General features: G+C 72.0%; 51 protein-coding genes and 1 pseudogene (1 of these 52 cut by a window edge). 33 read left to right on the top strand and 19 right to left on the bottom strand.

Going from position 1 to position 56,644, the window contains the following annotated elements; all coding sequences use genetic code 11:
- A protein-coding gene (locus ACFYO5_RS24770) for an alpha/beta hydrolase-fold protein (RefSeq protein ID WP_356560562.1) crosses the window boundary here: on the top strand, positions 1-194 show its end. The gene continues 919 nt to the left of window position 1, outside the view; only the last 194 of its 1,113 coding nucleotides appear in the window; its start codon lies off the left edge, out of view; its stop codon occupies positions 192-194.
- A 154-nt stretch (positions 195-348) separates the two neighbouring features.
- Positions 349-1,851: a hypothetical protein gene (locus tag ACFYO5_RS24765; RefSeq protein ID WP_388712447.1), complete on the top strand. Its 1,503-nt coding sequence runs from the start codon at positions 349-351 to the stop codon at positions 1,849-1,851.
- 165 nt (positions 1,852-2,016) lie between these two features.
- Here ACFYO5_RS24765 and ACFYO5_RS24760 read toward each other — a convergent pair whose 3' ends face one another.
- Positions 2,017-3,351 (bottom strand): PH domain-containing protein, encoded by a 1,335-nt coding sequence (locus ACFYO5_RS24760; RefSeq protein WP_388712444.1) that lies wholly within the window; start codon positions 3,349-3,351, stop codon positions 2,017-2,019.
- Positions 3,348-3,854 (bottom strand): PH domain-containing protein, encoded by a 507-nt coding sequence (locus ACFYO5_RS24755; protein ID WP_356560556.1) that lies wholly within the window; start codon positions 3,852-3,854, stop codon positions 3,348-3,350. Before ACFYO5_RS24755 ends, ACFYO5_RS24760 begins: the two co-directional genes overlap by 4 nt.
- Positions 3,855-3,885: 31 nt before the next feature.
- Between ACFYO5_RS24755 and ACFYO5_RS24750 the strand changes: the two genes are divergently transcribed.
- On the top strand, positions 3,886-5,037 hold the full coding sequence (locus tag ACFYO5_RS24750; protein ID WP_388712441.1) for an NADH-quinone oxidoreductase subunit D: 1,152 nt from the start codon (positions 3,886-3,888) through the stop codon (positions 5,035-5,037).
- 34 nt (positions 5,038-5,071) lie between these two features.
- Here the strand turns inward: ACFYO5_RS24750 and ACFYO5_RS24745 are convergent.
- Positions 5,072-6,076 (bottom strand): annotated as a pseudogene (locus tag ACFYO5_RS24745) (SAM-dependent methyltransferase); the annotation flags it as partial.
- A gap of 159 nt (positions 6,077-6,235) precedes the next feature.
- Between ACFYO5_RS24745 and ACFYO5_RS24740 the strand changes: the two are divergent.
- From ACFYO5_RS24740 to ACFYO5_RS24725, 4 genes are all read left to right on the top strand, one after another.
- Positions 6,236-7,441 (top strand): sensor histidine kinase, encoded by a 1,206-nt coding sequence (locus ACFYO5_RS24740; protein ID WP_388712438.1) that lies wholly within the window; start codon positions 6,236-6,238, stop codon positions 7,439-7,441.
- 53 nt (positions 7,442-7,494) lie between these two features.
- Positions 7,495-8,166: a response regulator transcription factor gene (locus ACFYO5_RS24735; protein ID WP_356560549.1), complete on the top strand. Its 672-nt coding sequence runs from the start codon at positions 7,495-7,497 to the stop codon at positions 8,164-8,166.
- 101 nt (positions 8,167-8,267) lie between these two features.
- The gene (locus tag ACFYO5_RS24730; RefSeq protein ID WP_388712433.1) at positions 8,268-8,900 is read left to right on the top strand and encodes an AAA family ATPase; all 633 of its coding nucleotides are present in this window, start codon (positions 8,268-8,270) and stop codon (positions 8,898-8,900) included.
- A 63-nt stretch (positions 8,901-8,963) separates the two neighbouring features.
- Positions 8,964-9,200, top strand: a complete 237-nt coding sequence (locus ACFYO5_RS24725) for a hypothetical protein (RefSeq protein ID WP_388712430.1) — start codon at positions 8,964-8,966, stop codon at positions 9,198-9,200.
- A 36-nt stretch (positions 9,201-9,236) separates the two neighbouring features.
- Here the strand turns inward: ACFYO5_RS24725 and ACFYO5_RS24720 are convergent, their stop codons facing one another.
- Together ACFYO5_RS24720 and ACFYO5_RS24715 are read right to left on the bottom strand one after the other, a co-directional pair.
- Entirely contained in the window at positions 9,237-10,343 is a 1,107-nt protein-coding gene (locus ACFYO5_RS24720) for a DUF5937 family protein (protein WP_356560544.1), read from the bottom strand.
- A gap of 79 nt (positions 10,344-10,422) precedes the next feature.
- Positions 10,423-11,724: a threonine aldolase family protein gene (locus ACFYO5_RS24715; RefSeq protein ID WP_388712427.1), complete on the bottom strand. Its 1,302-nt coding sequence runs from the start codon at positions 11,722-11,724 to the stop codon at positions 10,423-10,425.
- A 173-nt stretch (positions 11,725-11,897) separates the two neighbouring features.
- Here ACFYO5_RS24715 and ACFYO5_RS24710 point away from each other — a divergent pair, with 173 nt between their 5' ends.
- The 10 genes from ACFYO5_RS24710 to ACFYO5_RS24665 all read left to right on the top strand — a co-directional run bounded on the left by ACFYO5_RS24710 (position 11,898) and on the right by ACFYO5_RS24665 (position 20,202).
- On the top strand, positions 11,898-12,827 hold the full coding sequence (locus tag ACFYO5_RS24710) for a DUF2520 domain-containing protein (RefSeq protein WP_356560540.1): 930 nt from the start codon (positions 11,898-11,900) through the stop codon (positions 12,825-12,827).
- Complete coding sequence (gene panC, locus ACFYO5_RS24705) at positions 12,824-13,816, top strand: pantoate--beta-alanine ligase (RefSeq protein ID WP_388712424.1); 993 nt, start codon at positions 12,824-12,826, stop codon at positions 13,814-13,816. Before ACFYO5_RS24710 ends, panC begins: the two co-directional genes overlap by 4 nt.
- Positions 13,813-15,552: an L-aspartate oxidase gene (locus ACFYO5_RS24700; RefSeq protein ID WP_388712421.1), complete on the top strand. Its 1,740-nt coding sequence runs from the start codon at positions 13,813-13,815 to the stop codon at positions 15,550-15,552. The genes panC and ACFYO5_RS24700 overlap by 4 nt, the downstream gene beginning before the upstream one ends.
- Positions 15,553-15,557: 5 nt before the next feature.
- Positions 15,558-16,547 (top strand): carboxylating nicotinate-nucleotide diphosphorylase, encoded by a 990-nt coding sequence (gene nadC, locus ACFYO5_RS24695; RefSeq protein WP_388712418.1) that lies wholly within the window; start codon positions 15,558-15,560, stop codon positions 16,545-16,547.
- 16 nt (positions 16,548-16,563) lie between these two features.
- Positions 16,564-17,361: a type III pantothenate kinase gene (locus ACFYO5_RS24690; RefSeq protein ID WP_356560532.1), complete on the top strand. Its 798-nt coding sequence runs from the start codon at positions 16,564-16,566 to the stop codon at positions 17,359-17,361.
- A 148-nt stretch (positions 17,362-17,509) separates the two neighbouring features.
- A complete protein-coding gene (locus ACFYO5_RS24685; protein WP_388713647.1) occupies positions 17,510-18,262 on the top strand; it encodes a hypothetical protein in 753 nt (250 codons plus the stop codon).
- A gap of 74 nt (positions 18,263-18,336) precedes the next feature.
- The gene (locus tag ACFYO5_RS24680; protein WP_356560530.1) at positions 18,337-18,516 is read left to right on the top strand and encodes a hypothetical protein; all 180 of its coding nucleotides are present in this window, start codon (positions 18,337-18,339) and stop codon (positions 18,514-18,516) included.
- Between the two features lie 158 nt (positions 18,517-18,674).
- Positions 18,675-19,097 carry a BlaI/MecI/CopY family transcriptional regulator gene (locus ACFYO5_RS24675; RefSeq protein ID WP_356560528.1) on the top strand — a complete coding sequence of 141 codons (423 nt, stop codon included), beginning with the start codon at positions 18,675-18,677 and terminating at the stop codon, positions 19,095-19,097.
- A 9-nt stretch (positions 19,098-19,106) separates the two neighbouring features.
- Positions 19,107-19,640 (top strand): amino-acid N-acetyltransferase, encoded by a 534-nt coding sequence (locus tag ACFYO5_RS24670; protein ID WP_356560526.1) that lies wholly within the window; start codon positions 19,107-19,109, stop codon positions 19,638-19,640.
- 226 nt (positions 19,641-19,866) lie between these two features.
- Complete coding sequence (locus tag ACFYO5_RS24665; protein WP_388712412.1) at positions 19,867-20,202, top strand: Lsr2 family protein; 336 nt, start codon at positions 19,867-19,869, stop codon at positions 20,200-20,202.
- On the opposite strand, the gene ACFYO5_RS24660 is transcribed toward ACFYO5_RS24665, so the two are convergent.
- Positions 20,181-20,810 (bottom strand): SCO3374 family protein, encoded by a 630-nt coding sequence (locus tag ACFYO5_RS24660; RefSeq protein ID WP_388712409.1) that lies wholly within the window; start codon positions 20,808-20,810, stop codon positions 20,181-20,183. The two genes, ACFYO5_RS24665 and ACFYO5_RS24660, sit on opposite strands and share 22 nt — an antisense overlap.
- Positions 20,811-21,241: 431 nt before the next feature.
- Between ACFYO5_RS24660 and ACFYO5_RS24655 the strand changes: the two genes are divergently transcribed.
- A complete protein-coding gene (locus ACFYO5_RS24655; RefSeq protein ID WP_356560521.1) occupies positions 21,242-23,770 on the top strand; it encodes an ATP-dependent Clp protease ATP-binding subunit in 2,529 nt (842 codons plus the stop codon).
- 75 nt (positions 23,771-23,845) lie between these two features.
- On the opposite strand, the gene ACFYO5_RS24650 is transcribed toward ACFYO5_RS24655, so the two are convergent.
- Complete coding sequence (locus ACFYO5_RS24650; protein WP_388712406.1) at positions 23,846-24,487, bottom strand: HAD family acid phosphatase; 642 nt, start codon at positions 24,485-24,487, stop codon at positions 23,846-23,848.
- Positions 24,488-25,003: 516 nt separating this feature from the next.
- On the opposite strand from ACFYO5_RS24650, the gene ACFYO5_RS24645 reads away from it, so the two are divergent.
- Positions 25,004-25,612, top strand: a complete 609-nt coding sequence (locus ACFYO5_RS24645; protein ID WP_356560517.1) for a M23 family metallopeptidase — start codon at positions 25,004-25,006, stop codon at positions 25,610-25,612.
- 22 nt (positions 25,613-25,634) lie between these two features.
- Here the strand turns inward: ACFYO5_RS24645 and ACFYO5_RS24640 are convergent, their stop codons facing one another.
- Positions 25,635-26,231 (bottom strand): helix-turn-helix domain-containing protein, encoded by a 597-nt coding sequence (locus tag ACFYO5_RS24640; RefSeq protein WP_356560515.1) that lies wholly within the window; start codon positions 26,229-26,231, stop codon positions 25,635-25,637.
- Between the two features lie 167 nt (positions 26,232-26,398).
- Between ACFYO5_RS24640 and ACFYO5_RS24635 the strand changes: the two genes are divergently transcribed.
- On the top strand, positions 26,399-27,985 hold the full coding sequence (locus tag ACFYO5_RS24635; RefSeq protein ID WP_388712402.1) for an MDR family MFS transporter: 1,587 nt from the start codon (positions 26,399-26,401) through the stop codon (positions 27,983-27,985).
- Positions 27,986-28,368: 383 nt separating this feature from the next.
- On the opposite strand, the gene cseC is transcribed toward ACFYO5_RS24635, so the two are convergent.
- The 5 genes from cseC to ACFYO5_RS24610 form a co-directional block, all read right to left on the bottom strand.
- Positions 28,369-29,712, bottom strand: coding sequence for a two-component system sensor histidine kinase CseC (gene cseC / locus ACFYO5_RS24630; RefSeq protein WP_388712399.1), 1,344 nt, complete (start codon positions 29,710-29,712; stop codon positions 28,369-28,371).
- A gap of 12 nt (positions 29,713-29,724) precedes the next feature.
- A complete protein-coding gene (cseB, locus tag ACFYO5_RS24625; RefSeq protein WP_388712396.1) occupies positions 29,725-30,426 on the bottom strand; it encodes a two-component system response regulator CseB in 702 nt (233 codons plus the stop codon).
- A gap of 327 nt (positions 30,427-30,753) precedes the next feature.
- Entirely contained in the window at positions 30,754-31,416 is a 663-nt protein-coding gene (locus ACFYO5_RS24620) for a hypothetical protein (protein WP_388712393.1), read from the bottom strand.
- Entirely contained in the window at positions 31,401-31,943 is a 543-nt protein-coding gene (locus ACFYO5_RS24615; RefSeq protein ID WP_356560509.1) for a SigE family RNA polymerase sigma factor, read from the bottom strand. Before ACFYO5_RS24615 ends, ACFYO5_RS24620 begins: the two co-directional genes overlap by 16 nt.
- Before the next feature lie 300 nt (positions 31,944-32,243).
- Positions 32,244-33,233 (bottom strand): A/G-specific adenine glycosylase, encoded by a 990-nt coding sequence (locus ACFYO5_RS24610; RefSeq protein ID WP_388712390.1) that lies wholly within the window; start codon positions 33,231-33,233, stop codon positions 32,244-32,246.
- 314 nt (positions 33,234-33,547) lie between these two features.
- On the opposite strand from ACFYO5_RS24610, the gene ACFYO5_RS24605 reads away from it, so the two are divergent.
- A complete protein-coding gene (locus ACFYO5_RS24605; protein WP_388712388.1) occupies positions 33,548-34,384 on the top strand; it encodes a hypothetical protein in 837 nt (278 codons plus the stop codon).
- 123 nt (positions 34,385-34,507) lie between these two features.
- Here ACFYO5_RS24605 and disA read toward each other — a convergent pair whose 3' ends face one another.
- Positions 34,508-35,632: a DNA integrity scanning diadenylate cyclase DisA gene (disA, locus tag ACFYO5_RS24600; protein ID WP_356560506.1), complete on the bottom strand. Its 1,125-nt coding sequence runs from the start codon at positions 35,630-35,632 to the stop codon at positions 34,508-34,510.
- 80 nt (positions 35,633-35,712) lie between these two features.
- On the bottom strand, positions 35,713-37,122 hold the full coding sequence (radA, locus tag ACFYO5_RS24595; protein ID WP_388712384.1) for a DNA repair protein RadA: 1,410 nt from the start codon (positions 37,120-37,122) through the stop codon (positions 35,713-35,715).
- Positions 37,123-37,439: 317 nt separating this feature from the next.
- Between radA and ACFYO5_RS24590 the strand changes: the two genes are divergently transcribed.
- Positions 37,440-39,152, top strand: coding sequence for a hypothetical protein (locus ACFYO5_RS24590; RefSeq protein ID WP_388712381.1), 1,713 nt, complete (start codon positions 37,440-37,442; stop codon positions 39,150-39,152).
- 89 nt (positions 39,153-39,241) lie between these two features.
- On the opposite strand, the gene ACFYO5_RS24585 is transcribed toward ACFYO5_RS24590, so the two are convergent.
- Positions 39,242-40,144, bottom strand: a complete 903-nt coding sequence (locus ACFYO5_RS24585) for a hypothetical protein (protein WP_388712378.1) — start codon at positions 40,142-40,144, stop codon at positions 39,242-39,244.
- A gap of 224 nt (positions 40,145-40,368) precedes the next feature.
- Between ACFYO5_RS24585 and ACFYO5_RS24580 the strand changes: the two genes are divergently transcribed.
- The 4 genes from ACFYO5_RS24580 to ilvD all read left to right on the top strand — a co-directional run bounded on the left by ACFYO5_RS24580 (position 40,369) and on the right by ilvD (position 45,363).
- Positions 40,369-41,301, top strand: coding sequence for a Ppx/GppA phosphatase family protein (locus tag ACFYO5_RS24580; RefSeq protein ID WP_356560502.1), 933 nt, complete (start codon positions 40,369-40,371; stop codon positions 41,299-41,301).
- Positions 41,302-41,798: 497 nt separating this feature from the next.
- Entirely contained in the window at positions 41,799-42,623 is an 825-nt protein-coding gene (locus tag ACFYO5_RS24575; RefSeq protein WP_388712374.1) for a sugar phosphate isomerase/epimerase family protein, read from the top strand.
- Positions 42,620-43,225 (top strand): TetR family transcriptional regulator, encoded by a 606-nt coding sequence (locus ACFYO5_RS24570; protein WP_388712371.1) that lies wholly within the window; start codon positions 42,620-42,622, stop codon positions 43,223-43,225. The genes ACFYO5_RS24575 and ACFYO5_RS24570 overlap by 4 nt, the downstream gene beginning before the upstream one ends.
- 284 nt (positions 43,226-43,509) lie before the next feature.
- Positions 43,510-45,363 (top strand): dihydroxy-acid dehydratase, encoded by a 1,854-nt coding sequence (ilvD, locus tag ACFYO5_RS24565; RefSeq protein WP_356560499.1) that lies wholly within the window; start codon positions 43,510-43,512, stop codon positions 45,361-45,363.
- A gap of 200 nt (positions 45,364-45,563) precedes the next feature.
- Here ilvD and ACFYO5_RS24560 read toward each other — a convergent pair whose 3' ends face one another.
- Positions 45,564-47,807, bottom strand: a complete 2,244-nt coding sequence (locus tag ACFYO5_RS24560) for a serine/threonine-protein kinase (RefSeq protein WP_388712368.1) — start codon at positions 47,805-47,807, stop codon at positions 45,564-45,566.
- Between the two features lie 182 nt (positions 47,808-47,989).
- Here ACFYO5_RS24560 and ACFYO5_RS24555 point away from each other — a divergent pair, with 182 nt between their 5' ends.
- From ACFYO5_RS24555 to proC, 6 genes are all read left to right on the top strand, one after another.
- On the top strand, positions 47,990-48,334 hold the full coding sequence (locus tag ACFYO5_RS24555) for an SH3 domain-containing protein (RefSeq protein WP_388712366.1): 345 nt from the start codon (positions 47,990-47,992) through the stop codon (positions 48,332-48,334).
- 182 nt (positions 48,335-48,516) lie between these two features.
- The gene (locus tag ACFYO5_RS24550; protein WP_388712363.1) at positions 48,517-49,149 is read left to right on the top strand and encodes an EamA/RhaT family transporter; all 633 of its coding nucleotides are present in this window, start codon (positions 48,517-48,519) and stop codon (positions 49,147-49,149) included.
- Between the two features lie 129 nt (positions 49,150-49,278).
- The gene (locus tag ACFYO5_RS24545) at positions 49,279-50,049 is read left to right on the top strand and encodes a methyltransferase domain-containing protein (RefSeq protein ID WP_388712360.1); all 771 of its coding nucleotides are present in this window, start codon (positions 49,279-49,281) and stop codon (positions 50,047-50,049) included.
- 533 nt (positions 50,050-50,582) lie between these two features.
- Positions 50,583-51,464 carry an ABC transporter ATP-binding protein gene (locus ACFYO5_RS24540; protein WP_388712357.1) on the top strand — a complete coding sequence of 294 codons (882 nt, stop codon included), beginning with the start codon at positions 50,583-50,585 and terminating at the stop codon, positions 51,462-51,464.
- A complete protein-coding gene (locus tag ACFYO5_RS24535; protein ID WP_388712354.1) occupies positions 51,461-52,243 on the top strand; it encodes an ABC transporter permease in 783 nt (260 codons plus the stop codon). The genes ACFYO5_RS24540 and ACFYO5_RS24535 overlap by 4 nt, the downstream gene beginning before the upstream one ends.
- A gap of 324 nt (positions 52,244-52,567) precedes the next feature.
- Positions 52,568-53,380 carry a pyrroline-5-carboxylate reductase gene (gene proC / locus ACFYO5_RS24530; RefSeq protein ID WP_388712351.1) on the top strand — a complete coding sequence of 271 codons (813 nt, stop codon included), beginning with the start codon at positions 52,568-52,570 and terminating at the stop codon, positions 53,378-53,380.
- A gap of 63 nt (positions 53,381-53,443) precedes the next feature.
- On the opposite strand, the gene ACFYO5_RS24525 is transcribed toward proC, so the two are convergent.
- Entirely contained in the window at positions 53,444-54,028 is a 585-nt protein-coding gene (locus ACFYO5_RS24525; protein WP_388712348.1) for a cysteine hydrolase family protein, read from the bottom strand.
- Between the two features lie 75 nt (positions 54,029-54,103).
- Here ACFYO5_RS24525 and ACFYO5_RS24520 point away from each other — a divergent pair, with 75 nt between their 5' ends.
- Complete coding sequence (locus ACFYO5_RS24520) at positions 54,104-55,108, top strand: GlxA family transcriptional regulator (RefSeq protein WP_388712345.1); 1,005 nt, start codon at positions 54,104-54,106, stop codon at positions 55,106-55,108.
- Here the strand turns inward: ACFYO5_RS24520 and trpS are convergent.
- Entirely contained in the window at positions 55,048-56,073 is a 1,026-nt protein-coding gene (gene trpS / locus ACFYO5_RS24515; RefSeq protein WP_388712342.1) for a tryptophan--tRNA ligase, read from the bottom strand. The genes ACFYO5_RS24520 and trpS overlap by 61 nt on opposite strands.
- Positions 56,074-56,644: the final 571 nt, after the last annotated feature.

Genomic DNA, 56,644 nt, shown 5'->3' with positions numbered 1-56,644 from the left:
TGCTCGTCACCAGCAGCAAGGTGGGAGAAGCCAACTACAAGGCGACGCTGAAGTTCATCGAACTGGCGAAGGCCACGCACCGGACGAGGATCTCGTCGATCATCCTCGAAAGCGGCGGGCACAACTTCAACACCTGGCGGCGCGAGATTCCGCCGACCCTGGAGTGGATCAGTGGGCGGCTGAGTGGCCCGTGACGTCGCCGTACGGCCGCACGGACCGGAAATGATCTTGATTTCCGGTGAATTCCACGACCGGCCGGTTTCCTGAGGACCCGTGAAAACTTCGGCCCGGTGGTGTTTTTACGGGGCGGGGCGCCAACATTCGCCTACGCGCGGTAAGTTTCTGGCCATGCCACGTGGACGTCACCGCCATTCCCCACCTTTGCACCGGCTGCTGCCTCCTTCGGCCATCGCAGGCGTCTCCCTCGTCTGTGCCCTCGGTCCCTGGGTGTTCACGGAGCCACTGGTGCTCCGAGGTCTGGCCGCCGCCGCGGCGGCGACGGCGGTCGTGAGCGCGTTCGTCATGCGCCGCTGGGACATCCAGGCGGGCAAGCAGGTGGCCGACCTCACGCGCGCGCGGGCGAGCGACGAGTGGCGTTACGAGGAGCGGGTCGCCGAACTGGAGAGCGACCTCGAGGAGTCGCGCGAGCTGCGCGTCAAGCTGGAGCAGCGGCTGCGCGCCAAGCGCGCCGAACTGGCCGGCCTGCGCAACGAGCACGCGTCGCTGCTGCGCCGTTACGCCACGGCGGAGACCGAGCGGGCGAGCGCCCTGGAAGGCCGTCGCCTGCTCGAGATAGAGAGCACGGTCCCGTCGCTGGCACTGCCGCCCGCGCGGGCCGCCGAGGACGACGCGGCGCGGACGCGCGGGGTCGACACCGAGACCCGGGAACCGGCCGAGGACGTCACCGCGCGGGCCGAGGAAGGCGCGGAGGGCGGGAGGCCGGAGAGCGCCGCCACGGACGCCTCCGGCTCGTCCCCAGCCTCCGATGACGCCGCAGCCCCGCGTGACGCCGCAGCCGACCCCGCCGCCCCGCGTGACGCCGCAGCCGACCCCTCCTCCTCCTCCGAGGAGGGTGCGGAGGACGAGCCGGAGGCCCCCGCGGTCTTCTCCCCCTCCGGCTCCAAGCTGTTCCTGCGGGCGCAGGCGGCGCTGGCCCGCTTCGACGCCGACCAGCCGAAGCCGGGAAGGGGCACGGTGACGGACGACGAGCCCGCCGAGGCCGAGCCCGTCCGGGCCGCCGCCCCCGCGGAGTCCGTCGGCGACGCGGAGGCCGCGCGGGAGGACGAGGTCGAGGGGAAGTCCGAGGCGGTCGGCGAGCACGCGCGCGCGACCGCGCTCGACCTGACCGCCGAGGCGAACGGCACCCCGGAGGAGAAGACCACCCGGGAGGTGCGCACCGCCCGGACGGGGACCGCGGACACCGCGCCCGTCGAAGAGGCCGAGGCGGTACCGGCCGCGGAGACGCCCGTGCCGGCCACCACGGCCGGGACCGACGCGCTCGTCCCGAGCCCCGGTGCCCCCGCGCAGCGCGCCTCCGGCCACTTCACGGTCCCGACCGCCGTCGCCGTCGTACCGGCCGCGCAGCCGGTACGGCGTCCCACGGCGGAGGGCGGTTTCGACTTCTTCGGTACGCAGAACGAGTCGGCGTCCGCCGCGCTGGAGGCCGTGCAGAACGAGGACCTCGCCGATGTCGTCGGCCAGGAGGCGCTCGCGCTGCACAAGGCCGAGACCGAGGCGGAGTTCAAGCCGGCCGACGAGCGCACGCGCGCCGTCGGCCAGGTCATCGACCTGACCGCGCACGACGAGACCGAGCAGATCGACGTCCAGGCACTGCGCAGCGCCGTCTCCTGACGATCGTCGGTTCCCGACCGTTCCCGACCGTTCCCGGCCGTTCCCGACGGTCCTGCCCGGCCCGCCACGCCCTCTGCGGCGCGGCGGGCCGCGGCATGTGCGGCCGGCCGCGCGGCCGCACGGCGATGACCGTGTGCCGGTGTGCCGGTAGTGATGCGCCGGGGGTCAGGCCATCCACCGGTCGGAGCGCGCGTCGAGGCGCCCCGTCCGGGAGCGCTCCGCCTGGCCCCGCAGCAGCTCCGCCGCCTCCTGTGCGTCCCGCAGGCGCGCCGTCACCGTCTTGTTCGCCCCCGTGTCCACATGAACGTCGGCGAGCCGCCAGAGCCGCTTCCAGGGCCCCTGCGTCAGGCGCACGCTCTGCACCTTCGCGTGCGGCACGAGCGCCACGCTACGGCGCAGCACCCCGTGCCGGGCGATGAACACCGTGTCCGCGACGGCGATGCCGTAGCCGCGCCACCACAGCGGGACGCATCGGCCGGCCCGGCGCGGCGGCCGGGACAGGGCGGCCGTCGGGGGCACCCGCGCGCCGGGCAGCACGCGCGCGACGACGGCCTCGGCCGCCGCGCGCGGGGCGACCGGCACGAGGACGGAGTTGGCCGAGCCGGCCACGTCCAGCTCGACCCGCACCCAGCCGCGCCGCCGCCACAGCAGCGGTTCGACGACGCGTACGGTCTGCACGCGGCCGGGCGGCACGGTCTCGTGCGTGCGGTCGAGCAGGCCGTGGTCGATCCGCAGTCCGTCCGGCGACTCGCCGACCGTCCAGTCGTACTCGCCGAGGAACCGGCCCGCGCTTCTCGCGGCCGCCGCGCCCAGCAGTGGCACGCCGGTGGCGAGGACCGTCCACACGCTGTGGGTGGCGAGCCACAGGACCGGGGGCACGACGAGCGCGGCGGCGAGCGCGCCCCAGGTCGCGCCGGTCAGCATCAGCGCGATCGCCAGTTCGCGCGCCGGCACCCGCAGCAGTTCGCGCGCGGGCGCCTCGCCCACCTCATGGGCGGTCTCGGGCGCGAAGCCCGCCGCGCGCGCCAGCAGCTCCGCGCGCAGGGCACGTGCCTGCGACTCACCCAGGAAGGCCAGTTCGTCCTTCTTGTCGGCGCCGACGACGTCGAGGCGGAGCTTCGCGACGCCCGCGATCCGGGCGAGCAGCGGCTGGGTGACGTCGACCGCCTGGAGCCGCTCGAGCCGGATGTGCGCCGTGCGCCGGAACAACAGGCCGGTGCGGATGCGCAGTTCGCTGTCCGTCACCGAGAAGTGCGTGAACCACCAGGACAGGAACCCGTAGAGCGAGGACGCCGGCACCACCACCGCGACCGCGATGAGCAGGGTCGTCGTGGTCAGCCGCGTCAACTGCTCCTGCGCCTGGTTCGGATCGTGTGCGGCCCATCCGACGACCACGGCGACGGGCGCCCACGCCCGCCTGAACGGCGTCACGGGATGCAGCCGGCGTTCGACGACGACCCGCTCCGGGCGTACGCCGTCCTCGACGCCCGGCGACGTCACAGCCCCGCCGATCGCGCCTCGCCCAGCGCGGTCAGCCGGTCGCGCAGCCGTTCGGCCTCGGCCGGGTCCAGGCCCGGGATCGTCGCGTCGGTCGCCGCGGCCGCGGTGTGCAGCTGCACGCTGGCCAGCCCGAAGTGCCGCTCGACGGGACCGGAGGTCACCTCCACGAGCTGCATCCGCCCGTACGGCACGACCGTCTCCTCGCGCCACAGCACGCCCCGGCTGATCAGCAGGTCGTCCGCGCGCTCGGCGTACCGCCAGGAGCGCCAGTTGCGCCCGAGCCCGATCCAGCCCCAGCCGATGCCCGCCAGGGGAAGCAGCGCGAAGGCCGCCCAGGCCGGGCCGGCGAACAGGCCGAGCAGCACCCCGGCGGCCACGGCGGCCGACCCCAGCCACACCACCAGCAACAGTCTCCTCATGCGCAGCAGCCCCGGCGGCAGCCCCGTCCACCGCGGCTCGGCCTCCGGCGTCGTCCCCGCGTCCGCCGCGGTCCCCGTTTCCATGCGGCCAGCGTACGTAGGGGAGACTGGGTCCATGACTCCTACGACGGAGACCACGGTCGGGATCGGCGGTGCCGCGGAGAACACCGACATGGTGCTCAACATCGGCCCCCAGCACCCCTCCACGCACGGCGTGCTGCGGCTCAGGCTCGTGCTGGACGGCGAGCGCATCCGGCACGCGGAGCCCGTGATCGGCTACATGCACCGCGGCGCGGAGAAACTGTTCGAGGCCCGCGACTACCGCCAGATCATCATGCTGGCCAACCGCCACGACTGGCTGTCGGCCTTCTCGAACGAGCTGGGCGTGGTCCTCGCCGTGGAGCGGATGCTCGGCATGGAGGTTCCCCCGCGCGCGGTGTGGACGCGGACCCTCCTCGCGGAGCTGAACCGGGTGCTCAACCACCTGATGTTCCTGGGGTCGTACCCCTTGGAGCTGGGCGGGATCACGCCGGTCTTCTACGCCTTCCGCGAGCGCGAGGTGCTCCAGAACGTCATGGAGGAGGTCTCCGGCGGGCGCATGCACTACATGTTCAACCGCGTCGGCGGCCTCAAGGAGGACCTGCCGGCCGGCTGGGCGTCCCGCGCGCGGGCGGCCGTCGCCGCCGTGCGGTCGCGCATGGACGTCTACGACGACCTCGTGCTCGGCAACGAGATCTTCCGGGGCCGCACGCGCGGCGTCGGCACCCTCACCGCGGCGGCCGTGCACGCGTACGGCGTGAGCGGGCCGATCGCGCGCGCCTCCGGCGTCGACTTCGACCTGCGCCGCGACGAGCCCTACCTCGCCTACGGCGACCTCCAGGACACCCTGAAGGTGGTGAGCCGGACCGAGGGCGACTGTCTCGCCCGCTTCGAGTGCCTCCTGGAGCAGACGCACAACGCGCTCGACCTCGCGGACGCCTGCCTGGACCGCCTCGGCGACCTGCCGCCCGGTCCGATCAACCAGCGGCTCCCGAAGGTCCTCAAGGCGCCCGAGGGGCACACGTACGCGTGGACCGAGAACCCCCTCGGCATCAACGGCTACTACCTCGTCAGCAAGGGCGAGAAGACGCCGTACCGGCTGAAGCTGCGGTCGGCCTCGTACAACAACATCCAGGCGCTCGCCGAGCTGCTGCCCGGCACGCTGGTCGCGGACATGGTGGCGATCCTGGGGTCGCTGTTCTTCGTCGTCGGGGACATCGACAAGTAGGCCGCGCGGATCACCCGGGGGCTGCGGGGCGCGGGTCGAGCGGGTGGGGGATCCCCACCGGCCGCAGCAGCCAGCCGAAGTCCCCCAGCCCCTCCTTCGCGGTGAGTTCGGCCGCCTCCCCGGCGCCGGCGAGGGCACGCACGTACGCGGCAGGGTCGGTGGAGGCGAGCGTGAGCGACGGGCGGACGCCCGCCACCCCGAGGGCGCGCAGGGCGGCGCGTTGGCTCAGGACGAGCGGGCGCTGGGGCGTGTGCGCCGGGGTGCACGCCTCCGCACACGCATCAAGTGCCACATGTGCCGTGATGTCGCATGTGCCGTCCGGGACCGGTGAGGTCTCACGGCCGTCCCGGAAGCCGGTGAGGGTGCCGAACGGAGGGCGCGCCGCCGCCGTGTGGGCGTAGTCCACGGCCACCGCGAGCCCTCGTGCGACACGGGAGACGGCGGCGGCCCAGGCGCGGTCCCTGGGCAGCCCGATCTCCGCCCGCAGCCCCTCCTCGCCCGGCAGCGGCCACCACCGCGCGAGCCACTCCGCCTCCGCCCCCGACACCGGCTCGCCGAGCCGCTCGGCCCCGTCGTCCCGGACCAGGACCAGCCTCGGTACACCCCCGGAGTCGACCTCGGCGACCTCCAGCGGCACGTTGTCGAGCCACTCGTTGGCGAACAACAGGCCGGTGACCTGCGGCGGAGGCTCGGGCAGCCAGGTGATTCGGGGGGCGAGGCCCGCCGGACGGGCGGCGACCTCGACGCCGTACGCGCGCGTGCGGGCGGCCACGTCGGCGGGGAGCGCGGCGAGCACGCCGGTGACCAGTTCGCCGCGACCGGCGGCCATGTCGACGAAGTCGAGCGACGCGGGCCGGCCGAGGGCCTCGTCGACCCGGCACAGCAGCCGGGCCACGGCCCCGGCGAAGAGCGGAGAAGCGTGCACCGACGTACGGAAGTGCCCGGCCGGACCCTCGGGACGCAGGTAGAAGCCGTGCGGCCCGTACAGGGCGGCCTCCGTCGCCGCCCGCCAGCCGCGCCAGCCGACGACGCCCGTCACCGTTTCGACCACCCGATCGTCTCGACCACCGTCTCCACCATGGGATCAGCCTAGGCGTACAGGTGATCACGGTCTCCACCTTGCGGAGTACGCGCGCCGGGCCCGGATCGGCCCTCCGGTTGACCCCTGCACGCATCTTGCTTCCCTACTCTGGGTTACGTGCAGCGCCTCTACGATTTTCTCCGCAGACACCCGACCTGGGTCGACGGCTTCTGGGCCCTCGTCCTGGTCGGCATCTCTGTGGTGGCCGGAACCTCCTCCGGCCGGAACCACCAGGGAACCGACTCCCTGGCGCTGCTCGTGCCGATCGCGCTCCTGCTCGGCCTCGTGGTGGCGCTGCGGCGGCGCATGCCGGAGCGGATGCTGCTGCTGGCCTGCGCGCTCGGCCTCGCCCAGCTCGTGCTGGACGTCGCGACGACGGCCGCCGACTTCGCCCTGCTGGTGATCGTCTACACGGTCGCCGCGACGGGCGCCCGCTGGGCGTCGAGACTCGCGCTGGGCATGGGTCTGTGCGCCGCCACCCTGGCCCAGCTCCGCTGGGAGAACGAGCAGACCAGTGTGGCGGGCTCCGTCGCCGTGGTCGTGTTCCAGACGGTGCCGTTCGCGCTCGCCTGGGTGCTCGGCGACTCCGTGCGCACCCGGCGCGCGTACTTCGCCCAGCTGGAGGAGCGCGCGGCCCGCCTGGAGAGGGAGCGCGAGGCGCAGGCGAAGGTCGCGGTCGCCGCCGAACGCGCCCGGATCGCGCGCGAGCTGCACGACGTCGTCGCGCACAACGTGTCGGTGATGGTGGTGCAGGCCGACGGCGCCGCCTACGTCCTCGACGCGGCGCCCGACCAGGCGAAGAAGGCGCTGGAGACGATCTCCTCCACCGGCCGTCAGGCCCTCGCCGAGATGCGCCGCCTGCTGGGCGTCCTGCGCACCGGCGAGCACCAGGAGGGCGGGGAGTACGTCCCGCAGCCCGACGTCGAACAGATCGATGACCTCGTCCAGCAGTGCCGCGGCTCCGGCCTGCCGGTGGACTTCAAGGTCGAGGGCACCCCGCGGCCCCTGCCCAGCGGCGTCGAGCTGACGGCGTACCGGATCGTGCAGGAGGCGCTGACCAACACCCGTAAGCACGGGGGGCCGAACGCCGGTGCCAGTGTGCGCCTGGTGTACTTCGACGACGGTCTCGGCCTGCTGGTCGAGGACGACGGCAAGGGCGCCCCGCACGAGCTGTACGAGGAGGGCGGCGCCGACGGCCAGGGGCACGGCCTGATCGGGATGCGGGAGCGGGTCGGCATGGTCGGCGGCACGCTGGACGCGGGCCCGCGTCCCGGCGGAGGATTCCGCATCAGCGCGCTCCTGCCGCTCAAACCGGCGCACTGACGCCGACGCACACCCTCTGTCGGCACCTGCCACAACCCATGGAAGAGGACTCGATGACGATCCGCGTGATGCTGGTCGACGACCAGATGCTGCTGCGCACCGGGTTCCGGATGGTGCTCGACGCCCAGCCGGACATGGAGGTCGTGGCGGAGGCGGGCGACGGCGTCGAGGCGCTCCAGGTGGTGCGTTCCGCCCCGGTCGACGTGGTGTTGATGGACGTGCGCATGCCGAAACTGGACGGCGTCGAGGCGACCCGGCGCATCTGCGCGGAGCCGGACCCGCCGAAGGTGCTGATCCTGACCACCTTCGACCTCGACGAGTACGCCTTCTCCGGGCTGAAGGCGGGCGCCTCCGGCTTCATGCTGAAGGACGTGCCGCCGGGCGAGCTGCTCACCGCGATCCGCTCCGTGCACAGCGGCGACGCGGTGGTCGCGCCCTCCACCACCCGCCGCCTCCTCGACCGGTTCGCGCCGATGCTGCCCAGCGCGGGCAAGGAACCCCGGCACAAGGAGCTGGAGCGGCTCACCGGGCGGGAGCGCGAGGTCATGATCCTGGTCGCGCAGGGACTGTCCAACGGGGAGATCGCGGCCCGGCTGGTGCTGTCCGAGGCGACCGTCAAGACCCACGTGGGCCGCATCCTGACGAAGCTGGGGCTGCGCGACCGGGTGCAGGTCGTGGTCCTGGCCTACGAGACGGGTCTGGTGCGGGCCGGGGGACACGGCTGAGGGGACACGGCTGAGGGGACACGTCCGACGGCACCTTCGGCCGCGTACGGATCACGGCGGAACGCGCCCCGCGCGCGCCCGGCGGCCACTAGGGTCGGCGCATGCTCCTGTGGATCAACGGTCCCTTCGGGGGCGGCAAGACACAGACCGCACACGAGATCCGGCGCCGCCTGCCCGGCAGCGTCGTCTGCGACCCCGAACACGCCGGCTTCGGGCTGCGCCGCATGCTGCCGCCGGACCTGCGAGGCGACTTCCAGGATCTGGTGTCCTGGCGGCAGGGTGTCGTCGAGGTCCTCGACCTGGCGCTCCGCGAGCACGACGGCGTAGTGATCGCCCCCATGACGGTCACCGACCCGCGCCACTTCGCCGAGACCGTCGGCAGGCTGGGCGACATGGGCCACGACGTGCGTCACTTCACGCTCCTCGCCGAGCGGGAGACCGTGCTGAGGCGGCTGCGGGAGCGGGGCCTCGGACGCCTTCTGCGGTTGGTGGCCGGGAAGAAGGCGGTCGCGGGCAGGGAGAGTTGGGCCGTCCAGCGGCTCGACCACTGTCTGGAGCGGCTGCGCGAGCCGGAGTTCGCCGAACACCTGTGGACGGACCACACGAGCGTGCCGAAGACCGCCGACCGCATCGCCGTCCTGGCCGGACTGACCCTGAGGCCGAACACCGAGGGGGCGCTGCGCACGCGGCTGCGCCAGGCGCGGGTGGGCCTGAAGCACATCCGGTTCGACTGAGGACGGGACCCGACGGCGGCCGACGGGGCTTGCCGGACGGACCCCCAGGGATACGGTGGCGGCATGAAGCCGCCTCTGGGACCGACCGCGCTCGCCCGGTGGACCGGATGGTGGGCCGTGGTGACGCTCGCCTTCTGGCTCCTGGGCCGGACCGGGGACCAGCGGCCGAGCCTCCTGGGGTGCGCCGCGACGGCGGTCTTCGCGATCGTCGTGGGGGAACTCGGCGACCGGTGGCGGCGCCGCCGGGCCAGGCGCCGCGCGGCGAGGCCCTCGGCCGGCCCCGGCCGCTCGCCGGGCTGACGCCGCCTCGTCGACACGGCCGCCGACAGGCACGCCCTACCTGAGGATCCCCTCCAGGAAGTCGCTGCCCAGCCGGGCCACCCGCGTCACGTCGAGCTGGTGCAGCACGTACCGGCCGCGCCGACGGGTGGTCATCAGGCCCGCCTTCTTCAGGACGGCCAGATGCCGGGATATCTCGGGCGCCGTCATGCCGTGCAGTTGGGCCAGCTCACTCGTGGTGTACGCGCTGCGCGCCAGCTGGCGGCAGATCCGCATCCGGACAGGGTGGGCCAGGGCCGTCATCCGCAGGGTGAGCTGTTCGACCGACGGCGGCGACGCCAGCTCGGGGGAGCCGACGGGGTAGTGCAGCACAGGCTGCCAGCCGCTCCGGTGCAGCACGCTGAAATGGGGCCAGCCGAGACTGGTCGGCACCAGGAGCAGTCCGCCGCCCGCGGTGACCGTACGGCCCTCGATGAGCTTGTCCACCTCGATCCGGCCGGCCGCCTCGTCCAGGCTCAGGACGGGGGACACCGCGGCCAGCGCCTCCGCCATGCCGCGGTGCCGCAGCAGCTCCGTCTTGTGCCGGGCGTCCGCCGTCAGCTGGTGACTCAGCCGCGACCAGACCTCCGCGAAGAACGCCTCCTCACAGTCCTCCAGGAAGCGCCGCAGCCACGCGCGCACGCTGGGCGGGTCGTCGAGCAGGCGCTGAGTGAACCGCACCTGCTGGGGACCGCGCGAGGCGGCTACCTCCAGGGCGCGACGGCGCACGCGCTCGTCGGTGAGGGCCAGCGGTTCGTAGGAGCCGTAGGCGATCACGCAGGTGAACTCCAGGGCCGCGTCCACGAACTGCTCGTCCGTCAGTTTGTCGAGGAGGTCCAGCTCCTCGGCGAGCGTCCCGTGCGGGAGCGTGCTGCGACCCGGAATACCGGCGAACGGCATGAAGAGGTCCGAGAACGTCGTCCGCCACAGGAAGTCGGCCTCGCACATCCGGTCGGCGAGATGCGGGTCGAGGCGCGCGGTGACACTGGTCACCCAGCCCTGGAGGCCCGGATGGTGCCCCGGCTCGGACAACGCGTGCAGCGCCATGCCGAGTTCGGCCAGGGGGGACGGCACGATCGCGACCCTCTCCGGCCGCAGCCCCGCGATGTCGATGCGCACGCTCATGCCCTCATGGTGCACCCCGCCACTGACAACGCCGTCCCCGACCGGACGAGGTCTGCTGTCGCCTACCCGGCCTACCCGCCTACCCGCCTACCTGCTCCTTGGCCCGGCCGGCCTCCTCCCGCAACCGGACCACGAAGTCGGCGACCGCCGACCGCACGTCCTCGGCGCTCCACTCCAGGCCGGGGGCGCGTACGTCGATCTCCGTGACGGCCAGGCCCGGCACGGGCGCGTTCCAGGCGCGGGCGAAAAGCAGGGTCCCGGTCTCCTCCGCCGTGCGGAGCGCGGCCTCGGCGACCGTGTCGGCGTCATACGGCAGCCATACCTGGAACTCGTTGGTGTGCGGCACCTCGGGGTGCACGCGCGACCATGGCAGCCCGGCCGCCGTGAAGCCCCCGGCCAGCGCGGCGGCCACCACGCGCGCGTGGCGCACGTAGGAGGGCAGGCGGGGCAGTTCGCGCTCCAGACCGAGCAACGCCGACAGGGCGGTGGGGAACTGCTGGAAGACCGTGCCGCCGTAGCGGTGGCGCCAGGTCCTCGCCTCCTCGACCAGGGTGCCCGGGCCGGCCAGCACGGCGCCGCCGTAGCCGTCGAGGGACTTGTAGAACGACACGTAGACGCTGTCCGCCAGCCCGGCGATCTCGTGGAGCGGCCGGTCGAAGTGGACGGCGGACTCCCACAGGCGCGCGCCGTCGAAGTGCACCACCGCGTCCCGCTCGCGCGCCGCCCCGACGAGTTCCGTCAGCTCCTCCCAGGACGGCAGCAGGTGCCCGGCGTCCCTGAGCGGCAGTTCGAGCATCAGCGCCCCGAAGGGCTCCTCGCAGTCGCGGACCTCCTCGGCGGTGGGCTGCCGGGGCTCGTCGGTGAGCCGGACCGGGCGCAATCCGCTGACCTGGCTGAACGCGGCGCGTTCGTGCACCTCGGGATGGGCCCTGCCGTGCAGGGCCACGACCGGGTTCCCGGTGCGGCCGGCCCAGCAGCGCAGCGCGACCTGCTGCGCCATGGTGCCCGTCGGGAAGAAGACCGCGGCCTCCTTGCCGAGCAGTCCGGCGACCTTCTCCTCCAGCGCGGCGACGACGCCGTCGCCGTACATGTCGACGGATTCGTCCAGGTCGTACACCTCGTCGGCGGCGTCCAGGAGAGCGAGCCGCTGGCGGATCGTGCTCTGGAGCCCGGCGCGCGCCAGCACCCGTCGCGCGCCGCGGGCGGCCCTCCTGCGCCGTTCCCAACGCAGCCTGCGCCGTTCGTCCTCCGACACCGCGTCCGACACCGCGTCCGGCTCCGACGCCCCCGGCGCCTTCGACTCCCGCGCCGCCGGCTCCGGCGCCGGGCCCGAGGGCTCGTGCTCGGACGCTCGCGTGGACTGATCCGCCGTATCGCTCATGCCGTGGATCATGTCGCGCGCGTGGCCGCACCGGTACCCCGATCCGCCGCCGGACGGAGAGTGCGGTTACCCACAGCCTGTGGACAACCGGGGCCTCCGGTAACCGATCGCGTTAACATGACGAGAAATCGTCCGGTACCCAAAGCGGACTGGAACGGGAAGGCCGCCGTCGCGTGAGTACAGTCCAACAGCCAGACCCCAGGGACCGCCCCGCGCGGCTCGCCGTCGGCGTCGTCGGCGCCGGCCGGGTGGGCCCCGCGCTCGCCGCGTCCCTCCAGCTCGCCGGGCACCGCCCGGTCGCCGTCTCGGGCGTCTCCGAAGCCTCCCGCCGACGCGCCGCCACGATGCTGCCGGACGTGCCCCTCGTGACCCCCGCCGAGGTCCTGAACCGCTCCGACCTCGTGTTGCTGACGGTCCCCGACGACGCCCTCCCCGGCCTCGTCGAAGGCCTCGCCGAGACCGGCGCGGTCCGCCCGGGCCAGCTGCTCGTGCACACCTCCGGCCGGTACGGCGCGAGGGTCCTGGACCCCGCCCTGCGCGCGGGCGCGCTGCCGCTGGCCCTGCACCCGGCGATGACCTTCACCGGCACCGCGGTGGACGTCCAGCGCCTGGCGGGCTGCTCCTTCGGTGTCACCGCGCCCGACGAACTGCGGCTGGCCGCCGAGGCCCTCGTCATCGAGATGGGCGGCGAACCGGAGTGGATCGCCGAGGAGAACCGGCCGCTCTACCACGCGGCCCTCGCCCTCGGCGCCAACCACCTGGTCACCCTGGTCGCCCAGTCGCTGGAGCTGCTGCGCGCGGCCGGCGTCGAGGCCCCCGACCGGATGCTCGGTCCCCTGCTGGGCGCGGCGCTGGACAACGCGCTGCGCTCCGGCGACGCCGCGCTCACCGGCCCCGTCGCGCGCGGCGACGCGGGCACGGTCGCCGCGCACGTCTCGGAGCTGCGAAGGCACGCCCCGCAGAGCGTCGACGGCTACCTCGCGATGGCCCGCGCGACGGCCGACCGGGCTCTCGCCAGCGGCCTGCTCAAGCCGGAACTCGCCGAGGACCTCCTCGGGGTACTCGCCAAGGGGACCGACGGCGCCGAGGGAGACGTCCGATGACCACCACCCTGTTGCGCACCGCGGGTGAGCTGCACGCACGCACGCGTGCGGGCCGCCGCGCCGTCGTGATGACGATGGGCGCCCTGCACGAGGGCCATGCCACTCTCGTCCGCACCGCGCGCGAGATCGCCGGACCGGGGGGCGAGGTCGTCGTCACGGTCTTCGTCAACCCGCTCCAGTTCGGCGCGGGCGAGGACCTCGACCGCTACCCGCGCACCCTGGACGCCGACCTCAAGATCGCCGAGGAGGCGGGCGCCGACGTCGTGTTCGCCCCGTCCGTCGACGAGGTCTACCCGGGCGGCGAACCCCAGGTCCGCGTCAGCGCCGGCCCGATGGGAGAGCGCCTGGAGGGCGCGTCCCGCCCCGGGCACTTCGACGGCATGCTCACCGTCGTCGCCAAGCTGCTGCATCTGACCCGCCCCGACGTCGCCCTGTACGGGCAGAAGGACGCGCAGCAGCTCGCCCTGATCCGGCGCATGGTGCGCGACCTGAACTTCGGCGTCGACGTCGTCGCCGTTCCCACGGTGCGCGAGGACGACGGGCTGGCGCTGTCCAGCCGCAACCGCTATCTGTCCCCGGCCGAGCGGCGCACCGCGCTCGCGCTGTCCCAGGCGCTGTTCGCGGGCCGTGACCGGCATGCCGCGCAGGAGGCGCTGCGGGCACGCGCGCGTGAGGTGCCCGCCACCCGCGCGCGGGCGGAGGCGCTCAGCGCCCTGGGCGAGTCCCGCGCGGCGGCCGACGCGCACGCCGTGGCCAAGGCCGCCCCGGGCTCCGCGGCCGCCGTCCGGGCCGCCGCCCGCACGATCCTGGACGAGGCCGCGCGCCTGGTCCCCCCGCTGCGGCTGGACTATCTGGCCCTCGTGGACCCGTCCGACTTCGGCGACATCGACGACGACTTCACCGGCGAGGCCGTCCTCGCCGTCGCCGCCCGGGTCGGCACGACCCGCCTGATCGACAACCTCCCCCTCACCTTCGGAGCCGCCTCGTGACCAGCACAGGCATACGTCTTCACGCGCCCGCGCCCGGATGGTCCATCTCCGCGGACGTCGTGGTCGTCGGCTCCGGGGTGGCCGGCCTCACCGCCGCGCTGCGCTGCGAGGCGGCGGGGCTGACGACGGTCGTCGTCACCAAGGCCCGCCTGGACGACGGCTCCACCCGCTGGGCGCAGGGCGGCATAGCCGCCGCGCTGGGCGAGGGCGACACGCCCGAACAGCACCTCGACGACACGCTGGTCGCGGGCGCGGGCCTGTGCGACGAGGACGCGGTACGCCTCCTCGTCACCGAGGGCCCCGACGCCGTACGGCGGCTCATCGAGACCGGCGCCCACTTCGACGAGTCCGAGGAAGGTGGTCTGGAGCTGACCCGCGAGGGCGGCCACCACCGCCGCCGCATCGCGCACGCGGGCGGTGACGCGACCGGCGCGGAGATCTCCCGCGCGCTCGTCGAGGCGGTCCGCGCGCGCGGACTGCGCACCGTGGAGAACGCGCTCGTCCTGGACCTCCTCACGGACGCCGAGGGCCGCACCGCGGGCGTCTCCCTGCACGTCATGGGGGAGGGCCAGCACGACGGGGTCGGCGCGGTGCACGCGCCGGCGGTGGTCCTCGCCACCGGCGGCATGGGGCAGGTCTTCTCCGCCACGACCAACCCGTCCGTGTCGACGGGCGACGGCGTGGCGCTCGCCCTGCGCGCGGGCGCGGAGGTCTCCGACCTGGAGTTCGTGCAGTTCCACCCGACCGTGCTGTTCCTCGGCCCCGACGCGGAGGGCCAGCAGCCCCTCGTCTCCGAGGCGGTGCGCGGCGAGGGCGCCCACCTGGTCGACGGCGACGGCGTGCGCTTCATGCTGGGCCGGCACGAACTGGCCGAGCTGGCGCCCCGGGACATCGTCGCCAAGGGCATCATGCGCCGCATGCAGGAGCTGGACGCCGAGCACATGTACCTCGACGCCCGCCATTTCGGCGCCGAGATGTGGGAACACCGCTTCCCGACCATCCTCGCCGCCTGCCGCGCCCACGGCATCGACCCGGTCACCGAGCCGGTCCCGGTCGCCCCGGCCGCCCACTACGCCTCCGGCGGCGTGCGCACCGACTCCCACGGCCGGACCACCGTGCCGGGCCTCTACGCGTGCGGTGAGGTCGCCTGCACCGGCGTGCACGGCGCGAACCGGCTCGCCTCCAACTCCCTTCTGGAAGGCCTCGTCTACGCCGAGCGCATCTCCGCCGACATCGCGGCGAGCCGGCCGCCCCAGGGCCGGCCCGCGCGCCTGCCCGCACCCCTCGAGCACCTCGGGCACCCCGAATGCCCGGAGCACCCCGAGAAGCCCGCGCACCCCCTCCTGGCCCCCGAGGCCCGCTTCGCGATCCAGCGCATCATGACCGAGGGGGCGGGCGTGCTGCGCTCCGGTCACTCCCTGGAGAAGGCCGCCGAGCAGCTCCAGCGGCTGCACTCCGACGCCCGCGACGCCCTCGACGAGAACGGCAAGACCGCCGAGCCCGGCGTCGACACCTGGGAGGCCACCAACCTCCTGTGCGTGGCCCGCGTCCTGGTCGCCGCCGCCCGGCTGCGCGAGGAGACCCGCGGCTGCCACTGGCGCGAGGACCGCGCCGAGCGCGACGACACCGACTGGCGCCGCCACATCGTCGTACGGCTGAATCCGGACCGGACGCTCGCCGTGCACACCACCGATACCGCAGACTTCCCCCCGACCCGGCACCAGCAGGAGCAGTGACAGAAGTGAGCACCCCCGAGGACCTTCCCCTCGTCCAGAGCGGCGGCTGCGGCGACGGCTGTGCCTGTGGCACGGACGCCGACCTCACCGACGAGGAGTACCTGGAGTGCGGGCTCGACCCCGCACTCGCCCAGCTCCTGGCCGACGCGGGTCTCGACCCCGTCGAGGTCGAGGACATCGCCAACGTCGCCATCCAGGAGGACCTGGCCCACGGCGTGGACGTGACGACGGTCGCGACCATCCCCGAGGACGCGGTGGCCACCGCCGACTTCACCGCGCGCGAGGCGGGGGTGGTGGCGGGCCTCAGGATCGCCGAGGCCGTGCTCTCGGTCGTCTGCACGGACGAGTTCGAGGTCGAGCGCCATGTCGAGGACGGCGACCGCGTCGAGGCCGGACAGAAGCTGCTGTCGGTCACCACGCGTACGCGCGACCTCCTCACCGGCGAGCGCAGCGCGCTGAACCTGATGTGCCGCCTCTCCGGCATCGCGACCGCCACGCGCGCGTGGGCGGACGCCCTGGAGGGCACCGGGGCACGCGTGCGGGACACCCGCAAGACCACGCCGGGCCTGCGGGCTCTGGAGAAGTTCGCCGTGCGCTGCGGCGGAGGCGTCAACCACCGCATGTCGCTGTCGGACGCGGCCCTGGTCAAGGACAACCACGTGGTCGCCGCGGGCGGCGTCGCCCAGGCCTTCCAGGCCGTACGGGACGCCTTCCCGGACCTGCCGATCGAGGTCGAGGTCGACACCCTGCACCAGCTGCGCGAGGTCGTGGAGGCCGGTGCCGACCTGATCCTGCTCGACAACTTCACTCCCGCGGAGTGCGCGGAGGCCGTCGGCATCGTCGGCGGGCGAGCGCTGCTGGAGGCCTCCGGCCGGCTCACCCTGGACAACGCCAAGGCGTACGCCGACACCGGTGTGGACTTCCTGGCCGTGGGCGCCCTGACCCACTCCTCGCCGATCCTGGACATCGGCCTGGACCTGCGAGCGGCGGAGTAGGGAGCGGGATCCGGCCATGCTGCTGACGATCGACGTAGGCAACACGCACACGGTGCTCGGCCTGTTCGACGGGGAGGACATCGTCGAGCACTGGCGGATCTCGACGGACGCCCGCCGCACCGCCGACGAGCTGGCCGTCCTTCTCCAGGGTCTGATGGGCATGCACCCTCTCCTCGGGGTGGAGCTGGGCGCCGGCATCGACGGCATCGCCATCTGCGCGACCGTCCCCTCCGTCCTGCACGAGCTGCGCGAGGTGACCCGCCGCTACTACGGCGACGTCCCCGCGGTGCTCGTCGAGCCCGGCGTGAAGACGGGTGTACCGATCCTCTTCGACAACCCCAAGGAGGTCGGCGCCGACCGCATCATCAACGCGGTCGCCGCCAACGAGCTGTACGGCGGCCCGGCGATCGTCGTGGACTTCGGCACGGCGACCACGTTCGACGCGATCAGCGCGCGCGGGGAGTACGTCGGCGGCGTGATCGCGCCCGGCATCGAGATCTCGGTCGAGGCGCTGGGCGTGAAGGCCGCGCAGCTGCGCAAGATCGAGGTGGCCCGACCCCGCAGCGTGATCGGCAAGAACACCGTCGAGGCGATGCAGTCCGGCATCGTCTACGGCTTCGCCGGCCAGGTCGACGGCGTCGTGGGACGGATGTCCAGAGAGCTGTCGGAGGACCCCGACGACGTGACGGTGATCGCCACGGGCGGCCTGGCGCCGATGGTGCTGGGCGAGTCGTCCGTGATCGACGAGCACGAGCCGTGGCTGACACTGATCGGGCTGCGCCTGGTGTACGAGCGGAACGTCTCGCGGATGTGAGCGGTGGGTGTGGGCGTGGGGCCGACCGGGCGGGGTCGCGCGCCCGGCCTGGCGGAATCGGGCACGCCACACCCACTCCTTATGTCGAATTTGTCTGATTAGCCCGTATCGTCGCCACATGCCCACGCCCTACGGATCCCGCGGCGGCATGGCGTTCGGTGCGGAGGAGCTGCGCGTGCTCCGTCGTGCCCTCGCCCTCGCCCTCCACCCCGGCCCCGCCCCGGCCGAGGACGTCCAGGACTGCCATCGCCTCGCCGCATCCCTCGACGAGGCGATGCGCGAGGCCGCCCGGCTGCGGGCCTTCCTGGTGTCCGACCTCGCCCGGTACCGCGCCGCCCTCCCCGGCACCGCCGCCGGATACCTCGCGCTCCTGGAGGAGGTGCTGGTCGCCGGCCACCGGCCCGAGGCCGACGACCTCGCCGCCCTGCGCGCCCTGCGGGGCAATCCGCGCGCGGCCGCCCTCCTGGACCGCTGCCAGATCCTCGCCGAGCAGGACGTACGCGGCCGGCTGGCCCGCCGTACGGCCCGGCGGGTTCCCGCGCCCGCCCCCGTGGTGCCGGCGTCCCGTACGCGCCTCCTGGCCCTTCCTGGAGGCCGTTCCGAGGGCGGGGCGGCCGCCGGGCGCGAGCGCTTCGCCGCCGCCGCGGAGACCACGCCGCGGCCCGCCGGGAAACACGCCGGGGAACCGGCCGAGAAACCCGCCGGGGAACCGGCCGAGAAACCCGCCGCACCCGCTCCGGGGCCCGTCCCCGTGAAGCCGCAGGAGCCGGAGCCCTCCCGCCGACCGGTTCCCACGCCGGGAGAGGTCTTCCCGCGACGCAAGCCCGCCGCGGGATCCACCGCCGCGCCGTCCACCTGCGCACCGTCCACCGGCGCACGGGAGCGGCTCGCCGCCGGCTGAGCGGCGCCGCCGACGCGCCGCGCGGTGGGCGACCCCAGCCCCGTGTCCGGCTCGTCCCTGGCTACCCTGGATCCATGGACTATGTCTCCGCGCTCCTGCCCCCCGTCGTCATGGCCGTCTTCTTCATCGGCTTGATCAGGGTGATCGTGAAGACCCAGGGCGGCCCGAACAAGGCCAAGGAGGACGCGGCCGTCGACGCCGCCCTCGCGCGCGTGGAGAGCACGCGCCAGGCCTCCGCGAACACCGAGGCCTGATACCGGGCAGGTCCTCGCCCCCTCGCACGTCCCACGGGCGTACGGCTCCCGACTCCGGGTGCCGTACGCCCTTTTTGTGTGCGTTCGTCACCGAAAGTGCACGTCCGGCACGCGATTGGCGTGATCTCCCACTATTGTTCTGAGTTGTGCCTCGCCCATTGGGAGAACTCGAAGACGCGGTCATGACGCGGGTGTGGAAGTGGAACCGCCCCGTCACCGTTCGAGAAGTCCTGGAAGACCTTCAGCAGGAACGGTCCATCGCCTACACCACGGTGATGACCGTTTTGGACAATCTCCATCAGAAGGGCTGGGTGCGCCGTGAGGCGGAAGGCCGGGCCTATCGATATGAGGCAGTCTCCACACGTGCCGCCTACGCCGCCGCCCTGATGAACGAGGCCTGGTCGCAGAGCGACAACCCCGCCGCCGCTCTCGTCGCGTTCTTCGGCATGATGAGCGACGAACAGCGCCATGCCCTGAGCGATGCGGTACGCATCGTCCAGGGGCCCGAAACTTCCGAACGCCCGGAAGCCCGGAGTGCGCGGGAGAACCCCGGGTCGGCGACGGGGACCGACGGGCGATAGCGTCCGCTCATGTCGGCACACAGTCCTGAAGTCAGCGCTAAAGCCATCACCGTCCGCCGGGCCCGGACCAGCGATGTCCCCGCGGTACGCCGTCTCCTCGACGCGTACGTCCGTGGCGGCATCCTGCTCGACAAAGCGACGGTGACCCTTTACGAGGACATCCAGGAGTTCTGGGTCGCCGAACGGGACGACAACGCCGAGGTCGTCGGCTGCGGCGCCCTGCACGTGATGTGGGAAGACCTCGCGGAAGTACGCACTCTCGCGGTGAAGCCCGGCCTGAAGGGCGCCGGCGTCGGCCACCACTTGTTGGAGAAGTTGCTGCAGACCGCGCGCTGGCTCGGTGTTCGCCGGGTTTTCTGCCTGACCTTCGAAGTCGACTTCTTCGGCAAGCACGGCTTCGTCGAGATCGGCGAGACACCGGTCGACACCGACGTCTACACAGAGCTGCTGCGTTCCTATGACGAGGGCGTCGCGGAGTTCCTCGGTCTCGAACGAGTGAAACCGAACACCTTGGGCAACAGTCGGATGCTTCTGCATCTGTGATCGTCGAGTCCCATTCCGGCGGACCCGCCTTGCCCGGGTGCCCTATGTCCGAAACGCGCACGTTTCCGAACCGATCCGGGCAGCCGGTCTCTCCCTAGGGTTTGTGTTTTCCCAGCAAAAGCGGTTTGCTTTCCGACGTACTGCAGTAGTGCATATAACAGGGGGCGGCGAAACGGCGGAACCCCGCTGACCCCCGACCCTCACGTTATCGATGAAAGGAAATCCGGTGGCACAGAAGGTTCAGGTCCTTCTTGTCGACGACCTCGACGGCGGCGAGGCCGACGAGACCGTCACGTTCGCGCTGGACGGCAAGACGTACGAGATCGATCTCACGACTGCCAATGCGGACAAGCTGCGCAGCCTTCTCGACCCCTATGTGAAGGGTGGCCGGCGCACCGGAGGCCGTGCTTCGGGGGGACGCGGAAAGACGCGCACCGCTGCCGGCGGCAGCCAGGACACCGCTCAGATCCGCGCGTGGGCCAAGGAGAACGGTTACGACGTCAACGACCGTGGCCGCGTTCCCGCGACGATTCGTGAGGCCTACGAGAAGGCCAACGGCTGAGCGCACGCACGCCGCAGCCGGACACGGTGACAGTGCGTCGCGAGCGTGTCCACCAGTCGCACCAGGTCGGGGGCGCCCCCAACGCCCCCCAAGGCCGACATCGTCGGCAGCGAGTCCTCGACCTCGCACCCTCCGACGGGGGGCCGCAGCCACACGGCGGCCCCCTGCACCGCTGTCCCGGCGGGAATCCGGCCCGGTGGCAGGGGCGCCTCGACGACCCCGCCCACGCCGGTCGCCGTCAGATCCAGCGGCACCGCTTCCCATTCGAGCCACCGCAGGATCCCCGGTAGCTCCTCCGCGCTTCCCGCCGCCACCAGCAGCCGCATCCGGTCGCCGCACACGGCCACCGGAGAGCCCGGCGCCAGGTGCCGCAGCGCCGCCTGCCCCGCCTGCGCCGGCACGTTCAGCACGTCGAAACGCGGGCCCACGAGAAGTCGTACGGGCTCGCCGGGCACCGTCGCCCACCCCAGTTCGTTCTCGTACCAGCCGCGGACGCCGTCGGCCGGACGGCCCGGGACGAGCGGCCTGCGAGGGGAGGGGACCGTGGACGAGGCGGGGGCGGCCGCAGGGATGAGCGCGGGCGCCGGCGAAGGGACTGGTCCAACCATGCCGAGTGCAACAGTCCCGCGGCCCTTCGAGTTACGCTGGGTGCGCGAACACGTGCGCACGGTGGCGACAAGGGGGGCGTGCGGGGGTGCCGGGACGCGCAAGGTTGTTCGCCCGTAGCGGAGGGAACGGGTGCTCCCGGCATGGAGTCTCCGTCCCAGCGGGTAAGACATCCCTAGTGGGAGGGGGCGACACGCAGGAAACGACGGTCTCACGTTCGCCATCGGCGTACTGGCGACAGGGGTATCTGTCTGGCCTGCGGGAACATCGTCTCGCACCATCGGGTTGGAGCAGATGTCGGCGTTCGGGGTCAGGAGGCCAAGGACGGTGTCGGCAGTTGGAATGAGCGGTCCCCGCTTGCGGGACTAAGCTGCGGAAGGACAGGGAGGGGAAGTTCCCCCCACTGCCTGACCGCTCTGAGGAGCGATTAACGATGTTCGAGAGGTTCACCGACCGCGCGCGGCGGGTTGTCGTCCTGGCTCAGGAAGAAGCCCGGATGCTCAACCACAACTACATCGGCACCGAGCACATCCTCCTGGGCCTGATCCACGAGGGTGAGGGTGTCGCCGCCAAGGCCCTTGAGAGCCTCGGGATTTCGCTCGAGGCGGTCCGCCAGCAGGTGGAGGAGATCATCGGGCAGGGGCAGCAGGCCCCGTCCGGGCACATCCCCTTCACCCCCCGTGCCAAGAAGGTCCTGGAGCTGTCGCTCCGCGAGGCCCTTCAGCTGGGCCACAACTACATCGGCACGGAGCACATCCTGCTCGGCCTGATCCGTGAGGGCGAGGGCGTCGCCGCCCAGGTCCTGGTCAAGCTGGGCGCAGATCTCAACCGGGTGCGGCAGCAGGTCATCCAGCTGCTCTCCGGCTACCAGGGCAAGGAGACCGCCGGCGCCAGTGGCGGTCCCGCCGAGGGCACGCCCTCGACGTCCCTGGTCCTCGACCAGTTCGGCCGCAACCTCACCCAGGCCGCTCGTGAGTCCAAGCTCGACCCGGTCATCGGGCGCGAGAAGGAGATCGAGCGGGTCATGCAGGTGCTGTCCCGCCGTACCAAGAACAACCCGGTCCTGATCGGTGAGCCCGGCGTCGGCAAGACCGCCGTCGTCGAGGGCCTCGCCCAGGCCATCGTCAAGGGCGAGGTGCCCGAGACCCTCAAGGACAAGCACCTCTACACCCTGGACCTCGGCGCACTGGTCGCGGGCTCCCGCTACCGCGGTGACTTCGAGGAGCGCCTGAAGAAGGTCCTCAAGGAGATCCGCACCCGCGGCGACATCATCCTGTTCATCGACGAGCTGCACACGCTCGTCGGCGCGGGTGCCGCCGAAGGCGCCATCGACGCCGCTTCGATCCTGAAGCCGATGCTGGCCCGCGGTGAGCTCCAGACCATCGGCGCCACCACGCTGGACGAGTACCGCAAGCACCTGGAGAAGGACGCGGCCCTCGAGCGCCGCTTCCAGCCCATCCAGGTCGCGGAACCGTCCCTGCCGCACACCATCGAGATCCTCAAGGGTCTGCGCGACCGGTACGAGGCGCACCACCGCGTCTCGATCACCGACGAGGCGCTGGTCCAGGCCGCCACCCTGGCCGACCGGTACATCTCGGACCGCTTCCTGCCGGACAAGGCGATCGACCTGATCGACGAGGCCGGTTCGCGGATGCGCATCCGCCGGATGACCGCGCCGCCGGACCTGCGCGAGTTCGACGAGAAGATCGCCGGCGTCCGCCGCGACAAGGAGTCCGCGATCGACTCGCAGGACTTCGAGAAGGCCGCCTCCCTCCGCGACAAGGAGAAGCAGCTCCTGGCCGCCAAGGCCAAGCGGGAGAAGGAGTGGAAGGCCGGCGACATGGACGTCGTCGCCGAGGTCGACGGCGAGCTGATCGCCGAGGTCCTCGCGACCGCCACCGGCATCCCGGTCTTCAAGCTGACCGAGGAGGAGTCCTCGCGTCTGCTGCGGATGGAGGACGAGCTGCACAAGCGCGTCATCGGCCAGAAGGACGCCGTCAAGGCGCTCTCGAAGGCCATCCGCCGTACGCGCGCGGGCCTCAAGGACCCGAAGCGTCCCGGTGGTTCGTTCATCTTCGCCGGTCCGTCCGGCGTCGGTAAGACCGAGCTGTCCAAGGCGCTCGCCGAGTTCCTCTTCGGTGACGAGGACGCGCTGATCTCCCTCGACATGTCGGAGTTCAGCGAGAAGCACACGGTGTCGCGTCTCTTCGGTTCCCCGCCCGGATACGTGGGTTACGAAGAGGGCGGCCAGCTGACCGAGAAGGTCCGCCGCAAGCCGTTCTCCGTCGTCCTCTTCGACGAGGTGGAGAAGGCCCACCCGGACATCTTCAACTCGCTGCTCCAGATCCTGGAGGACGGTCGTCTGACCGACTCCCAGGGCCGGGTCGTGGACTTCAAGAACACGGTCATCATCATGACGACCAACCTGGGCACACGGGACATCTCGAAGGGCTTCAACCTCGGCTTCGCCGCCGCGGGTGACACCAAGTCCAACTACGAGCGCATGAAGAACAAGGTCTCGGACGAGCTGAAGCAGCACTTCCGGCCCGAGTTCCTCAACCGCGTCGACGACGTGGTCGTCTTCCCGCAGCTCACGCAGGACGACATCCTCCAGATCGTCGACCTGATGGTCGGCAAGGTGGACGAGCGCCTGAAGGACCGGGACATGGGGATCGAACTCTCCCAGTCCGCCAAGGACCTGCTGTCCAAGAAGGGTTACGACCCGGTGCTGGGTGCGCGTCCGCTGCGTCGCACCATCCAGCGCGAGATCGAGGACACGCTCTCGGAGAAGATCCTCTTCGGCGAGCTGCGTCCCGGTCACATCGTGGTCGTGGACACCGAGGGCGAGGGCGACGCCAAGACCTTCACCTTCCGCGGTGAGGAGAAGTCGGCCCTGCCGGACGTCCCGCCGATCGAGCAGGCGGCCGGCGGCGCGGGCCCGAACCTGAGCAAGGACGCCTGACCCTTCGGGGACTGAGCGCGAGAGAGGGGCCGCACCGGGACATCTGTCCCGGTGCGGCCCCTCTCGTTTCGTTTGTCAGGACAGCTGGCCGTCGTAGTCCGGCAGCTTGAAGGTCTTCTCGGCGTGGCCGCCCGACAGGTCGGTGGCGCTGTTGCCGATGTTCGCGATGATCGTGTAGCCCTTGGACTCGATGCTGACGCGCTGTGCGGTCTTGTAGGCGGCGACGTCCTTGAAGAGGTCGAACAGGCCGCGCACGTGGAGCCCGGCAACCTTGTAGCCGACGGACTTGAGGTTGTAGTCGGTCACCCCCGAGATGATGCCGGGGCGGGCGGTGACGAAGAACAGGGAGACGCCGTGCTCCTGCGCGTACTTGGCGACGTCGAGGACCGGCTTGTTGGCCGGCTGCGGGTAGCTGAAGCCGAAGTCGGTCTCCAGGCTGGTGTTGTCGATGTCGAGGACCACCGCCTGCTTCTCGCCCGGCTTCACCGCGGCGATCCGCTGCTTCAGGTAGGGCAGGGCCTGGTTCATCACGGTCACGCAGTCCGCCTGCCAGGTGCCGTAGTCGACGTCCTCCGCCGCGGCGGAGGTGCCGGCGGCGACGGCGGGGGTCACGGTGGCCGTCGCGGCCTGGGCGCCGGCCGGGACGGCCATCGCGGTGATGGCGGCCGTCGTGACGGCGGTCATGCCGATGCGGCGTGTCCAGGTGCCTCTGGTCATGGTGTGGGGGTCCTCTCGCGTCCAAGCGCTGCGGGTGTCGTGGGCATGCTCATCGGTCGGGATGGCCTGAGGGGAACCAGCGGGTTACTGGACGGTAGAGGGCCATGAGAGCCCCGTCACAGTCTCGTGCACGCTTCGTGACGCGGGTCACAACTGCCCGGCCAGGAAGGGAAGTAGCCGCCGTCACATTCCGAAGTGCCGTGCGCCGGGCGGCCGGTGACTTGCCGCACAGGAGGTACGTCACGTACTACCCGGAATAGTGCTGACCCAAATTCGGACGAAAGGTATTTAAGACCCAGGTGCGCATGTGCCTCCAGGCCTCCCGCGTGGATCGGGGCATGCGTGGGGCGAAAGGGCGGACTGTCAAGAAGTGTGCCGTTTTGGGGCGGAGTACTAGGTTCCGTCGTACATCACACGTTTGGGGCATTGGCGGGAGGCGGGTTACCAAGGGATGGCCATCCGGCGGACGTCCGTACGTCGGGTGGTTCTCTCTGTCCCCGGCCCCATGAGGTTTCGATGTTCCAGCGCGTCACGTTCCGTTCTTCCCGTACGCCCCAGCTCCGCACCCGCGTGGCCGTCGGCGCCGCCGCTCTCGGCGCCACGGTCGTGCTGGGGAGCGGTGTGGCCTCCGCTGTCACGCCCCAGACCCAGACGGCGGCGCCCACCGCCGTGACCGCGGTGTCGGCGGCCAAGAAGGCCTCGGCGGCCAACTGGGTCGACCCGGTGAAGAAGTACAGGCTGTCCGCCAGCTTCGCCCAGGCCGGCAACATGTGGAACTCCACCCACAGTGGCCAGGACTTCGCCGTGGCGAGCGGCACCAAGGTCGTCGCCGCTCACGGCGGCAAGGTCGTCAAGGCCGGCGGCAACGGCGCCGGTGACGGCCCCGCCTACGGCAACGCCATCGTCATCAGGCACGCCAACGGCGTGTACTCCCAGTACGCCCACCTTTCGAAGATCGACGTGAAGGTCGGCCAGATCGTCAAGACCGGCCAGCGCATAGCCCTGTCCGGCAACACCGGCAACTCCAGCGGCCCCCACCTGCACTTCGAGATCCGGACCACCGCCAACTACGGTTCGGCGATCGACCCGGTGAAGTTCCTGCGGGGCAAGGGCGTGACCGTCTGACGACGGTGATCCGCGGCGGCCGTCAGGACGGCTGCGAGCCCTGATGGGCCTGGGTGATCAGATCGATGGCGACCTCGAGGACGGCTTCGCGCTTGTCCTCGGGGTCGCCTTCGAGGTCGTGCAGGAAGAACATGCCCGCGTGCAGCGTGAAGATGGCGCTGATGCAGCGGACCTGGTCGGCGAGGGGGGCGTCCGGGTCGATGACGATGTCGCGCAGCCCGCGCATGCGGTCCTTGAAGGACTCGCCGATCTGCAGTTCGCGGACCGTCGCCTGGTTCTCCTGCATGAAGCGGAAGAACGGGGCGGCCTCGCTGAGCGCGCGGCTGTAGCGCCGTAGGAGTTCCCGCTTGGTCTCCAGGGTGTGCGGCTGGCTCCGGCCCCACTCGACCAGGTCCTCGATCGGCTTCGTCAGATCCGTGAAGATGCTGACGATGATCTCTTCCTTGGTCTTGAAGTGGTAATACAGGGCGGCCTTGGTGACGTCCAGATGCTCCGCGATCTCGCGGAGCGACGTCTTCTCGTAGCCCTGCTCGGCGAAGAGTTCGAGCGCCACGTCCTGGATGCGCTGGCGGGTGTTGCCGCGGCGTCGCCGCTTGGTGCCGTCCATGGTGACGTCCATCCTCGTACTCCTCGCGCCTCCGTCACACCGGGTTCCCGAAGGTAAGAAGCACTTACCCCCGCCCCGCTGAAACTTACTTGACGCCCGGCTAGTTACCGGTCTACTTTCCCAGTGTACTGAACTAGCCGGGCGGCAAGTAAGTAGCTGCCCTGGGGGAGTGGGTGACGATGGCGGACAGCCGAACCATGGAGCCGGACACCGGCATACAGGAGAAGAAGCCGCAGAGCGTGCGGGTCGTGATCCTGGCACTGATGATCACGATGATGCTCGCGATGCTCGACAACATGATCGTGGGCACCGCGATGCCGACGATCGTCGGTGACCTCGGCGGCCTGGAACACCTGTCGTGGGTGGTGACCTCCTACACCCTCGCCACCGCCGCCTCCACCCCGATCTGGGGCAAGCTCGGCGACATGTACGGCCGCAAGGGCGCCTTCCTCAGCTCGATCGTCATCTTCCTGGCCGGTTCGGCACTGAGCGGCATGGCCCAGGACATGAGTCAGCTGATCGGCTTCCGCGCGGTGCAGGGACTGGGCGCCGGCGGTCTGATGGTCGGCGTCATGGCGATCATCGGAGACCTCGTTCCGCCGCGGGAGCGCGGCAAGTACCAGGGCATGATGGCCGGCGTGATGGCGATCGCCATGATCGGCGGACCGCTGGTCGGCGGCACCATCACCGACCACTGGGGCTGGCGCTGGGCCTTCTACATCAACCTCCCGCTCGGCGTCGTGGCCTTCGGCCTCATCACCGCGGTCCTGCACCTGCCGAAGAAGCGGTCCCAGGCCCGCATCGACTACCTGGGCGCCGGGCTGCTCACCGTCGGCATCACCTCCATCGTGCTCGTCACCACCTGGGGCGGCACGGAGTACGCCTGGTCCTCCGCGCGGATCATGGAACTGATCGGTATCGGGGTCGCGGCGCTGGTCGGGTTCGTGTTCTGGCAGACCAGGGCGGTCGAGCCGATCCTGCCGCTGCACATCTTCCGCAGCCGCAACTTCACGCTGATGTCGGTGATCGGCTTCATCACCGGCTTCGTGATGTTCGGCGCCACCCTGTTCCTGCCGCTGTACCAGCAGGCGGTGCAGGGCGCCTCCGCGACCAACTCCGGGCTGCTGCTCCTGCCGATGCTCGGCGCGATGCTCGTGACCTCGATGGTCGCCGGCCGCATCACGACCAGCAGCGGCCGCTACAAGATCTTCCCGGTCGTCGGCGGCGCGCTGATGATCGTCGGGCTGTACCTGCTGTCCACGATGGACACCGGCACCTCCCGGTTCACCTCCGGTGTGTTCATGGCGGTCGTCGGCCTCGGCATGGGCTGCCTGATGCAGATCACCATGCTGGTCGCGCAGAACAGCGTCGAGATGAAGGACATGGGCGTCGCGTCCTCCTCCGCGACCCTCTTCCGTACGCTCGGTTCCTCCTTCGGCGTCGCGATCATGGGCGCGCTGTTCAACAGCCGCGTCCAGGACGCCATGTCCGAGCGGGCCGGCGCGCTGGGCTCCAAGCTCACCGAGAAGTCCGCCCAGCTCGACGCGGCCAGCCTCGCCCAGCTTCCGGCTCCGGCGCGGGAGGCGTACCAGTACGCGGTGTCCGAAGGCACGCACTCGGCGTTCGTCCTCGGAGCCGTCGTGGCCGTGGTCGCGCTGGTGGCGGCCGTGTTCGTCAAGGAGGTCCCCCTCCGCGGAGCGGGACCGAAGCAGGAGGGCGCGGACACGCCCACCGCTCCGAAGCCGCCGGTGGTCGAGCCCGTCTGACCCACCGCAGAGGGACTGCCGCCGCCTGCCGGGAGCGGCGGCGGTCCCTCCGCGGCCCGCCCCAGGGCAGGCCCCCGGCCGGCGTCCGCCTCGGGGGCCTTCGCCGTGGGGCGAGCGAGTGTGGCCGCGGTGCGGCAGGGCGAGGACAACCGGGTCCTGTGGTCCGCATCCGACCGGCGCACTTCGGCAGCTGGTGCTGCGACGGCAGAGTACCGGCGTCGACGGCCCGGCACCCGCGTCGACGTCGCGACCCGCCTGGACGGCGTAACCGGCGCCGGCGCGCCCGACGGCAGGCCGTCGGCGGACCCACCCTGATCGTCGCCGACCTGCCCCAGGTCCCGTCGCCGCGCAGCGACGGCCTGTCCCCCCGCCTCACCTCGCCTCTACGGCAGCATCGGATAGCTTCCCGTGTTCGTCGGGGCGTGTTCCGGCAGCCACAGGACGGCTACGGCGCCCTCGGAGGCTATGTGGGCCGGTGCTCCCGAGGGCCGTACGTTGCGGAAGGTCAGCCGCGCGCCCAGGACGCGAGCCTGTCCTGCCGCGATGGTGAGGCCGAGGCCGTGTCCGCGGCCCGCCCGGTCGCTGCTGCCGGTGCGGAAGCGGCTCGGGCCGTCCGCGAGCAGGTCCTCGGGGAAGCCGGGACCGTGGTCCCGGACGCGGATGACCCGGCCCTCGACGGTGACCTCGATCGGCGGCTTGCCGTGCCGGCCGGCGTTGGTCAGCAGGTTCAGCAGCACCCGCTCCAGGCGCCGGGGATCAGTGGTGACCATCGATTCATGGACCACCCGCACCTCGATCTCCGGGTCCTTGGCCGCGACCCGCCGGGTGACGAACTCGCCCAGCAGGATGTCCTGCAACTCGGCCCGCTCGGAGGCGCCGTCGAGTCGGGCCACCTCCAGGACGTCCTCGACCAGCGTGCGCATGGCCTTGGCGCGGTCCATGACCAGCTCGGTGGGCCGGCCCGGCGGCAGCAGCTCGGCGGCCGTCAGCAGTCCGGTCACGGGTGTCCGCAGCTCGTGCGCGATGTCGGCGGTGACCCGGCGCTCGGCCTCCAGCCGCTGCTGGAGGGCGTCGGCCATCGCGTCCACCGCGGACGCCAGGTCGTCCGTCTCGTCCCGCACGACACCGCCGATGGCGCCCCGCACCCGCACCTCGGTCTCGCCCTTGGCGACCCGGTTGGCCGCGGCCGCCGCCTTGCGCAGCCGACGTGACAGTTGTCCGCCGATCAACACCCCGAGCGCGCTGCCGCCGAGGACGACCGCGATGGAGCCGATCACCAGGGCCTGGTCGAGGTCGTAGAGGATGTCCGTGCTGCGGTCGGTGAAGCCGGTGTGCAAGGAGAGCACGTGTCCGTCCTTCACGGGCACGGCCGCCCAGATGTCCGGCGTCCCGCCCCCCCGGTCCGAGACGAACGTGGCCCGGCGCCCGTCCTCGACCTTGTATCTCAGCTCCGAGGGCATGGACTGGTCGTCGATCTTGATGTTGGGGAAGTTGGGGCGTCCGGACAGCTCGTAGTTGCGCTGGGCGATCTGGACGCGCTCGTCGGCGAGATCGCGCGCGTTGTCCAGCATGGACACGCGGGCGGCGTTGTGGACGACGAGGCTGAGCACGATCGCCACCAGTGCGCCGACCAGCGCGATGGCCGCGCTCAGCTTCCACCGCAGGCCGGTACGGATGCCCGCGCGCTCCACGCGGGCCGGAACCAGGTGCCGCAACATCCCCCGCATACCCCTGTCCGCTCAGGCCTTCAGTTTGTAGCCGAAGCCACGGACCGTCTCGATGCGGTCCTGGCCGATCTTCGTCCGCAGCCGCTGCACATGGACGTCGACGACGCGGGTGTCTCCGCCCCAGCCGTAGTCCCACACCCGCTCCAGCAGTTTGTCCCGGGAGAGGACGGTGCCCGGAGCGGAGGAGAACTCCAGCAGCAGGCGCATCTCGGTCGGGGTGAGCGCGACCGGCTGCCCGGCCCGGCGCACCTCCATGCCCTCGGTGTCGATCTCCAGGTCGCCGAAGGCCAGCACGCCCCCGGCGGCGGAGGGCTCCGCCTCGCCCCGGTCGGGCCCGCCCGCGTGCCCGAACCGGCGCAGCACCGCGCGGATGCGGGCGACCAGGACGGCGCCGTCGAACGGCTTGGTCACATAGTCGTCGGCGCCGGCCTCCAGGCCCAGCACGACGTCGATGGAGTCCGCGCGCGCCGAGAGCATGATCACCGGCACGGTGGACTCGTCCCGGATGCGCCGGCACAGACTCACGCCGTCCAGTCCCGGCACCATGACGTCCAGCAGGGCGATGTCGGGGCGGTCGGCCCGGAACGCCGCCAGGCCGGACAGGCCGTCGGGCATCGCGGTGACCGCGAAGCCGTCCCGCTCCAGGGCGAGCTGGGTGGCCTCGCGGATGACGTCGTCGTCCTCGACGAACAGGACGTGGGTCTGGTCTGCCATCCCGGTGCTCTCAGTCCTCAGTGGTGTCGTGGGTGTGGTGCGGTGTGCTGTGTCTGCGGCGTTCACGCCGTCCGCGGAGTCCGCGGGTCTGCTCCGTCTGTCGGCCCGCTGTGAGGTTGTCCTTAGAGGGGACGCCCGGAGTGCCCGGTGCGTTCACTGGTTCATCGGTCCGGGAGGTCCGAACGGTTCACGTCACGGAGAATTCTTCTCGGAGATTCGGGACACGGCGATCCGCGACCGATGCCGCCGACCCAGACCCAGACCTCGGCCCAGACCCAGACCCAGACCGAGACGGAAGCCAGTAGCGTTGCCGATGTGTGGGGCCCGTCAGCCGCTCTCCGGCACCGGCGTCGCGTCCCCGCCGACGACGCTGCTGTAGTCGTTGTGCCAGCTGTATTCCTTGACGAAGCGGTCCGCCGCCGTCCAGCGATATGTGATCACGTTCTCGCCGGAAGGACTCGAGACGGGGTCCCCCTTCTCGTACACCTGCTTGGTCACCACCAGGTCGCCACGGTCGATCTCGGCGTAGACCGGGGGCTCCTCCGCCTTGAACACGTTCTCGTACCGGCCGCTCTTCTCCCGGTACACGTACGACCCGACGCCGACCGCGTCACCGCAGGTCAGCACGTTGACCACGATGTCGGTGTCGGTGCCGCCGGTGAGATCGCCGAAGGAGACGTCGACCGGGTACTCGTCACCGACGCACGGTTTCAGCTCGCGCTTGACCTCCGCCGAGACCTGGGGGTCGTCCTTGACGAGCCGGACGACGTCGGTGCGGTCGGGGGCGTCGCTGGGGGTGCCCGACGGGGAGGCGGTGGCGCTCAAGGCAGCCTCGGCGTGGGCCGGCCCCTCGTCACGTGCGCCGGTGCCGCCGGTGGCGCACGAGGACAGGAAAAGGCCGAGGGCGGTGAGCACGGCCACCGCCGTGATCACCGCCTGGAAGGTGCCTCGGGCCGGTGAGGGCCCGGCCTCGGTCAGGCCGCCGTGCAACGCTCCCGCTCCTCACGCTCCAGCGCGCGTGCGTCCAGATCGCGGGCTTCCAGCTCCTCGCGGAGCCGGGCGAGCGCCCGGTGCAGCGTGCTCTTGACCGTACCGGCCGACATGCCGAGCGCGGTGGCCGTCTCCTCCGTGGACATCTGCTCCCAGTGTCGCAGCACGACGACACTGCGCTGCTTGGGAGCGAGCACCTTCATCGCGTCCATCAGCAGGGCGCGGTCCGCGTGCTGCTGGGTGGAGTCCTCCACGCTGGCGTCCGGCAGCTGCTCGGTCGGTACTTCCTCCAGCTTGCGGGCCCGCCACCACTCGGTCCGCGTGTTGATCATGACGCGGCGCAGGTAGGCGTCCGCCAGCCGCTTGTCCGCGATCCCGTCCCAGCGGCCGTACGTACGTGCCAGCGCGGTCTGGAGGAGGTCCTGCGCGTCCACCGGGTCCGGGACCAGTCGGCGAGCACTGCGCAGCAGCGCGTCCTGCCGGGTGCGAACGTACTCCTCGAACTCGAGCACCTCTCCGTGCGCCATGATCAACCGCCTCCGTATCCCCGTCCGGCTGGCTGTCGTCCGCCGGTTTCCTGCTCGTGGTCTGTGGCCCTCGTGTCGCTGCCGGGCACGCAAACGAAGCTACGGAGCGGTTGTCACGGCACTGTCCGAGGCAGCCTGCGGCTAGCAGTCGGCTGTCCGTCGGTTGTGTAACGGAGGCAGGTCGGGGGTAGGGAAGAAGGCCGAATGAGGCAACTATGGGCCGGTTTGCCCATCGGTCGGGAGTGACAGAAGGCCGAGCAGGGCCCCGACGCCGCCGTCCGGCTGTGATCTGACCATGTGTCAGGCCAGCGGCAGCCGGTACAGCCCGTCCGGCAGCGGTTCCACGAGACCGTCCGCGACGAGGCCGTCCAGCGCACGCGCGCGCTGCACCGGCTCGTGCCACACCCGGTCGAGCGCCGCCTGCGGCACGGGCGCGTGGGCGTCCCTCAGTACGGCGAGCAGCTTGCCGCGCACCTGCCGGTCCGTACCGGCGTACGTCTGACCGCGGCGCGCCGGACCGTCGTGGGCCGGCTTGCCCGCGAGCCGCCACGCGCACTGGGCGGCGATCGGGCAGCGCCGGCAGCTCTCGTTCCGTGCCGTGCAGACGAGCGCGCCCAGCTCCATGGAGGCGGCGGCCCAGCGCGCGGCGGTCTTCTCGTCCTCGGGCAGCAGGGCGCGCGCCAGCTTGCGTTCGGCGGCCGTGGTGGCGTTCGGCGGGTACTGCACCCCGGTGACCGCGCGCGCGAACACCCGGCGGACGTTCGTGTCCAGCACGGCGTGCCGCTGTCCATGGGCGAAGGAGGCGACGGCCGCGGCCGTGTACTCGCCGATGCCGGGCAGCGCCAGCAGTTGCGCGTGGTCGGCCGGTACGTCGCCGCCGTGCCGTTCCGTTATGGCCACCGCGGCGCCGTGCAGCCGCAGGGCGCGGCGGGGATAGCCGAGCCTGCCCCACGCGCGTACGGCCTCACCGGGGGATTCCGCGGCCAGGTCGGCGGGGCGCGGCCAGCGGGCGAGCCACTGCTCGTAGACCGGCAGGACGCGGCTGACCGGCGTCTGCTGGAGCATGAACTCGCTGACCATCACCCCCCAGGCGCCGGCCTCGGGGCGGCGCCAGGGCAGGTCGCGGGCGTGCTCCTCGAACCAGTCGATGACCAGGGAGTGCAGGCGCGCCCCGGAGGCCCGTCCGGCGGCCGCCGGATCGGACGCGGCCGGGGACGGCTGTTCTCCGGGGGGCGGGCCGGGGACGGTGTCGGCGGGGCTGCTGTGCGGGGGCTTCGTGGGCGCAGTCATGGCCTTCCGATCCTGCCATGCGCGGAGAGGTACGCGCGCGTGCCGCCACCGGTGGGGCGGGGGCGCGGGATGCCTCCGCGCGTGTGGGCCGCGGGCGCGGCCACCAGGGCGGCGGGCGCGAAGGGCGAAGGAGTACGCCGTCACGGACCGTGTCCGGCGTATGACGTCACGGTCACGCCCGCGACGGGCATGGGGGCTCGGACGGGTCAAGTCGGCGCCGTGGCAGGGGTGTCCGGGATGATGATCCGGAAAAGTTGTGAGCAGGGCGGCGGGTGGGGCCGGGGAACGCAAGGATCTCTCGTACAGTTTGCGCCGTGGGATCTCTGCGCAATCCGGTCGGGCCGCTTCCCTCCTCCATCTACTGGCGACGGAGGGTCGTACTGCTGTCCGTGGTCGCCCTGTTGGCGTTGCTGGCCGCCTGGGTGGTCACCTCGGGCGGGGGTGGCGGCAAGAACGGGGCGGACGGTTCCGACGGCAAGAATCCCGCGTCCTCCATCACACCGGGCCCGTCCGGTTCCGGGCCGGCGATCAGCCAGAACCCGGGCGGGCGCGACGAGTCGGGCGACGAGGACTCCGGCGGCTCGGGCTCGGGTTCGAGTTCGGGCTCAGGCTCCGGATCCGGCTCGGGGAACGGTGCCGGATCCGGTGGCGCCAACCCGGGCGGGGCCGGTTCGGCGGGGGCGGGTGGCTCGGACGGCGGTTCCCACGGCAGCGGTTCGGGTACGACGCTGCCGGCCGGTACGACGCTGCCCAACTGCACCGCCAGCGTGGTCACGTTGAGCCTGCGCAGCGTCCGCAACACGTACTCGCCGGACCAGACGCCCACGTTCCGGCTGACGGCGAGGAACTCCTCCGCGAGCGACTGCAAGGTCGATCTCGGCCCGAAGAACGCGGTGTTGTCGATCACCCAGGCCGGTGGCGCCGACGACTACTGGTCGTCCGCCGACTGCCCGAAGGGGTCCGCGAGCCTGCTGTACCGCGTGCCGGCCGGGGGCAGCTTCACCTACACGGTGACGTGGAACCGGAAGCCGAGTGCGCCGGAGTGCGCGACGCCTCCGGCGGGGGCAGCCGGGGCCGGGACGTACCTGGTGGAGGCGAAGGCGCCCGGGTTCACGAAGGCGCAGACCTCGTTCGTGCTGGAGCAGGACTGACGCGAGGGCGCGCGGCTGCCGCTCCCGGCTCGGGGCGCGGGCGGCCGGACCACCGCACGTGGTGCTCGCCCCACAAGCACCACAGAGGACACACGCGGACCGGCCTGAGGCGGACCGCCGCCCTCAGACGTACCGCTCCAGGATCGACGATTCCGCCAGGCGGGACAGGCCCTCGCGCACGCTGCGCGCCCGCGCCTCGCCGACGCCGTCGACCGTCTGGAGGTCGTCGACGCTTGCCGCGAGAAGCTTCTGCAGGCCGCCGAAGTGCTCCACCAGACGGTCGATGATCGCGCCGGGGAGGCGCGGCACCTTCGCCAGCAGGCGGAAGCCGCGCGGGGAGACCGCCGAGTCGAGGGCCTCGGGGGAGCCGGTGTAACCCAACGCGCGGGCCACCGTGGACATTTCGAGAAGCTCCGCGTGGCTGAGCGCGTTCAGTTCGTACAGCGCCTCGTCGACCGTGCGGGAACGCTTGGCGGTGGGCTCCGGAACGTAGTCCCGCACCACCAGTTCGCGCTCGGGCTCCACGCCCGCGATCAACTCGTCGAGCTGTAGGGAGAGAAGACGGCCGTCGGTGCCCAGTTCGACCACGTATTCGGCGATTTCGGTGGCGATGCGGCGCACCATCTCCAGGCGTTGCGCCACCGCCGAGACGTCCCGGACCGTCACCAGGTCCTCGATCTCCAGCGCTGACAACGTTCCCGCGACCTCGTCCAGGCGGAGCTTGTAGCGCTCCAGGGTCGCGAGCGCCTGGTTCGCGCGGGACAGGATCGCCGCCGAGTCCTCCAGGACGCGGCGCTGGCCGTCGACGTAGAGCGCGATGAGGCGCATGGACTGGGAGACCGAGACGATCGGGTAGCCGACCTGCTTGCTGACGCGGTCCGCCGTGCGGTGGCGGGTGCCCGTCTCCTCCGTGGGAATGGTGGGGTCCGGCACCAGCTGCACGCCGGCCCGCAGGATCTTGGACAGGTCGGAGGAGACCACGATGCCGCCGTCGAGCTTGCACAGCTCACGCAGGCGCGTGGCCGTGAACTCGACGTCCAGGACGAATCCGCCCGTGCACATCGTCTCCACCGTCTTGTCGGAACCGAGCACGATGAGTCCGCCGGTGTTGCCGCGCAGAACCCGTTCCAGGCCGTCGCGCAGGGCTGTGCCGGGAGCCACCGCGCTCAGGGCGGCACGCATCAGGCCTTCGGCACCGGAACTCGCACCGGACTTTCCGGGAGCTGCCGCCCGGTCGTTGGCTGCCACTGCACTCCTCCGGTCACAGGTTCTGGGGTGCTCGCGTTCGCGCACTGCGTTCGTACGGACGGGCGAGACCTGGGCAAAGTCTACCGGCGCTCCTCCGCCTCCCGCGGGGCCTCTCGCCGACGGGAGCGCGGGAGCACCCGCAGGGCGTCCCCCATGGTCGCGACTTCGAGGACCTTCATCCCCGCGGGGATCCTGCCGGGGTCGCCCGGTACGAGCGCGTGCGTGAAGCCCAGGCGGTGCGCTTCGGCGAGCCTGCGCTGAACGCCCGTGACCCGTCTGACCTCGCCCGCGAGGCCTACTTCGCCGATCGCGACGAGGTTCTTGGGCAGCGGGGTGTCGCTCGCCGCGGAGGCCAGCGCGAGGGCGATCGCCAGGTCCGCCGCGGGCTCGGAGAGCTTCACGCCGCCCACCGTCGCGGAGTAGATGTCCCGCTTCCCGAGCGCGCTGATCCTGCCCCGCTGCTCCAGGACCGCGAGCATCATCGAGACGCGGGAGGTCTCCAGGCCGGACGTGGTGCGCCGGGGCGAGGGGATCTGCGAGTCGACGGTCAGCGCCTGCACCTCGGCGACCAGGGGGCGGCGGCCCTCCAGGGTGACCGTCAGACAGGTGCCCGGGACCGGTTCGTCACGACGGGTCAGGAAAAGTCCGCTCGGGTCCGTAAGGCCCGTGATGCCCTCGTCGTGCAGTTCGAAGCAGCCGACCTCGTCGGTGGCGCCGTACCGGTTCTTGACCCCTCGCACCAGACGCAGGCGCGCGTGCCGGTCGCCCTCGAAGGACAGGACGACGTCCACGAGGTGTTCGAGCAGGCGCGGGCCCGCGATCGCGCCGTCCTTGGTGACATGGCCCACCAGCAGCGTGGACATGCCGCGCTCCTTCGAGGCGCGGATCAGCGCGCCGGCGACCTCGCGGACCTGGGCCATGCCGCCGGGGGCGCCGTCGATCTCGGGGGAGGCCACCGTCTGCACCGAGTCGACGATCAGCAGCGACGGCTTCACGGCGTCCAAGTGGCCCAGGACGGCGGCCAGATCGGTCTCCGCGGCGAGATACAGATGGTCGTCGATGGCGCCGATGCGATCGGCCCGCAACCGCACCTGGCTCGCCGACTCCTCGCCCGTGACGTACAGCGTGCGGTGTTCGTCGCTCGCGGCCTTGGCGGCCACGTCGAGCAGGAGCGTGGACTTGCCGACGCCCGGCTCGCCGGCCAGGAGGACCACGGCGCCCGGGACCAGCCCGCCGCCCAGCACGCGGTCGAGTTCGGGCACACCGGTGGGGCGGGCGGTGGCCTGACGGCCGTCGACCTGGCCGATGGGCAGGGCGGACGTGGTGACGCGGCCGGGGGCCGTCGTACGGACCGCGGGCGCGCCGTACTCCTCGACCGTGCCCCAGGCCTGGCATTCGGGGCAACGGCCGAGCCACTTCGCCGTCTGCCACCCGCACTCCGTGCAGCGGTAGGACGGACGGTCCTTGGTGGTCTTCGTACGGGCAGCCATGGGGAAACCGTAACCGCAGGGTCCGACAACACGAGATTGCTGTGCATGAAGCCGGTTCGCCGGGGCAGACGCGACTTCGAGGTGGCGTTCGCCGCGCCCATCCCCCCCCGGGGGCGGCGGACACCGGGTGAGGTGCGCCCGGCCATCCCCCCGGCCGGGCCCGCCTCACCCCCTGCGAATCAGCCACGCACTGTCACGAATGAGCCACTCGAGCCCTAGTTCCTGTCCCCTTATGAGGGATCGTTTCACCCGTACGGATTAAAAGGACTCAAGGGGGCAGAAGAGGTCGTTCCGCGGCGCCTACGGTCGCACGGGTGATGAGCAGCAGTCCGGAAACCTCGACCCGCACGACCGGCGCACACCGGGCGCACAGGGAGGCGCGCGACCGCGCTGCGGCGCGCACGCTGGCGCAGCGCCCGCCCGCCGGCTACGAGCCCTACCTCGACGGTCTCTTCACCTATTGCCTGTCCGTCCTGTGCGACCACGACACCGCCACGGCCGCCCTCGCGGACGTCCTCGCGCTCGCCGAGCGGCGCGGACAACGCGGACCCGACGCCACCGGCGACCGCCGGGCCTGGCTCTACGCGCTGGCCCGCTGGGCCTGCCTGCGCAAGCTCGCCGAGGCCAGGCGGAGACGTCAGGGCACACACGCGCCGGGCCGGCACAGCGCCCACCGGGAGAGCGGCGCCGAGCCCGCCACCGAGCCCGCGCCCGACGACCTCCGGGAACGGCGACGACGTGAACTCGCCCTGCTGGCCTGGCCGGAGGCCGCAGGCACCAGCCCGGAGCAGCGCGAGGCGCTCGAACTCGCCGTACGGCATCACCTCGCCGCCCACGAGGTGGCGGCCGTTCTCGGCATGGAGGCCGGCGCGGCCCGCGAGCTGCTCTCCTCCGCCGCCTGCGAGGTCGAACGCACGCGTGCGGCGCTGGCCGTCGTCGAGACCGGCGGCTGCCCCGGTGTGGCCCGCCTCACGGGCGACCACCAGCTCGTGCTCAGTGCCGCGCTCCGCCGGGAACTCGTCCGGCACGTCGACGACTGCCCGCGCTGCCGCCGGGCCGCGGAGCGCGCGGTCCCCGGCCGCTGGCCCGGAGCCGGTGTCACACCCGCCGAGCTGCCCGTCCTGGAAGCCCCGCGTGCGGCCCTGCACGCCCTCCTCGCACACCTCCCACGCGCGCGGGGTGCCGCCGCGCCGCGCTTCGACCGGCGCGGCTTCCCGATGGACCCCAAGGACAGCGCCGCCCGGCGGGACCGCCTCCGCGCGCGTGCCGTCACGACGACGGTCGTCGCCACCGTCGTCGCCGCGCCGGTTCTCGCCCTCTGGGCGGCCTACCGGGGCACACCGACCGCCGACTCCGACGGCCGCTCGCCCACCGCCAGTGAGGCGCAGGGACCCGACGGCCTCGGCGGGGACGGATCGGGCGGCTACCAGAACGCCGGCAACGCCAGCACCCGGCCGGGCTCCCGCTTCACCCAGGGCGACAAGCCCGACGTCTCCGTGGAGGTCGTCAGCGTCCCCGGACTCGGGGACAGGGGCGCGGGCCGCCTGACGGTCACGGCCGGGAACCGGGGCGACACCACCTTGATCACCCTGACGGCGGCCGAGGACGCGGACGGTCCGGTCCGCTGGTCGGCCACCACCGGCGCCGCCTGGCTCTACCTCAGCCGCACCACGGGAACACTCCGGCCCGGCGAATCGATCACGGTCAAGGTGTACGTCGATCATCTGCGCGAGCCCGCCGGACACTGGCACGCGCGCGTGGCGATCTCACCGGCCGGTGCCGTCGTCTCCATCGAGGGCTACGGCACAGCGCCCACGCCCTCGGACCCCGACCCCGTGCCGAGCGGCCCGCCCCCCTCGTCCGACCCGGAGCCGACCCCGACGGCCCCGCCCTCCGCCGATCCCACGCCGAGCACCCCGCCGACCTCCTCCACCCCCGAGCCCACCCCCACCGATCCGTCGCCGACCGACCCGGGCGACTCCACCCCGCCGTCCGGCGGCAGCGACGACCCGAGCCGGCCGACGGCATAGACCCGAGGCGGGCCCGGTCAGGCGGACGGGCGGGCCGGAGCCGCCCGGGACGCGAGTCGGCCCGGCTCCGAGGAGCCGGGCCGGGGGCCTCAGACGATCGGATCCACCGGACCGACCGGATCGACCGGACTGACTGGGCCAGCGGGATCGACTGGACCAGCGGGATCGACTGGACCGACGGCGTCCCCCCGGCCCGTCGCACGCGGTGGCGGCACCGGGTCCGCCGGGTGCGGGGCCAGCAACGGCAACTGCGAGGCGAGCCGCTCCTCGCACAGCTCGACCAGACGGTCGTAGCCGGCCTTGCCCATCAGCTCGATCAGCTCGGGCCGGTAGGAGACGTACACCGGGTCGCCCGCCCCGTGCGCCGAGGTCGCCGACGTGCACCACCAGTGCAGGTCGTGCCCGCCCGGACCCCAGCCGCGCCGGTCGTACTCACCGATCGACACCTGGAGCACGCGCGTGTCGTCGGGTCGGTCGATCCAGTCGTACGTCCGCCGCACCGGCAGCTGCCAGCAGACGTCGGGCTTGGTCTCCAGCGGCTCGCGCCCCTCCTTGAGGGCGAGGATGTGCAGCGAGCAGCCGGCACCGCCGGCGAAACCGGGGCGGTTCTGGAAGATGCACGAGCCGTTGAAGGGGCGGGTCTGCCGGGAGCCCTCGTCGTCCTCCGAGACCCAGCCGTCGCGCACGCCCTCGGCGTGGTGCTGCCAGATGTCCGGGGTCAGCCGTGCCACGTGCTCCGCCACGCGCTTCTCGTCGTCCTCGTCGGAGAAGTGCGCGCCCAGCGTGCAGCAGCCGTCGTCCGCGCGACCGGCCTGGATGCCCTGGCAGCCGCTGCCGAAGATGCAGTTCCAGCGAGAGGTCAGCCACGTCAGATCGCAGCGGAAGACCTGGTCGTCGTCCGCCGGGTCGGGGAACTCGACCCACGCGCGCGCGAAGTCGAGGCCCTTCTCGTCCGCCTCCCGGACCTTGCGCGACTTCTTCGATGACTTCACCCGTGCGGAAACCGCAGAAGCCGCAGAAACGGGAGGAGCCGGAGAAGTCGGAGATCCCGAAGAGGCGGTTGTGGCGGATTGGGTGGCCTTGTCGGCCTTTTCGGCCTTCGCCTTTTTCGTCTTTGGCACACTTCCAGGGTAAGTCGCCCGCGCGCGGCAAAGAGACCGTCTCAGGATGCGCACCAGGGGCCGAGGTCAGCACGGCTGGCAGTAGCGTTCCCTCCATGAGACTCGGTGTCCTCGACGTGGGATCCAACACGGTGCACCTGCTGGTGGTGGATGCGCATCCGGGCGCGTGTCCGCTGCCCGCGCACTCGCACAAGGCCGAACTGCGCCTCGCCGAACTGGTCGACGAGAGCGGGGCGATCGGCCGTGAGGGCGTCGACACGCTGATCACCGTCGTCCAGGAGGCCCTCCAGGCCGCCGAGGACAAGGGCGTCGAGGACGTACTGCCGTTCGCGACCTCCGCCGTGCGCGAGGCCAGCAACGCCGATGACGTCCTCGCGCGCGTGCAGGCCGAGACCGGCGTCGAGCTTCAGGTCCTCAGCGGCGAGGAGGAGGCCCGCCTCACCTTCCTCGCGGCCCGCCGCTGGTTCGGCTGGTCGGTCGGCAAGCTGCTGGTCCTGGACATCGGCGGCGGCTCCCTGGAGATCGCCTACGGCATCGACGAGGAGCCCGACGCGGCCGTCTCCCTCCCGCTCGGCGCGGGCCGGCTCACGGCCGGCTGGCTGCCCGGCGACCCGCCCGACCCCGAGCGGATACGCGCGCTGCGGCGGCACGTGCGCGCCGAGATAGCCCGGACCGTCGGGGAGTTCAGCCGCATCGGGTCCCCCGACCACGTCGTCGCCACGTCGAAGACCTTCAAGCAGCTCGCCCGCCTCGCCGGCGCCGCCCGCTCCGCCGACGGTCCCTACGCCCAGCGCCAGCTGAAGCGGGAGTCCCTGGAGGCCTGGGTGCCCCGTCTGGCCGGCATGACCACCGCCCAGCGCGCGGAACTGCCCGGCGTCTCCGAGGGCCGCGCGCGCCAGCTGCTCGCGGGCGCGCTGGTCGCCGAGGGGGCGATGGACCTGTTCGGGGTCGAGGCCCTGGAGGTCTGCCCGTGGGCGCTCCGGGAGGGCGTCATCCTGCGGAAGCTCGACCACATGGGTTCGCCGTAGCGCCGAGCCAGGGCGTGACCGCCCCGCACGCAGCACGCACGCAGGACGCACGCACGTGTGCGTGGACGTGCCTGGCGCCTACGCACGCGGGGAGGCGAGCGCCATGCCGTACGCATCGACGCGACTGCCACGTACGCCCGCGTGGACGCGGCTCGCCCGCACGCACGCGTGGACATGACGCGAACGGACGTGACGCGATCCGGACGCGTCCGCCCGCGCACGGCGGACGCGGGCACCGGAGCACCGCCGCGCATGCCCGACGCGGGCACCGGAAACACCGCCGCGCACGCGCATGACAAGGCCCCAGGCGCAGGTGAGCCCGAGCAGCCGAGCACGGCTGCCCCGCCCATCGCCCGGACCCGTCTCCCAAGGCCACCGACCCCGCCGACCTCGGCCCGCCGAGGCCGACCGGACCCGGCCACCCCACCCGTGTCGTGCGCCACAACGGCGAGGAGGGACCCCGCAGTCCGGTCACCGCACCCCGTAACCTGTCCCCCATGGCAGAGCCAGTCGTGCGCATCCCGGATGCGAAGGTCGCCCTGTCGACTGCCTCGGTCTACCCGGAGTCGACGGCGACGGCCTTCGAGATCGCGGCGCGCCTGGGCTACGACGGCGTCGAGGTCATGGTGTGGAACGACCCGGTCAGCCAGGACATCGACGCGCTCCGCAGACTCAGTGACTACCACCGCGTCCCGATCCTCGCCGTACACGCCCCCTGCCTGCTCATCACGCAGCGCGTGTGGTCGACCGACCCGTGGGTCAAGCTCCAGCGGGCCCGCGCGGCGGCCGAGAAGCTGGGCGCGAGCACCGTGGTCGTCCACCCCCCCTTCCGCTGGCAGCGCCAGTACGCGCGCGACTTCGTCCGCGGGATCTGGCGGATGGCGGACGAGACGGACGTACGGTTCGCCGTCGAGAACATGTACCCGTGGCGCTACCGCGACCGCGAGATGCTCGCGTACGCGCCCGACTGGGACGTGACGAAGGACGACTACCGCCACTTCACGATCGACCTCAGCCACGCCTCGACCTCCCGCGCGGACGCGATGCACATGGTCGACCGCATGGGAGACCGGCTCGGCCATGTGCACCTCGCCGACGGCAAGGGCTCGGCCAAGGACGAGCACCTCGTCCCCGGCCGGGGCTCGCAGCCCTGCGCCGAGCTGCTGGAACGGCTCGCGCTGAGCGGGTTCGACGGGCACGTCGTGATCGAGGTCAACACCCGGCGCGCGATGTCCGCCGCCGAGCGTGAGGCCGATCTCGCGGAGGCGCTGGCCTTCACGCGCCTGCACCTGGCGTCGGCCGTGAAGGTGCCCCGCCGGTGACCGACACCGTAGGGCGCCGCCGCGGCCGCCCCCCGCGCGCGGAGTCCGCCGACACCCGCGACCGGATCCTCGCGGCGGCCCGCGAGGAGTTCGCCGAGCGGGGCTACGAGAAGTCGACCGTACGGGGCATCGCGAAGGCCGCAGGGGTCGACTCGGCGCTCGTGCACCACTACTTCGGCACCAAGGAGCAGGTCTTCGCGGCGGCGGTCGAGGTCGTCGTCGCGCCCGTGCTCGAAGGACCGGACGCGGTCGCCGACGCACCGCTGGACCAGATCGGGGAGCGGCTGACCCGGTTCATGTTCGGCGTCTGGGAGAACCCCGCGACGCGCATGCCGCTGCTGGCGGTCGTCCGCTCGGCTTTCAACAACGAGACCGCGGCGGCCGTCTTCCGCCGTCTCGTCGCCACCCAGCTGCTGCGCCGCATCGCCGCCCAGCTCGATGTGCCGGACGCCGAACTCCGCGTCGAACTGGCGGCCGCACAGCTGGTCGGTACGGCGATGCTGCGGTACGTGATCAAGGTGGAACCGCTGGCGTCGGCGGACTTGGAGCGGATCATCGCGCGCGTGGCGCCCGTGGTGCAGAACCACCTCACCGGCTCCTGACCGCAAGGCACACCCACCCCGAGACACGAGTCACACCCTCAGGGCCCCCGGCATCGAGACCCAGCGGCCAGGCCTCGTGGCCGAGCCCGAGCCCGAGCCCAAGCCCAAGCCGAAGACCCGCGCCATGACCCGCCCCAAGACCGAGCACAAGACTCGCTCCCGAACCCACCATCACAAGGCGCGACACGAGATGCGTATCCCGCATTCCGGACACCTCGTCCCGCCACCTGGATGAGCGGCGTACGCTCATGAACAGCCCTATCTGTCTGAAGGAGCGAGCGACGATGCCCGAGCTGAGGTCCCGCACAGTCACCCACGGACGCAACATGGCGGGCGCACGCGCCCTTATGCGCGCCTCCGGTGTACCCGGTGCGGACATCGGCCGGAAGCCGATCATCGCGGTGGCCAACAGCTTCACCGAGTTCGTGCCCGGCCACACCCATCTCCAGCCGGTCGGCCGGATCGTCAGCGAGGCGATCACCGAGGCCGGCGGCATCCCCCGCGAGTTCAACACGATCGCCGTCGACGACGGCATCGCGATGGGCCACGGCGGCATGCTCTACAGCCTCCCCTCCCGCGACCTGATCGCGGACAGCGTGGAGTACATGGTCGAGGCGCACTGCGCCGACGCCCTGATCTGCATCTCCAACTGCGACAAGATCACCCCGGGCATGCTCATGGCGGCCCTGCGCCTGAACATCCCGACGGTCTTCGTCTCCGGCGGCCCGATGGAGTCCGGTCGCGCCACCCTCGTCGACGGCACCGTCCGCACGCTCGACCTGGTCGACGCGATCTCCGACGCCGTCAACGACAAGATCTCCGACGAGGACATCCTCCGTATCGAGGAGAACGCCTGCCCGACCTGCGGCAGCTGTTCCGGCATGTTCACCGCCAACTCGATGAACTGCCTGACCGAGGCCATCGGCCTCTCCCTGCCCGGCAACGGCTCGGTCCTGGCCACCCACACCGCGCGCAAGGGCCTCTACGTCGACGCCGCCCGCACGGTCATGGACATCACGCGCCGCTACTACGAGCAGGACGACGAGACGGTCCTGCCGCGCAACATCGCCACCATCGCCGCGTTCGAGAACGCGATGGCGCTGGACATCGCGATGGGCGGCTCGACCAACACGATCCTGCACCTGCTGGCGGCGGCCCAGGAGGCGGGCGTCCCGTTCGGCCTGAACGAGATCGACGCGGTCTCCCGCCGGGTCCCCTGCCTGGCCAAGGTGGCGCCCAACGTGGCCAAGAACCGCACGTACTACATGGAGGACGTGCACCGCGCCGGCGGCATCCCCGCCCTCCTCGGCGAGCTGCACCGCGCCGGCCTGCTGAACGAGGACGTGCACTCGGTCCACAGCCCGTCCCTGGCGGACTGGATGAAGACCTGGGACGTCCGAGCCGGGTCGCCGAGCCCCGAGGCGGTGGAACTGTGGCACGCCGCCCCCGGCTGCGTCCGCTCCTCCGAGGCCTTCTCCCAGTCCGAGCGCTGGGAGGCGCTCGACGACGACGCCGAGAACGGCTGCATCCGCTCCGCCGAGCACGCGTACTCCCAGGACGGCGGCCTGGCGGTCCTCAAGGGCAACCTCGCCGTCGACGGGTGCGTGGTGAAGACGGCGGGCGTCGACGAGTCGATCTGGACCTTCGAGGGCCCCGCGGTCGTCTGCGAGTCGCAGGAGCAGGCCGTCGAGAAGATCCTCAACAAGCAGATCACCGACGGCGACGTCGTCGTCATCCGCTACGAGGGCCCCAAGGGCGGCCCCGGCATGCAGGAGATGCTCTACCCGACGTCGTTCCTCAAGGGCCGCGGGCTCGGCAAGACCTGCGCCCTGATCACCGACGGCCGCTTCTCCGGCGGCACCTCGGGCCTGTCCATCGGCCATGCCTCCCCCGAGGCGGCCTCCGGCGGCACCATCGCCCTCGTCGAGGACGGCGACCGCATCCGGATCGACATCCCGAACCGCACGATCGAGTTGCTCGTCGACGAGAGGGAACTCGCGCGCCGCGACGCGGCGTTGAACGGGGTGTACGCCCCCTCGAACCGCGAGCGCAAGGTCTCCGCCGCGCTGCGTGCCTACGCCGCGATGGCGACGAGCGCCGACAAGGGCGCGGTGCGGGACGTGTCGAAGCTGGGCTGACGGCCGACCGAATGGCTGACGCCCGGCCGGGCCGCTGACGGCCGACCGAATGGCTGCCGTCCGACCGAATCGCGAAGGGCCGCCTCCGTCAACCGGGGGCGGCCCCTTCCCTTTCCCTCCGTCAACCGGGGGCGGCCCCTCCTTTTCCCGTGCGCACACCCTCCGCACAGGTCGACGTCCGCGAGGCCCACGCGCGGGCCTCACCAGCCGGACGGATCACGCCCGTCGACCGCGAACACCGTTCCGTCGGGGGCTCCGGCGTAGACACGCCCGTCGGCGGCCTCGGGCGCCGGCAGCGTGCTGACCACTTCGTCGGAGTGCGCGCCGAGCCGCAGCCCCGTCTGGCCGACGAGCCTGCCCGCGTCGGCGTCGACGGCGAGGAGACGGCCGTCGGGAGCGCTGAAGTACACGTGCGTACCGTCCACGGTCGGCACCGAACCCCTGCTCACGGCCGTCTGGAGGGACCACAGCCGCTTCTCCTCGCGGGTGTCGACGGCCACGAGAGCACCGTCGTACGTCATGAGGTAGACCCGGTCCCCGTACACGGCCGCGGTCGGCTGCTGGAGCGCGACGGACAGCGCGACCCGCCGCGACACCTTGGTCCCCGGGGAGAAACGGATCACCGCGTCGGCCATGCCGTAGCCGCCGTCCCCGTCCTCCGCCAGCAGTACGACGCTGTCGTCCGTGGCGCCCACCAGTGTCAGCGCCTCGTCGAACCGCTCGTCCCAGCGCACGTCTCCCGTGGCGGGGTCCACCGCGGTGACCCGGGTCCGGCCCTCACCGGACGTGCTGGTCGCGTAGACCAGCGAGTCTCCGGGGAACGACACGAAGTAGGGAGCGCCCGCCCCCGGGATCCGCCGGCTCCACCCCGTCCGCCCGGACGCGGCGTCCACCCCGGTCACCGTGCCGTCGGCCGCCGTGAGCAACAGGGTCCCGGCGGCGTAGCGGACACCCTGGTACGCCGACACGTCCCGTTCCCAGCGCACCTCTCCCGACGCCGGGTCGAAGGCCTCCACGCGCTCTCCCGAGTGCGTCAGCACATGGACCAGCCCGCTCGCGACGACCGGCGCCTCGCGGGGCCTGTCGTCGGGGGAGAGGGCGTGCCGCCACAGCACGCGCCCGTCGGAGGCGTCGAGCGCGTACACCCACCCCTCCTGGGCACAGAGCAGCCGTCGCGCGTCGTAGGCGCACTGAGGCAGACCGGCGCCCCCCGCCGGGCGCGTCGCCCACGGGGCGAAGGCGTCGGCGGACCGCGCCCCGTCCGCGCCCCGAGCCGCCCCGTCCGCGTCCTCGCCGAACACCTGGGCGGAGGCGAACCCCCCGCCCGCGACGAGCATCAGCGCACCGAGTGCGAGAGCGACCTGCCGCCGCCGGCCCCGCCACCGGGCGCCCACCCGGACCGCGCCCCGATCCACGCCCTTCAACGATCCCGATGGCCGCGACGGTCTGGATGGCTGCGACGACCTCGCCGGTCCGGACAGCGCCGCCGATCCCGACGGCTCCGCCGATCCAGGCGATCCCGACTCCCACGCCGGTTCGGATTCCCGCGCCGGTTCCGTCTCCAGCGCGCCGTCGGGCGAACGCTGTGCCGGTATGAACGCCTGCGTGTCGTACGAGGCCGCCACCGACCGCAGCTCCCGCATCAACTCGTCGGGGGTCGGCCGCTCCTCCGGCTCCTTCGCGAGGCAGCGCAGCACCATCGGTGCCAGGGTCTCCGGCACGCCGGTCAGATCGGGTTCGTCGTGCACGACCTGGTAGGCGACGACGTACGGGCTGTCCGAGTCGAACGGCCCGCGCCCGGTCGCCGCGTGCACCAGCACGGACCCGAGCGCGAAGATGTCGGCGGCGGGCCCGACCTCCCGCGGCCGCCGGAACTGCTCCGGCGCCATGAACGGCGGCGTCCCGATCAACTTCCCCGTCTCGGTGCGCAGTTCGCTGTCTTTCGGCCGCGAGATACCGAAGTCGATGACCTTCGGGCCGTCCTCGGCGAGCAGGACGTTGCTGGGCTTCAGATCCCGGTGCACCACCCCCACCCGGTGGATGTCGCGCAGCGCCTCGGCGAGTCCGGCCATCAGCCGTCGCAACTCGCCCGAGCCCATGGGCCCGTTCCGCTTCACATGTTGCGACAGGGTCGGTCCGGGAATGAACAGCGTGGCCATCCACGGCCGTTCGGCCTCCGGATCGGCGTCGACGACGGGCGCGGTGAAGGCGCCGCTGACCCGCCGAGCGGCCGCCACCTCCTGCCGGAACCGCCCCCTGAACTCGGGATCCCGCGCGAACTCGGCGTGTACGACCTTCACCGCCACCTTCATGCCCGAGGTGCTGCGGGCCAGGTGGACCACGCCCATGCCGCCCGAGCCCAGACAGGACTCCAGGTGGTAGTGACCGGCGTACTCCGGAAGTTCCGCTTCCGCGCCCGCTCCGGTGTTGTGCTGTGGCGCCATGGACCACCCCCGTGCTGTTCGTCCGCGCGCGCGACGCACGGAGCCTAGTCGATGAGGCGTGCGGGACCGAGGCGGCTTGCTAGCCTCCCTGTGCGAATCGAGTACAGGTGTTTCATGGCTTGATCGCGGGGAATCAACGTGACCCCACGGAAGTCGTGGGGTCTGACGGGGGAGGTTTTTTCATGTCTGTCGACCGCGTGGAAGAAGTCCAAGAGGCCGAAGCAGCCGCCGCCGCGGCGGCCGGGGACGGCGTCGAGGCGCAGGCCGCGACGGCCGGGCTGACGTACTACCCGATCGCGCCCGGCGTCCGCCTCAACGTGCGCAGCGGACCGGCCACCAGCTACCCGATCGTCAAGGTCCTGCCCGAGGGCACGAGGGTACCGATCTTCTGCCAGACGCCCGGCACCTCGGTCTCCGGCCCGTACGGCACGACGAGCATCTGGGACAACATCGCCGACGGCCAGTTCGTCTCGGACGCGTACGTGAGGACGGGCAGCGACGGCTACATAGCGCCCCGCTGCGCCTGACCCGACCGCGCGCCTGCTGCGTTCGACCGGGCCCCGCGCCCCGCTGCGCCTGACCGGACCGCACACCCACCGCGTGCATCGACCCGCGCACACGCTGCCGGTTGAGGCAGCCGCGCACCCTGCCGGGAGGCATCCGCGCACCCTGCCGGGGAACCCGCCCGGCCCGCAGCCATAATCGTCCCGTGAGCGACGAAAGCGGCACCTCGGACACCGAAGCGGGTCCCCCGGCCGTCAAGGCAGGTCTCCGGGGCTCCAGAGCCGGTGAGCGGGACTCCGGAGCAGGTGCGCCGGACTCCAGGGCCGGTGCGCCGGACACGGACACGGGCCCGTCGGCCCGTGAGGCGGGCGCCCCCACTGCCCCCCGCCCCGAGCCCCTCCGCTTCTTCGGCACCACCTGGGTGGACCACGACCACGGCTACACGCCCCGCCGCATCGGCGTGGCCCTCGGCTCGCTCGCCGCCGCGGTCGCCTCCTGCTTCGTCCTGCGCTTCGCCTACGAGGGCGTCGCGCTCGCCGACACCGGCGCCTTCGTGACCGTCCTGATCGTCGTCATGTTCGCGATCTCCAGCGCCCTGGCCTTCCGCACCACCTGGGACGGCTTCGGCAGGCGCCCCGACCCCGACCGGCAGGCCTCCCTGCGCGGCCTGCTCGCCATCGGCTTCGTCGGTTCCCTCCTCGCCTACTTCCTCCGCTCGCTCACGGAGGCCCCCGGCGAGAAGCTGCACCGTGAGGAGTACGAGGCGGCCCGCACGGCGTTCGAACGCCGCGGCGCCCGCCGCACCCGCAACCCGTCGAAGAAGCGCCGCCGCTCCTGACTGGGCCCACCGGCCGCGAAAGCCCTTGACCGTGCCGGGGGGCGGGGCTCCACCACCGCACCGTACGCCCATGGCGGAAGAGGGTCCGGCCCCCTGGCCCCTTCCGCCCCCTCCCGCCACGATGGCCCCATGACCGCTGCCTCCAGCACGCCCCGGGCCCTCTCCTTCGACGCCGTCGCGGCCCAGTACGCCGCGAACCGTCCCTCCTACCCGGCGGCCCTCTTCGAGGCGATCGAGGACATGGCCGGCCGCCCGCTGACCGGCGCACGCGTGGCCGACGTGGGCGCGGGCACCGGCATCGGCACAACCCTCCTGCACGCCCGCGGCGCCCGGGTCGTGGCCGTCGAACCGGGGGACGGCATGGCGGAGCAGTTCCGCCGGGACCTCCCCGACGTGCCGATCGTCCGCGGCGACGGCAATCACCTCCCGCTCGCGACCGCCTCCCTCGACCTCCTCACCTACGCCCAGTCCTGGCACTGGACCGACCCGGACCGCTCGATCCCGGAGGCGCTGCGCGTCCTGCGCCCCACCGGTGCCCTCGCGCTCTGGTGGAACTCCGGCGCGCTCGACGTACCGTGGATCGACGCGCAGGTGGAACGCATCGAGCGCCACTTCGGCCTCGACCGGGTCGTGGGCGGGAACGGCGACGGCACACACGACGCCCTCGCCGCCTGCGACGGCCGCCTCGATTTCCGCAGCCGCCGCCTCCGCTGGAGCCGCCGCGTCCCCGTCGACACGCACCTGGCGAACATCAGCAGCCACTCGCTGTTCCTGGTGCACGGCGAGGAGAGCACCGCCGCGTTCGTCGAGGCGGAGCGGCAACACCTCCTCGCCGTCTTCCCCGACGGTGTGGTGGAGGAGACCTACGAGGTCGGACTGCTGCTCGCGACCCGCCCCTGACCCCCGTCCTCTCCTTCTCCGCCCCTCCTTTTCCGTCCGGCGGCCCCTCCCACAGGGCCTCTGGGCCTCTGGACCCCAGCACCTCCAGCGCCTCCGCGCGCGCGTGGTCCACATGCCGCCGCAGCCTGCCCAGCTCCAGCCCCGCCTCCCGGTCGTGCACCTCCCGGTCGCGAGGCAGGACGTCCGGCCCACCGCGCCACGACGCCCACGGCGCAACGCCCGCACCTCCCGCGTGGCAACCGGCCCGCAGCCGACGTGGCGGGACCTTCCCTTCCCACCCGTCGGAACGGCGGCCCCCGCGGCCTTCCCGGCCCCACCCCTCGGTACGACGGGGCGGCCGAGCGCGTCCACCACCCCGGTGACCAGGACGAACGCGTTTCCGGCGGGTATCCGGCACCGCGACCAGCCCATCCCGGCGGCCACGCCGCACGCCCGCCCCGCGGAACGCGCACGGGAACGCGCACCACCACCCGCCGTAACCCACCACCGCTCGCCGCTTGACGACTCCCACCGCCGGAGAGATTATTCACCGCATGATGAATTACAGGAACAGCGCCCCCGAACCCCCGGACGACACAGGACCCGGCAGCCTGGCCCCGGGCTCGTCGGCCCTCACCTCGTCGGCCCCGACCTCCTCGGCCCCCACCCCGCCGACCCCCGCGGTACGCGCCTCCGCCCTCACCGTCGTCCGAGGCCCCCGCACGGTCCTGCGCGCTCTCGACTTCGCGGTCCCGCGCGGACAGATCACCGGCCTCCTCGGCCCCTCGGGCTGCGGCAAGTCGACGCTGATGCGAGCGATCGTCGGCACCCAGGCCAAGGTCACCGGCGGCCTGGACGTCCTCGGCCGCCCGGCCGGCCACCCCACCCTGCGCACCCGCATCGGCTACGTCACCCAGGCACCGTCCGTCTACGACGACCTGTCCGTCCGTCAGAACCTCGACTACTTCGCCGCGATCCTCGACCCGGGCCGCGCGGCAGCCGCCCGCCGCCACGACAACGTGACCCGCGCCATCGCCGACGTCGACCTGACCAGCCACGCCGACGCCCTCGCCGGCAACCTCTCCGGAGGCCAGCGCAACCGCGTCTCCCTGGCGGTGGCCCTTCTCGGCGCCCCCGAACTCCTCGTCCTCGACGAACCGACCGTCGGCCTCGACCCGGTTCTCCGCCGCGACCTGTGGACCCTCTTCCACGACATCGCGGCCTCCCGAGGCACCACCCTCCTCGTCTCCTCCCACGTCATGGACGAGGCCGAGCGCTGCCACCGCCTGCTCCTCATGCGCGAGGGCGAGATCCTCGCCGACGGCACCCCCGACGAACTGCGCACCCGCACCGGCTCGGACACGGTCGAGGCGGCCTTCCTGCACCTGGTCGACGAGGCCACCAAGGCCGCCGCCAAGAAGGAGAGGACCCGATGACGACCAGCACGAGGCCGCTGCCCACCGCCCCCACCACCCCCCTCAACGCCTCCCGCACCCTCGCGACCGCCGCCCGCGTCCTGCGCCAACTCCGCCACGACCCGCGCTCGATCGCCCTGATGATCCTCATCCCCTGCGTGATGCTGTTCCTGCTCCGCTACGTCTTCGACGGCAGCCCGCGCACCTTCGACAGCATCGGCGCGTCCCTCCTGGGGATCTTCCCGCTGATCACGATGTTCCTGGTCACGTCCATCGCCACCCTGCGCGAACGCACCTCGGGAACCCTCGAACGCCTCCTCGCCCTCCCCCTCGGCAAAGGCGACCTGATCGCGGGATACGCCCTGGCCTTCGGCGCCCTCGCGATCGTCCAGTCCGCTCTGGCGACCGGCCTGGCGCTCTGGTTCCTCGACCTCGACGTGACGGGCAGCCCCTGGCTGCTCCTCCTGGTGGCCCTGCTCGACGCCCTCCTCGGCACCGCCCTCGGCCTCTTCGTCTCGGCCTTCGCGGCGTCCGAGTTCCAGGCGGTCCAGTTCATGCCGGCGGTGATCTTTCCCCAGCTCCTGCTCTGCGGCCTCTTCACCCCCCGCGACACCATGCACCCCGCCCTGGAGGCCCTCTCGAACGTCCTCCCCATGTCCTACGCGGTCGACGGCATGAACGAGGTCCTCACCCACACGGACATGACGGCCGACTTCATCCGTGACGCCCTGGTCGTGGCGGGCTGCGCCCTACTGGTCCTGACCCTGGGAGCGGCGACCCTGCGCCGCAGGACAACCTGACCGCCACCCACCGACCCGCCCGGGGCGCCGGGGCGCACCCTCGTGAAGCCGAGGGCCGTCCAGGACCGGCAGGGGTCCGGGCGCCACCCCGGGGACGGGAGTGCGCCGGAGCGACGGGGACGGGAGTAGGGCGGAGCGAAGGGAACGGGAGTGGGCCGGAGCGACGGAGGCGATCCGCACCGCCCACGCACCGCCCACGCACCGCCCACTCACCCACCCACCGCCCACTCCCGCACCGCCCACCCACCGGACAGCCCCCACCTCCGCACCCGCCCCGATGCGAGGATGAGCCCGGACGACGCAACCCCCCGGAGGACCCCCGCCATGTCCCAGAAAGTCGCAGTCCTAGGCACCGGCAAGATCGGCGAAACCCTTCTCAGCGGAATGCTCCGAGGCGGCTGGCCGGCCGCCGACCTCCTCGTCACCGCCCGCCGCGCGGACCGCGCCGAGGAACTCCGCGCCCGCTACGGCGTCACCCCGGTCACGAACGCCGAAGCGGCGAAGACCGCCGACACCCTCATCCTCACGGTCAAGCCGCAGGACATGGGCGCCCTCCTCGACGAACTGGCCCCGCACGTCCCCGCCGACCGCCTGGTCGTCAGCGGAGCCGCCGGCATCACGACCGCCTCCATCGAGGAGCGCCTCACCGCCGGCGTCCCCGTCGTCCGCGTCATGACGAACACGCCCGCCCTCGTCGACGAGGCCATGTCCGTCATCTCCGCCGGCAGCCACGCCAGCGCCGACCACCTGGCCCACGCCGAAGAGATCTTCGGCTCCGTCGGCAAGACGCTTCGCGTCCCCGAGTCGCAGCAGGACGCCTGCACGGCCCTCTCCGGCTCCGGCCCCGCGTACTTCTTCTACCTGGTCGAAGCGATGACGGACGCCGGCATCCTGCTCGGCCTGCCCCGCGACAAGGCCCACGACCTCATCGTCCAGTCCGCGATCGGCGCCGCGACCATGCTCCGCGACAGCGGCGAACACCCGGTCAAGCTCCGCGAGAACGTCACCTCCCCGGCCGGCACCACCATCAGCGCCATCCGCGAACTCGAGAACCACGGCGTACGGGCCGCCCTCATCGCCGCCCTGGAAGCCGCCCGCGACCGCAGCCGCGAGCTGGCCGCCGGCACCAAGGACTGACGACGCCGGCACCAAGGACCGACGACCGAGGGCACCGGGCTCCCCACCGCACACGGGGGCGGGTCACTTCGCCGCGTCCACCACCTCCCCGGTGGTGACGACCCGCGCGAAGCCGCCCCCGTGCAGCGACACCGCCGACGCCTGCGCCACCTCGTCCGCACTCCGCCGCCAGCCGAACGGCCCCTCCAGGTCGAACGTGTACGTGGCGTCGTACGCGACCACGACGTCGTACCCCAGATTCCCGCCCATCCGCGCGGTCGTCTCCACGCACATGTTGGTCTGGATCCCGACGATCACGATCTGCCCGGCCCCCTCGGCTCTCAGCCAGGCGTCCAGATCCGGCGTCCCGTAGAAGGCGGAGTTCACGGTCTTCGTGACGAACAGCTCCGCCCCGGCGCCCTTGCCCCTCCTCTCCTCCACGTAGGGCTTGAGGTCGTTCCCCTCGTGGCCCGGCCGCAGCGGCGACTCGGGCTTGCCCGAGTCATGCCGCACGAACACGACCGGCCGTCCCGTGCCCTGCCACACGTCGATGAGCGAGGCGATGTTGTCGTCGGCACCGAGGTTGTTGCGAGACCCCCAGAACCCGGGCTCGTCGAAGCCCTTCTGCACGTCCACGACCACCAGTGCTGCGTTCTCAGCGATGTCCATGCCCTCGATCCTGCCGCCGGGACCGCGCCGGTCCCAGCGGGCAGAAAGTCAGCGATCGATGGTTTACTGCCATCCATGGAGCAGGAGAACGCGTACCGCGTCGCCCTCGTCGCCTTCCCCGGCATCCGTGCCTTCGACGTCTCCGTCATCACCGAGGTCTGGGGCACCGACCGCACCGACCGCGACGCCCCCGCCTTCGAGCTGCGCCGCGTCGCCCCCGACCCCACCAGGCCCGTCCCCATGCGCGGCGGACTGAGTCTCCTCCCCGACCGCACCCTCTCCTGGCTGCCACGCGCCGACCTGATCCTGGTCCCCGGCCTCGACGACCACCTCACCCCCGCACCACCCCCCGTCCTCGACGCCCTGCGACGGGCCCACGCCCGCGGCACCACCATCGCCGCCCTCTGCGGCGGAGCCTTCGCCCTCGCCCAGGCCGGCCTTCTCGACGGCCGCCGCGCGATCACCCACTGGAACCTGATCGACCTCCTGCGCGCCCATCACCCGGAGGTCACCGTCGTCCCCGACGCCCTCTTCATCGAGGACGACAACATCTGGACCGCCGCCGGAACGGCAGCCGGCATCGACCTCTGCCTCCACCTGGTCCGCCGGTCCCACGGTGCGGAGGCCGCAGCCACCATCGCCCGCTCGATGGTCACCGCCCCCTTCCGCACCGGAACCCAGGCCCAGTTCGTCGAACACGCCACCCCTCACACCGACCGCGACGCCGACGCCCTCGCCGCCGTCCGTGAGCACGCGCTCCGCCACCTCCACGAACCGCTGACGGTGGCGGACCTGGCGGCTCGCGCCGGCATGTCACCGCGCACCTTCGCCCGCCACTTCACGGCGGCCACCGGCACCACCCCGCTCCGCTGGCTCCTGGACCAGCGACTCGCCGCGGCCCAGAAACTCCTCGAACGCACCGACCTCCCCATGCCCGAGGTCGCCCGTCGTGCGGGGTTCGGCAGCGAGGTCACGATGCGCCAGCACTTCGCATCGCGCCTCGCCACCAGCCCACGCGCCTACCGCGCCGCGTTCAGCGCCGGCTCCGCGACCGCGGGCAGCAGCCCGATCGCCCGATAGGCGGCATCCACGACCGGCCGGGCCATGGCCCGCGCTCTCTCCGCACCATCCCGCAGCACCCCCTCCACGAACCCCGGGTCGGCACACAGCTCCTGGTGCCTGGCCCGCACGGGCCTGAGGACCTCCACCACAGCCTCCGCGGTGTCCTTCTTCAAAGCGCCGTACGACTCGTATACGTCCGCCAGGGCCTCCGGGTTCCCGCCCGTGCACGCCGCGAGGATCTCCAGCAGGTTCGCGACCCCCGGCCGCCCCTCCCGGTCGTACTCGACCTCCCGCCCGCTGTCGGTCACGGCCCGCATGACCTTCTTCCGCACGACGTCCGGCTCGTCCAGCAGATAGACGATGCCGGGGCCGGAGTCATCGCTCTTGCCCATCTTCGACGTCGGTTCCTGGAGGTTCATGACCCGCGCCCCCACCACCGGATGCGTGGCCCTGGGCACCACGAACGCCTGCCCGTACCGCTGGTTGAACCGCAGCGCCAGATCCCGGGTCAGCTCCACATGCTGGGCCTGGTCGTCCCCGACCGGTACCTCGTCCGTCCCGTACGCCAGGATGTCCGCCGCCATCAGCACCGGATAGGTGAGCAGCGACAACCGCACACTCCCACCCCGCTCACGCTCGCGCGCGGCCTTCTCCCTGTACTGGATCATCCGCCGCATCTCACCGTCGGTGGCCACACACTCCAGCACGTACGACAGCCGCGCGTGCTCGTCCACATGGCTCTGCACGAAGAGGGTGCACGACTGCGGATCCAGCCCGGCCGCGAGCAACAGCGTCGCGGCCTGCCGACTCAGCCGGCGCACCCGCGCGGGGTCGTGGTCCACGGTGAGGGCGTGCAGATCGACCACACAGAACAGCGCGTCCGCCCGATGCTGGTCGACCTCGGCCCACCGCCGCATGGCCCCCAGATAGTTCCCCAACGTCAGATGCCCGGTCGGCTTGACCCCGCTGAAGACCCGTTTCATCTCTCCACCTCCTGGCCGAGGCCGCCGCACCCGGCCGGCCGGCCCCCAGGAGGGAGAAACAGAAGCGGCCGCCGAGGCGGCGGCCGCTGAGTGCACACGTCAGTCCGGCCGCCGTCAGGCGGCCCACCACAGTTGGGTGCTGCACGTATGCGTCGTCATGGGGAAGAGGCTACGCCTCAGAGCCTCCCCACGACATGGGTTGACACACCCCGGGCGGATACGTAGTGTTCTCCGAGTTGTCCGACGTGAGCGCCGACTCCGGTCGGTCCCCGGACAGCCATTCCGCAAGTACCCACCACTTCTCGGTGAGCAGTCGATCCGTCTGCCCCCGCGTCATTGGCGTGCGTATTCGCGAAATGAGGAATCCGCGTTCGAAAGGACGCAGCCCCGATTGGCTTCGGGGCCAGGGAATCCGCTAAAGTCTCACTCGTCGGAACGGCCCTACAGCCGGGAAGGCAAACCCCCTCTGACGGGGGATCAGCGCCGAAAGGATCTGATAGAGTCGGAACCGCCGGAAAGGAAACCGCGAAACAAAAGCGGGAACCTGGAAAGCACCGAGGAAATCGGAACC

This window comes from Streptomyces sp. NPDC006259 (genome assembly GCF_042870975.1).
Lineage (GTDB): Bacteria > Actinomycetota > Actinomycetes > Streptomycetales > Streptomycetaceae > Streptomyces.
The sequence above is the reverse complement of the archived record's forward strand: the minus strand, read 5'-3'. Positions and strand labels throughout refer to the sequence as shown.

Coding starts and splice junctions, on each gene's coding strand:
- ACFYO5_RS24765 (WP_388712447.1), top strand. CDS start 349: ATGCCACGTGGACGTCACCGCCATTCCCCACCTTTGCACCGGCTGCTG.
- ACFYO5_RS24755 (WP_356560556.1), bottom strand. CDS start 3,854: ATGGAAACGGGGACCGCGGCGGACGCGGGGACGACGCCGGAGGCCGAG.
- ACFYO5_RS24750 (WP_388712441.1), top strand. CDS start 3,886: ATGACTCCTACGACGGAGACCACGGTCGGGATCGGCGGTGCCGCGGAG.
- ACFYO5_RS24735 (WP_356560549.1), top strand. CDS start 7,495: ATGACGATCCGCGTGATGCTGGTCGACGACCAGATGCTGCTGCGCACC.
- ACFYO5_RS24730 (WP_388712433.1), top strand. CDS start 8,268: ATGCTCCTGTGGATCAACGGTCCCTTCGGGGGCGGCAAGACACAGACC.
- ACFYO5_RS24725 (WP_388712430.1), top strand. CDS start 8,964: ATGAAGCCGCCTCTGGGACCGACCGCGCTCGCCCGGTGGACCGGATGG.
- ACFYO5_RS24720 (WP_356560544.1), bottom strand. CDS start 10,343: ATGAGCGTGCGCATCGACATCGCGGGGCTGCGGCCGGAGAGGGTCGCG.
- ACFYO5_RS24715 (WP_388712427.1), bottom strand. CDS start 11,724: ATGAGCGATACGGCGGATCAGTCCACGCGAGCGTCCGAGCACGAGCCC.
- panC (WP_388712424.1), top strand. CDS start 12,824: ATGACCACCACCCTGTTGCGCACCGCGGGTGAGCTGCACGCACGCACG.
- ACFYO5_RS24690 (WP_356560532.1), top strand. CDS start 16,564: ATGCTGCTGACGATCGACGTAGGCAACACGCACACGGTGCTCGGCCTG.
- ACFYO5_RS24685 (WP_388713647.1), top strand. CDS start 17,510: ATGGCGTTCGGTGCGGAGGAGCTGCGCGTGCTCCGTCGTGCCCTCGCC.
- ACFYO5_RS24680 (WP_356560530.1), top strand. CDS start 18,337: ATGGACTATGTCTCCGCGCTCCTGCCCCCCGTCGTCATGGCCGTCTTC.
- ACFYO5_RS24670 (WP_356560526.1), top strand. CDS start 19,107: ATGTCGGCACACAGTCCTGAAGTCAGCGCTAAAGCCATCACCGTCCGC.
- ACFYO5_RS24660 (WP_388712409.1), bottom strand. CDS start 20,810: ATGGTTGGACCAGTCCCTTCGCCGGCGCCCGCGCTCATCCCTGCGGCC.
- ACFYO5_RS24655 (WP_356560521.1), top strand. CDS start 21,242: ATGTTCGAGAGGTTCACCGACCGCGCGCGGCGGGTTGTCGTCCTGGCT.
- ACFYO5_RS24650 (WP_388712406.1), bottom strand. CDS start 24,487: ATGACCAGAGGCACCTGGACACGCCGCATCGGCATGACCGCCGTCACG.
- ACFYO5_RS24645 (WP_356560517.1), top strand. CDS start 25,004: ATGTTCCAGCGCGTCACGTTCCGTTCTTCCCGTACGCCCCAGCTCCGC.
- ACFYO5_RS24640 (WP_356560515.1), bottom strand. CDS start 26,231: ATGGACGTCACCATGGACGGCACCAAGCGGCGACGCCGCGGCAACACC.
- ACFYO5_RS24635 (WP_388712402.1), top strand. CDS start 26,399: ATGGCGGACAGCCGAACCATGGAGCCGGACACCGGCATACAGGAGAAG.
- cseC (WP_388712399.1), bottom strand. CDS start 29,712: ATGCGGGGGATGTTGCGGCACCTGGTTCCGGCCCGCGTGGAGCGCGCG.
- cseB (WP_388712396.1), bottom strand. CDS start 30,426: ATGGCAGACCAGACCCACGTCCTGTTCGTCGAGGACGACGACGTCATC.
- ACFYO5_RS24615 (WP_356560509.1), bottom strand. CDS start 31,943: ATGGCGCACGGAGAGGTGCTCGAGTTCGAGGAGTACGTTCGCACCCGG.
- ACFYO5_RS24610 (WP_388712390.1), bottom strand. CDS start 33,233: ATGACTGCGCCCACGAAGCCCCCGCACAGCAGCCCCGCCGACACCGTC.
- radA (WP_388712384.1), bottom strand. CDS start 37,122: ATGGCTGCCCGTACGAAGACCACCAAGGACCGTCCGTCCTACCGCTGC.
- ACFYO5_RS24590 (WP_388712381.1), top strand. CDS start 37,440: ATGAGCAGCAGTCCGGAAACCTCGACCCGCACGACCGGCGCACACCGG.
- ACFYO5_RS24580 (WP_356560502.1), top strand. CDS start 40,369: ATGAGACTCGGTGTCCTCGACGTGGGATCCAACACGGTGCACCTGCTG.
- ACFYO5_RS24575 (WP_388712374.1), top strand. CDS start 41,799: ATGGCAGAGCCAGTCGTGCGCATCCCGGATGCGAAGGTCGCCCTGTCG.
- ilvD (WP_356560499.1), top strand. CDS start 43,510: ATGCCCGAGCTGAGGTCCCGCACAGTCACCCACGGACGCAACATGGCG.
- ACFYO5_RS24560 (WP_388712368.1), bottom strand. CDS start 47,807: ATGGCGCCACAGCACAACACCGGAGCGGGCGCGGAAGCGGAACTTCCG.
- ACFYO5_RS24555 (WP_388712366.1), top strand. CDS start 47,990: ATGTCTGTCGACCGCGTGGAAGAAGTCCAAGAGGCCGAAGCAGCCGCC.
- ACFYO5_RS24545 (WP_388712360.1), top strand. CDS start 49,279: ATGACCGCTGCCTCCAGCACGCCCCGGGCCCTCTCCTTCGACGCCGTC.
- ACFYO5_RS24540 (WP_388712357.1), top strand. CDS start 50,583: ATGATGAATTACAGGAACAGCGCCCCCGAACCCCCGGACGACACAGGA.
- ACFYO5_RS24535 (WP_388712354.1), top strand. CDS start 51,461: ATGACGACCAGCACGAGGCCGCTGCCCACCGCCCCCACCACCCCCCTC.
- proC (WP_388712351.1), top strand. CDS start 52,568: ATGTCCCAGAAAGTCGCAGTCCTAGGCACCGGCAAGATCGGCGAAACC.
- ACFYO5_RS24525 (WP_388712348.1), bottom strand. CDS start 54,028: ATGGACATCGCTGAGAACGCAGCACTGGTGGTCGTGGACGTGCAGAAG.
- ACFYO5_RS24520 (WP_388712345.1), top strand. CDS start 54,104: ATGGAGCAGGAGAACGCGTACCGCGTCGCCCTCGTCGCCTTCCCCGGC.
- trpS (WP_388712342.1), bottom strand. CDS start 56,073: ATGAAACGGGTCTTCAGCGGGGTCAAGCCGACCGGGCATCTGACGTTG.